This is a genomic window from Streptomyces sp. NPDC058459 (genome assembly GCF_042721685.1).
Classification (GTDB): Bacteria; Actinomycetota; Actinomycetes; order Streptomycetales; family Streptomycetaceae; genus Streptomyces.
On record NZ_JBHXLV010000009.1, the window covers coordinates 1 to 57,216 of the forward strand.

At 70.2% G+C, this 57,216-nt stretch carries 49 protein-coding genes and 1 tRNA gene (1 of these 50 only partly in view); 19 read left to right on the top strand and 31 right to left on the bottom strand.

Annotation, left to right across the window (positions count from 1 at the left end; translation table 11 throughout):
• Window positions 1–77: 77 nt before the first annotated feature.
• The 3 genes from ACFWN1_RS03475 to ACFWN1_RS03485 form a co-directional block, all read right to left on the bottom strand.
• The gene (locus ACFWN1_RS03475; RefSeq protein WP_384357722.1) at window positions 78–2,162 is read right to left on the bottom strand and encodes a hypothetical protein; all 2,085 of its coding nucleotides are present in this window, start codon (window positions 2,160–2,162) and stop codon (window positions 78–80) included.
• Between the two features lie 555 nt (window positions 2,163–2,717).
• A complete protein-coding gene (locus ACFWN1_RS03480) occupies window positions 2,718–3,740 on the bottom strand; it encodes a hypothetical protein (RefSeq protein ID WP_384357724.1) in 1,023 nt (340 codons plus the stop codon).
• A 454-nt stretch (window positions 3,741–4,194) separates the two neighbouring features.
• Window positions 4,195–5,928, bottom strand: coding sequence for a hypothetical protein (locus ACFWN1_RS03485; protein WP_384357726.1), 1,734 nt, complete (start codon window positions 5,926–5,928; stop codon window positions 4,195–4,197).
• Window positions 5,929–6,072: 144 nt separating this feature from the next.
• On the opposite strand from ACFWN1_RS03485, the gene ACFWN1_RS03490 reads away from it, so the two are divergent.
• The gene (locus ACFWN1_RS03490; RefSeq protein ID WP_189855739.1) at window positions 6,073–6,222 is read left to right on the top strand and encodes a hypothetical protein; all 150 of its coding nucleotides are present in this window, start codon (window positions 6,073–6,075) and stop codon (window positions 6,220–6,222) included.
• Window positions 6,223–6,348: 126 nt separating this feature from the next.
• Here ACFWN1_RS03490 and ACFWN1_RS03495 read toward each other — a convergent pair whose 3' ends face one another.
• The 8 genes from ACFWN1_RS03495 to ACFWN1_RS03530 form a co-directional block, all read right to left on the bottom strand.
• A complete protein-coding gene (locus ACFWN1_RS03495) occupies window positions 6,349–9,474 on the bottom strand; it encodes a tetratricopeptide repeat protein (protein ID WP_384357729.1) in 3,126 nt (1,041 codons plus the stop codon).
• Between the two features lie 930 nt (window positions 9,475–10,404).
• Complete coding sequence (locus tag ACFWN1_RS03500) at window positions 10,405–11,448, bottom strand: serine hydrolase domain-containing protein (RefSeq protein ID WP_384357731.1); 1,044 nt, start codon at window positions 11,446–11,448, stop codon at window positions 10,405–10,407.
• Window positions 11,449–11,559: 111 nt separating this feature from the next.
• Window positions 11,560–12,681 carry a glycosyltransferase family 4 protein gene (locus tag ACFWN1_RS03505; protein ID WP_384357733.1) on the bottom strand — a complete coding sequence of 374 codons (1,122 nt, stop codon included), beginning with the start codon at window positions 12,679–12,681 and terminating at the stop codon, window positions 11,560–11,562.
• The gene (locus ACFWN1_RS03510; RefSeq protein ID WP_384357735.1) at window positions 12,678–13,214 is read right to left on the bottom strand and encodes a deoxycytidine triphosphate deaminase; all 537 of its coding nucleotides are present in this window, start codon (window positions 13,212–13,214) and stop codon (window positions 12,678–12,680) included. The genes ACFWN1_RS03505 and ACFWN1_RS03510 overlap by 4 nt, the downstream gene beginning before the upstream one ends.
• Window positions 13,211–13,750 (bottom strand): dCTP deaminase, encoded by a 540-nt coding sequence (dcd, locus tag ACFWN1_RS03515; protein WP_275780898.1) that lies wholly within the window; start codon window positions 13,748–13,750, stop codon window positions 13,211–13,213. Before dcd ends, ACFWN1_RS03510 begins: the two co-directional genes overlap by 4 nt.
• Complete coding sequence (locus ACFWN1_RS03520; protein WP_384357738.1) at window positions 13,747–14,982, bottom strand: bifunctional metallophosphatase/5'-nucleotidase; 1,236 nt, start codon at window positions 14,980–14,982, stop codon at window positions 13,747–13,749. The genes dcd and ACFWN1_RS03520 overlap by 4 nt, the downstream gene beginning before the upstream one ends.
• The gene (locus ACFWN1_RS03525; protein ID WP_384357830.1) at window positions 14,979–16,262 is read right to left on the bottom strand and encodes a UDP-N-acetylglucosamine 1-carboxyvinyltransferase; all 1,284 of its coding nucleotides are present in this window, start codon (window positions 16,260–16,262) and stop codon (window positions 14,979–14,981) included. Before ACFWN1_RS03525 ends, ACFWN1_RS03520 begins: the two co-directional genes overlap by 4 nt.
• Window positions 16,263–16,301: 39 nt before the next feature.
• A complete protein-coding gene (locus ACFWN1_RS03530) occupies window positions 16,302–16,733 on the bottom strand; it encodes an ATP-binding protein (protein ID WP_384357740.1) in 432 nt (143 codons plus the stop codon).
• A 175-nt stretch (window positions 16,734–16,908) separates the two neighbouring features.
• Here ACFWN1_RS03530 and ACFWN1_RS03535 point away from each other — a divergent pair, with 175 nt between their 5' ends.
• On the top strand, window positions 16,909–18,180 hold the full coding sequence (locus ACFWN1_RS03535; protein WP_384357742.1) for a helix-turn-helix domain-containing protein: 1,272 nt from the start codon (window positions 16,909–16,911) through the stop codon (window positions 18,178–18,180).
• Window positions 18,177–18,722, top strand: coding sequence for a flavoprotein (locus ACFWN1_RS03540; protein WP_384357744.1), 546 nt, complete (start codon window positions 18,177–18,179; stop codon window positions 18,720–18,722). The genes ACFWN1_RS03535 and ACFWN1_RS03540 overlap by 4 nt, the downstream gene beginning before the upstream one ends.
• Here ACFWN1_RS03540 and ACFWN1_RS03545 read toward each other — a convergent pair whose 3' ends face one another.
• From ACFWN1_RS03545 to ACFWN1_RS03565, 5 genes are all read right to left on the bottom strand, one after another.
• Window positions 18,723–20,420 carry a mobilization protein gene (locus tag ACFWN1_RS03545; RefSeq protein ID WP_384357746.1) on the bottom strand — a complete coding sequence of 566 codons (1,698 nt, stop codon included), beginning with the start codon at window positions 20,418–20,420 and terminating at the stop codon, window positions 18,723–18,725.
• On the bottom strand, window positions 20,417–20,917 hold the full coding sequence (locus ACFWN1_RS03550; protein WP_384357748.1) for a plasmid mobilization protein: 501 nt from the start codon (window positions 20,915–20,917) through the stop codon (window positions 20,417–20,419). Before ACFWN1_RS03550 ends, ACFWN1_RS03545 begins: the two co-directional genes overlap by 4 nt.
• 306 nt (window positions 20,918–21,223) lie before the next feature.
• The gene (locus ACFWN1_RS03555) at window positions 21,224–22,447 is read right to left on the bottom strand and encodes a hypothetical protein (RefSeq protein WP_384357750.1); all 1,224 of its coding nucleotides are present in this window, start codon (window positions 22,445–22,447) and stop codon (window positions 21,224–21,226) included.
• A gap of 188 nt (window positions 22,448–22,635) precedes the next feature.
• Window positions 22,636–23,865, bottom strand: a complete 1,230-nt coding sequence (locus ACFWN1_RS03560; protein ID WP_384357752.1) for a DUF3631 domain-containing protein — start codon at window positions 23,863–23,865, stop codon at window positions 22,636–22,638.
• A 136-nt stretch (window positions 23,866–24,001) separates the two neighbouring features.
• The gene (locus ACFWN1_RS03565) at window positions 24,002–24,253 is read right to left on the bottom strand and encodes a helix-turn-helix transcriptional regulator (RefSeq protein WP_384357754.1); all 252 of its coding nucleotides are present in this window, start codon (window positions 24,251–24,253) and stop codon (window positions 24,002–24,004) included.
• A gap of 463 nt (window positions 24,254–24,716) precedes the next feature.
• Between ACFWN1_RS03565 and ACFWN1_RS03570 the strand changes: the two genes are divergently transcribed.
• Both ACFWN1_RS03570 and ACFWN1_RS03575 read left to right on the top strand, forming a co-directional pair.
• Entirely contained in the window at window positions 24,717–24,998 is a 282-nt protein-coding gene (locus tag ACFWN1_RS03570) for a helix-turn-helix domain-containing protein (protein ID WP_384357756.1), read from the top strand.
• Entirely contained in the window at window positions 24,999–26,237 is a 1,239-nt protein-coding gene (locus ACFWN1_RS03575) for a tyrosine-type recombinase/integrase (RefSeq protein ID WP_384357758.1), read from the top strand.
• Window positions 26,238–26,327: 90 nt separating this feature from the next.
• Here ACFWN1_RS03575 and ACFWN1_RS03580 read toward each other — a convergent pair whose 3' ends face one another.
• From ACFWN1_RS03580 to ACFWN1_RS03590, 3 genes are all read right to left on the bottom strand, one after another.
• A complete protein-coding gene (locus ACFWN1_RS03580; RefSeq protein WP_384357760.1) occupies window positions 26,328–26,675 on the bottom strand; it encodes a hypothetical protein in 348 nt (115 codons plus the stop codon).
• A 113-nt stretch (window positions 26,676–26,788) separates the two neighbouring features.
• Window positions 26,789–26,861: transfer RNA gene (locus tag ACFWN1_RS03585), tRNA-Arg, on the bottom strand.
• 63 nt (window positions 26,862–26,924) lie between these two features.
• Window positions 26,925–28,274 (bottom strand): M6 family metalloprotease domain-containing protein, encoded by a 1,350-nt coding sequence (locus ACFWN1_RS03590; protein WP_384357762.1) that lies wholly within the window; start codon window positions 28,272–28,274, stop codon window positions 26,925–26,927.
• 398 nt (window positions 28,275–28,672) lie between these two features.
• Between ACFWN1_RS03590 and ACFWN1_RS03595 the strand changes: the two genes are divergently transcribed.
• Entirely contained in the window at window positions 28,673–29,326 is a 654-nt protein-coding gene (locus ACFWN1_RS03595; protein WP_384357764.1) for a TetR/AcrR family transcriptional regulator, read from the top strand.
• 211 nt (window positions 29,327–29,537) lie between these two features.
• The gene (locus tag ACFWN1_RS03600) at window positions 29,538–31,076 is read left to right on the top strand and encodes an MFS transporter (RefSeq protein WP_384357766.1); all 1,539 of its coding nucleotides are present in this window, start codon (window positions 29,538–29,540) and stop codon (window positions 31,074–31,076) included.
• A 12-nt stretch (window positions 31,077–31,088) separates the two neighbouring features.
• On the opposite strand, the gene ACFWN1_RS03605 is transcribed toward ACFWN1_RS03600, so the two are convergent.
• A complete protein-coding gene (locus ACFWN1_RS03605) occupies window positions 31,089–31,610 on the bottom strand; it encodes a MarR family winged helix-turn-helix transcriptional regulator (protein WP_384357768.1) in 522 nt (173 codons plus the stop codon).
• Between the two features lie 113 nt (window positions 31,611–31,723).
• Here ACFWN1_RS03605 and ACFWN1_RS03610 point away from each other — a divergent pair, with 113 nt between their 5' ends.
• The gene (locus ACFWN1_RS03610) at window positions 31,724–32,515 is read left to right on the top strand and encodes a dioxygenase (protein WP_384357770.1); all 792 of its coding nucleotides are present in this window, start codon (window positions 31,724–31,726) and stop codon (window positions 32,513–32,515) included.
• A gap of 15 nt (window positions 32,516–32,530) precedes the next feature.
• Here the strand turns inward: ACFWN1_RS03610 and ACFWN1_RS03615 are convergent, their stop codons facing one another.
• Entirely contained in the window at window positions 32,531–33,058 is a 528-nt protein-coding gene (locus tag ACFWN1_RS03615; RefSeq protein ID WP_384357772.1) for a GNAT family N-acetyltransferase, read from the bottom strand.
• A gap of 191 nt (window positions 33,059–33,249) precedes the next feature.
• Here ACFWN1_RS03615 and ACFWN1_RS03620 point away from each other — a divergent pair, with 191 nt between their 5' ends.
• Together ACFWN1_RS03620 and ACFWN1_RS03625 are read left to right on the top strand one after the other, a co-directional pair.
• On the top strand, window positions 33,250–34,278 hold the full coding sequence (locus tag ACFWN1_RS03620) for an RNA polymerase sigma factor RpoD/SigA (protein ID WP_384357774.1): 1,029 nt from the start codon (window positions 33,250–33,252) through the stop codon (window positions 34,276–34,278).
• Window positions 34,279–34,949: 671 nt separating this feature from the next.
• Entirely contained in the window at window positions 34,950–35,633 is a 684-nt protein-coding gene (locus tag ACFWN1_RS03625) for a TetR/AcrR family transcriptional regulator (RefSeq protein WP_384357832.1), read from the top strand.
• Here ACFWN1_RS03625 and ACFWN1_RS03630 read toward each other — a convergent pair.
• Window positions 35,624–36,592 (bottom strand): helix-turn-helix transcriptional regulator, encoded by a 969-nt coding sequence (locus ACFWN1_RS03630; protein ID WP_384357776.1) that lies wholly within the window; start codon window positions 36,590–36,592, stop codon window positions 35,624–35,626. The two genes, ACFWN1_RS03625 and ACFWN1_RS03630, sit on opposite strands and share 10 nt — an antisense overlap.
• Window positions 36,593–36,655: 63 nt before the next feature.
• Here ACFWN1_RS03630 and ACFWN1_RS03635 point away from each other — a divergent pair, with 63 nt between their 5' ends.
• The 4 genes from ACFWN1_RS03635 to ACFWN1_RS03650 all read left to right on the top strand — a co-directional run bounded on the left by ACFWN1_RS03635 (window position 36,656) and on the right by ACFWN1_RS03650 (window position 42,215).
• Entirely contained in the window at window positions 36,656–38,170 is a 1,515-nt protein-coding gene (locus tag ACFWN1_RS03635; protein WP_384357778.1) for an MFS transporter, read from the top strand.
• A 139-nt stretch (window positions 38,171–38,309) separates the two neighbouring features.
• On the top strand, window positions 38,310–39,071 hold the full coding sequence (locus ACFWN1_RS03640) for a DeoR/GlpR family DNA-binding transcription regulator (RefSeq protein WP_384357780.1): 762 nt from the start codon (window positions 38,310–38,312) through the stop codon (window positions 39,069–39,071).
• On the top strand, window positions 39,068–40,015 hold the full coding sequence (gene pfkB / locus ACFWN1_RS03645) for a 1-phosphofructokinase (protein WP_384357782.1): 948 nt from the start codon (window positions 39,068–39,070) through the stop codon (window positions 40,013–40,015). Before ACFWN1_RS03640 ends, pfkB begins: the two co-directional genes overlap by 4 nt.
• A gap of 124 nt (window positions 40,016–40,139) precedes the next feature.
• Window positions 40,140–42,215 (top strand): fructose-specific PTS transporter subunit EIIC, encoded by a 2,076-nt coding sequence (locus ACFWN1_RS03650; protein ID WP_384357784.1) that lies wholly within the window; start codon window positions 40,140–40,142, stop codon window positions 42,213–42,215.
• 91 nt (window positions 42,216–42,306) lie between these two features.
• Here the strand turns inward: ACFWN1_RS03650 and ACFWN1_RS03655 are convergent, their stop codons facing one another.
• On the bottom strand, window positions 42,307–43,059 hold the full coding sequence (locus ACFWN1_RS03655; protein WP_384357786.1) for a DUF6227 family protein: 753 nt from the start codon (window positions 43,057–43,059) through the stop codon (window positions 42,307–42,309).
• Between the two features lie 185 nt (window positions 43,060–43,244).
• Window positions 43,245–44,285 (bottom strand): P1 family peptidase, encoded by a 1,041-nt coding sequence (locus ACFWN1_RS03660; RefSeq protein WP_384357788.1) that lies wholly within the window; start codon window positions 44,283–44,285, stop codon window positions 43,245–43,247.
• A gap of 276 nt (window positions 44,286–44,561) precedes the next feature.
• On the opposite strand from ACFWN1_RS03660, the gene ACFWN1_RS03665 reads away from it, so the two are divergent.
• A complete protein-coding gene (locus ACFWN1_RS03665; protein WP_384357790.1) occupies window positions 44,562–44,738 on the top strand; it encodes a hypothetical protein in 177 nt (58 codons plus the stop codon).
• Between the two features lie 19 nt (window positions 44,739–44,757).
• Here the strand turns inward: ACFWN1_RS03665 and mscL are convergent, their stop codons facing one another.
• The 6 genes from mscL to ACFWN1_RS03695 form a co-directional block, all read right to left on the bottom strand.
• On the bottom strand, window positions 44,758–45,300 hold the full coding sequence (gene mscL, locus ACFWN1_RS03670; protein ID WP_384357792.1) for a large conductance mechanosensitive channel protein MscL: 543 nt from the start codon (window positions 45,298–45,300) through the stop codon (window positions 44,758–44,760).
• Between the two features lie 120 nt (window positions 45,301–45,420).
• Window positions 45,421–46,026 carry an RcpC/CpaB family pilus assembly protein gene (locus tag ACFWN1_RS03675; protein ID WP_384357794.1) on the bottom strand — a complete coding sequence of 202 codons (606 nt, stop codon included), beginning with the start codon at window positions 46,024–46,026 and terminating at the stop codon, window positions 45,421–45,423.
• 152 nt (window positions 46,027–46,178) lie between these two features.
• Window positions 46,179–47,012, bottom strand: a complete 834-nt coding sequence (locus tag ACFWN1_RS03680) for an S-methyl-5'-thioadenosine phosphorylase (RefSeq protein WP_384357796.1) — start codon at window positions 47,010–47,012, stop codon at window positions 46,179–46,181.
• A 108-nt stretch (window positions 47,013–47,120) separates the two neighbouring features.
• Window positions 47,121–47,450: an FmdB family zinc ribbon protein gene (locus ACFWN1_RS03685; RefSeq protein WP_384357798.1), complete on the bottom strand. Its 330-nt coding sequence runs from the start codon at window positions 47,448–47,450 to the stop codon at window positions 47,121–47,123.
• 67 nt (window positions 47,451–47,517) lie between these two features.
• Complete coding sequence (locus ACFWN1_RS03690; RefSeq protein WP_384357800.1) at window positions 47,518–48,801, bottom strand: MFS transporter; 1,284 nt, start codon at window positions 48,799–48,801, stop codon at window positions 47,518–47,520.
• A gap of 222 nt (window positions 48,802–49,023) precedes the next feature.
• A complete protein-coding gene (locus tag ACFWN1_RS03695; protein WP_384357802.1) occupies window positions 49,024–50,565 on the bottom strand; it encodes a potassium/proton antiporter in 1,542 nt (513 codons plus the stop codon).
• A gap of 233 nt (window positions 50,566–50,798) precedes the next feature.
• Here ACFWN1_RS03695 and ACFWN1_RS03700 point away from each other — a divergent pair, with 233 nt between their 5' ends.
• Window positions 50,799–53,696 carry a penicillin acylase family protein gene (locus ACFWN1_RS03700; RefSeq protein WP_384357804.1) on the top strand — a complete coding sequence of 966 codons (2,898 nt, stop codon included), beginning with the start codon at window positions 50,799–50,801 and terminating at the stop codon, window positions 53,694–53,696.
• A 68-nt stretch (window positions 53,697–53,764) separates the two neighbouring features.
• Here ACFWN1_RS03700 and ACFWN1_RS03705 read toward each other — a convergent pair whose 3' ends face one another.
• Window positions 53,765–54,385 carry a 5-formyltetrahydrofolate cyclo-ligase gene (locus ACFWN1_RS03705; protein ID WP_384357806.1) on the bottom strand — a complete coding sequence of 207 codons (621 nt, stop codon included), beginning with the start codon at window positions 54,383–54,385 and terminating at the stop codon, window positions 53,765–53,767.
• A gap of 92 nt (window positions 54,386–54,477) precedes the next feature.
• On the opposite strand from ACFWN1_RS03705, the gene galU reads away from it, so the two are divergent.
• The 3 genes from galU to moaC all read left to right on the top strand — a co-directional run.
• A complete protein-coding gene (galU, locus tag ACFWN1_RS03710) occupies window positions 54,478–55,380 on the top strand; it encodes a UTP--glucose-1-phosphate uridylyltransferase GalU (protein ID WP_384357808.1) in 903 nt (300 codons plus the stop codon).
• Window positions 55,381–55,385: 5 nt separating this feature from the next.
• Window positions 55,386–56,702, top strand: coding sequence for a gephyrin-like molybdotransferase Glp (gene glp / locus ACFWN1_RS03715; RefSeq protein ID WP_384357810.1), 1,317 nt, complete (start codon window positions 55,386–55,388; stop codon window positions 56,700–56,702).
• Between the two features lie 135 nt (window positions 56,703–56,837).
• A protein-coding gene (gene moaC / locus ACFWN1_RS03720; RefSeq protein WP_384357812.1) for a cyclic pyranopterin monophosphate synthase MoaC crosses the window boundary here: on the top strand, window positions 56,838–57,216 show its 5' portion. It continues 101 nt past the right edge of the window; the window shows 379 of its 480 coding nt (coding positions 1–379); the start codon lies at window positions 56,838–56,840; its stop codon lies beyond the right edge, outside the window.

Consider the following 57,216-nt stretch of genomic DNA (forward strand, 5'->3'; position numbering starts at 1 on the left):
GCATCTGACGAACAATCTGAATCACGGGGCTGTGTCGTGGCCACAGCCAGAGCCTCCCATCACCCCATGATCCAGATCTAGCCCTGTAGTACTAGCCCTTGCCCACGCAGTGATCGGAGTCCCAGCCGACTGATACGGGCCCCGAGAACGTCAACTCCTGCCGCTGCCGCTGTCAGTACGGCTCGCCCCGACTCGATGACTTCCAGAGCGGCGTGGCGCTCACCGGCTTCCAAACACCAGCGAGCCAGTACGTCCGTCTCGGCGGCGACGAGTCGGGCCTGCTCAACGGGTCCGGAGCCGGGATGTCCCATCACCACCTCAACGACGCGGTGGTGCATCTCGTCGCGGATCGCCTCAACGTTGTTCCGAAGTTCGGCTGTCGTCCGCGGTCGACGAGGACGCCCGTGTGACGCGGCCCGCTCGTCGAGTACAGCGCGGGCACGGCGCCACACCTCGGTCTCGGTGCTTTGGCCGTAGTCCCTTTGGCCACGTCGCTCGGCACGAGCCATGCGTTCCGTGGCCAGCGCCTTGGCTCGCTCCAAGTAGCTGGCGGCCCGCGTCTTGACTCTCTCGTGGAAGCGAGGGTCGACCAGTACGTCGATGAGAGCCATCGCGGCCGTATCGAGGGCATGGACGCCATGAGGGTCGTCCTCGTCGTGGGCAGTTGCCGGAAACGTCCGTAGGTCGTGCGCCGTCAGTAGGGCACGTCCGTACTCGACGGTCTGCAGCGCCAGCGTTTCGGAGGGCTGATCGGACCACAGTAAGCAGTGCTTGAGCAGATCGGCGGCGACCGTTGCGTCGGCCGGTGCGCGCAGCACGTCGGCACGGGCGAGCAGGCACTGGGCGAGTTCGAAGGCCGCCGGAAGGTGCGCCCCGTCCGGTCCCAAGGCGGCGCGCACCGCTGCGACGGCGGTCAGGACCGCGTCGTCCAGAGCGCGCAGGTCGCTCGCGCGCAGGTACTCGGCGTAGTGTGCGGCGGCTAGCGCCGCGAAAGACCGAGCACGGCCGAGGAAAGCGCGAGCTGTGCGCAAGTCGTATGCGGCGTTGCTTATTTCAAATCGCCACAGCAACGCCTCACCGAGCGTGCCGAGCCAGGCCATACGGGTCGGGCTCAACTCCGGTAGGGCGGGGGATTCCAGGGCGTGGGTGAGGACAGTGATCAGCCGTTCCAGACGGGTGAGGCTGCCCTGACGCTCGAAGCTGAGCCGAAGGGTCGTGACGAACGCCCCCGTCCACTCCGCCCATTCGGCCGGGTCGAGTTCACCGGAACCGGCCAGGGAGAGGGCATCATCGAGGGCGGCCGCCGCTCTGTCTAGGAAGTCCGGCTCGACCGAGCGTTCGTACATGGCGAGGCAGCTGTAACCGAGACTCGCGTACACCCCCGGTGGGATGGAATCGCCTTGGATGTCGTGCACATCGCGCGATGCCCGTGCGTGCGCGAGGCTGAGATGGGTCTCGTAAGCCCTGTCCAGGTAGGAACTCTCATCTGAGAGCGCGTAGTGATATCGCTGCAGAGCCCCGATCGCACACAACCAGCTTGTCCACACGCCTTGTTCGACGCGTAGTGACGTTGGGTTAGTGGTCTCCCATAGAGAATCGGCTGCGGCTTTGAGATCGCCGACGTCACCTTCAGCTTGGTACCGCATCCGCAGCGCGGCCCCGAGCACGCCCGTCCACACCAGGGACGCGTCGCGCTCACCGGCTCCTTGAGCGAGCCGGATGGCCGCCTGCGCGTTGTCGACCGCCCGGTCGAGGTCCGAAGATCGCCCAATAGCCTCGTAGCGCAGCAGCAGGGACTGAGCCAGATCGCCGAGGGTGAAGGTCCATGCCCAAGGAAGCGGCTCATCGGTGCTGGAATCGATGGCCGTCTGTAGCCTGTCGACTGCCTGGTCCAGTGCTCCGGTGTCGCGGGTGCTGACTGACCGGAGGAGTCGGGTACGGTCGAGGGCGGAGAGCTGGATGTGCTCGGCGGTAGGGGCGTCGTCGACCTCATCTGAGGACGCGTTCAGCGCGTCGCGGATCTGGCAAGTGAGGACTAGCAGAGAGAAACTAGGAATCTCGCTCTCGTAGCCACGGGCGGCTGCCAGGGCAGGCCGAGGAGCTCGATAGGCCGTTCGGTCCCCGCCAGTGTGCACGCGAAGCAGGTCACGCAGCTCGTCCAACCGGTCCCCATCGTGTTCGACTCGTCCCTGAAGTTCGGTGCTTCGGGGCACGGCATATGGGGCGGGCACGTCGGGGAGACGATCGAGCCGCCTCCGTAGGGCCGGAAGGTCCGAGCCGAGGGCACTAGCCGCACCGAGCGCCGCGACGGCGTCGAGGAGCGTGCCCTCACGCCCCGCGCTCTCGTATGCGTCTAAGGCCCGCTCCCCGATGAGCCCTGCACGTCTCTCGAGCGGCAGCTCCCGCTCGTTCCCCCGGAGCCAACGGGCAGTCAACTGCTCAACGACAGCGACGAAATGCTGATGCTCTACCCGTGCCACTGCTGCCCCTCCCCGTACTGCTCCGGCAACAAGGGCACATTACTCGCGCCGGGGCGTCAGCGATGAGAATCGTCGGGAGACCGGGGCCACCGGCGCGGGCAGACTTGAACTGCCGACACCCGCTTTTCCCTGTGGAGGGTTATGACCTGCGGGGACGCCGGGGCCGTGGTCGTTGGCCTGGGCCGGGGAACCACTCGTGGCGTCAACTGTCTGTGATGCCTTGCTGGCTCTTCCTCTCTACTGCCGAAGAATGCTCATGATCTCGCTTGCCTTAGCGATCGCGGCCCTTGGGCCGTAAACCGCCATCGCCGTCAGCACTGCGGCACTGCCAGCGAGAACGAGATCGACACCTGCCGGAAGCCCCATCAGTACGCTGAGACAGAACGCTCCGGCTGCGGCAACGACGACTGCCGCCAGCCGAAGCCCTTCTCTGCTTGATACGGGAACCGCGCCGCGCAGGCTCTGCTCGGGCAGGAGCGTGCTCACCCTTCCAGCCGCGAACGCGTTTCCGATCTTTGCCAGGAGTGCGGCCAGGGTTCGAATCCCGGCGTCGCCTTTCGCATCCACTTGTGTCTCGGCCTGTTGGAGCTTGGCGACCACAAGTGCCGCGTGATGCTTGGCGTTGAGTTGCCGTGGAGACCCGCGACCGACACTGCTGGCGATTCTGTGAACGCGTAGCAGAGAGCGTCGGACGGTGGAGCATGTGTCGTCTAGGTGGCGGAGCGCTTGGTGCCTGTCACTCGTTCCGGCACTGGCCACAGCATCGCATGCCTCGATTGCGGCCATGATCGCCAGCAGCAGCCGGTAACCCGCGATGGCCTTGCTACGTTGGGCTGCCCACGTCAGGAGGGGCAGTGTCACAGCGGCCAACATGAGAGCTGATGGAGTTAGGCTCGGCTGCAACTGCTGCGTCTCGATCGTTTTGATCACGGCAATCAATAAGTCACCGGTACCGAGTCCGACCACGAAGGTGAGCAGCGAGTATCGGAGCTTCACGGACCCAGCTGTCTTCTGGCCGGCCTCACGGAACGACTGAATCGGCAGACCTGCCAGACCAAGCCGTTGCAGTGCCTCAGTTGTCGGTGTGATGTCTTTCTCGGAAGTTCTTGCATTCCAAGCCAACCACCACACCTGAAGTGGTGGAATTCGGCGCGCGATCCAGGCGAGGGAGCGGTAGGTCACGACCACGAGGGCGGTAAGTATCACGCCACCGATCACCGACCGTTGAACCGCGGCTACACGCTCCAAGTCAATGTTCATGGAGCGATCCTGGCGTAACGCACTGACACTCACGGGCGATCCGTCCTACGTGGTGACCTTCGCTGAAGGCCAGCCATAGCCGTGGGCATCGACACCATGCGCGAACGTTCGACTTCGGAGGTTTCTCGGGGAACCTCACCGGAACGCGTTCGCATGTCCGGCGCCTGCTAGTCAGTCGCCGTCGGTACCTGCTCAACCGGCCTCGGTATCGCACCTGGCACATCCATCGCCGAACTCAGCCCTGCTCCCGGCGACGTCTACGCCGGCTACGAAGAACTCGACGCCGAGTCAAGGACGAAGGACCCGCGCCTGGATGCTTACCGCTGTCGAGGGCCGTGTTCTCCGCCGCGCCCTGCGTCCTCGGCATCCACCTCCTCCGCACCGCCTACGACACCGAAGGACGAGCCGACGCGGGCTACGAGGAGATGGCGCCGCCCAATCCAGGGGACAGCCGTTACCGAGGCACGGTCACCGCCGTAAGTTTGCCGTCCCCAAGGTGGAGCCAGCCCCGGCCAGGAGCGAGAGGGCGACCGACAACGGAGTCTCCCGTCTTGATGCCGATCAAATCACCAGCGTGCCGCTCCTGAGGAGACAGCAGGAGTCCGCGGTGGGCTCTCTTCGCTTTGCCTAACCAGGGGTAGCTCGGCCCGAGCTTGTCTTCATCGCCGGCCAAGACCAGCGCTAAACCATCTTCGAAGCCATGCTCTAGCAAGTTCCGCAGTACACGCCGGGCATCGCACTCGCCCAAGACCTCCGCGTCGTCCATCACGACAACGACCGGCTCCTCAGCGGACGCCACTGACAGGGCCTCCTCAAGTTCGTCGTGCCCGATGTCGCCTTGATCGAAGCAAGCAACCACGCCGTCCCGATCGGCCAACTTCCGTAGAGGCGACGGCCTGGGCGTGGCCAAGGCGAGCTGGGCGCCAGATGCGAGGAGGGAGCGTGCGATGTTCACCAGCGCCGTGGAGCGACCTGACTTTGCGGGCCCGGCCACAACGAACGCGGGAGCAGTACCGGAGGCCAGATCAGGGCCATATGCGGCCAGGTTGTCGCCCCCGACACCCGCAAGTGCCCACAACCTCGGTGCCGCCGGATCGCGCATGGTCCACGCTTCATCGAAGCTGATGCTGGACGGCAATGAGGCAGTGCGTTGCTGCACCTCCAACGCGTCATGAGCTGCGTCCCACAGACCGAGCAACAGGACGTGATCCTCTTGCGTCAGGCTCGCCATGTGGGAGAACGCGACAAGTGCCTCCCGCTCGGGCAGCTCATCGTGGGTGTACCAGCGGATCCACGCATCCGACGAGATCCCCGTCTGCTCCTCCATATCGGTGAAGGACCACTTGCGCTTCAGCCTGTGTTCGTCAATGCGGCGATGCAGCGTGACCAACTCCATCCGCGCCGGGGAGCGGTCCACCTCGAACTCTCTGCTCTTCACTCCGTAGAACGTCGCGTTCGCCGGCCGTTGCTCCTCTGCGGCGTCAGCCATCCTGACGAAGCCTTCACTACGGCGAACTACACCAAGGAACACTCTCAACGCGTCCTTGTCGTGCCACAGAGCCTGCGCCGCATTGAGGATCAGTCCCTTCAATGACTCATGTGCGTAGTTGAACTGCGCAGAGTCTTGGTTGGCGTTGGCCGGTGTCTCCTTGCCGGCTGGTGGCTCTTCTGCTGCCTGCCCACTTGGGGCTCCGGCGTCCTGCTTCGGCAAGCCCTCGGAAGGCGCAGTCGCGTCGTTCACGTCACCGTCTCCGGCGGATGCTGTGGTATCTGCCGGAGGGTGTACTGATGCTTGGGCGACCGTTTCCCTGACGACCTGCTTCCACAGAGCCTTGAAACGATCAACTGGGGCGTCTACGTCGCTGTGTCGAGCGAATTCGGCCAGGACACGGGCGATCAACTCAAGGCGGCCCCACGGCGGTAAGTCTGGCTTCTGGAAAGTGTCCAACACTGCTTGGTGATTCACGATCCAGTAGTCCTGCACGTCCTTCCCGACACGGTCGCGAATAGCGCGTGCTGACGGGAGTCCCGCGTCCAGCCTCAGATCGTGGAGCTCGTCGTTCAGCTTCTTCAGGTCAGGCTGGTCAGCTAGATCGGGCCTCTTCCACGGCTGAGCGACCACTATCTCTGCCCCCTCCTGGTGCTTCTGCATCGTTTCCAAATCAGGCGCGTTGGCGCCTGTACTCACGGGCGTCAGGATCTGTCATGCGTGTCATGCAACTGCTGTTCTTGGCCGATGCTGTCAGCGATCGTCTTGAGTCGTCAGGGCCGCCCGGGAAGCACCCACGCTGGATGCACAACCCAGTCGGTACCATACGGAAGGTAGATCCTCATGGAACAGATCAGCGTGCGCCTCGTAGTCCTTCTGCTGGTCGGAGCCCTCGTCGTCGCCCTGACGCTGCATGCACCCGAAGTCGGCGCGGCCTTGGTGGGAGCCACTGCAGTGGTGGCACTACTTGCCCAACTCATGGGCCGCGAATGACCCTGCCGGAGCGGAGAAGCTTGCAGCGATGGGCCACCTGATCTCCCATGTGGGTCGATACCTTGCGGACGGCTCCACCGAACCCAGAGCACATCTGCGGCTTCATGGAACCTGTGGTGGTGGGTCTCAGCGTCGGTGGCGGTGTTCCGCAATGTCGGCCTGATTCAGCCAGTAGGCGATGTTGTTGCTGATGGTGGTGATGATGGGATGAGGAGGGTCTACGAGGCGTCGTGTGTCTGTGAGCATCCGAGTGAGAATGCCGACGGCTTCCCCGGGGTGGCCAGCGCGTCCGCGCCACATGGCGAGCTTGTCCAGTACCGACAATGTGGCGACGTGATCAGTGCCAAGGTGGCGTTCGATGTGGGTCAGCAGGGCCTGGTAGGTGTCGCTTGCCGTCTGTGCGTCGCCCGTTTCGCCCTGCCAGCGGCCAAGGCTATCGAGGGTCGTCAAAGTTTGGAGGTGGCCAGGGCCCAAGACGCGTTCCTGGTCGGGGAGGAGCTCTTGCAGTGCGGCGATGGCTGCCTGGGGTGCTCCTGCAAAGCCAAGCATGACGGCGAGGCTGTGGCGGGTGCTGAGAATCTCTGCGCCTTGAGGCACGAGGCGGCGCTGCTGATCACGGAGGACGTCCTCCAGTGCTTGTACAGCTTTCTGGGGCTCTCCTGCCCGGCCCAAGCACAGGGCGTGGCTGTGTCGGGAGCTGAGTGTGTCGGGGTGGAGAGGGCCGAGGACTCGGGTTCTGTCGGCGACGACGGCGGCGAGGTTCTCGGATGCGGTGGCCGGATCGGTTCTTTCCTGCAAACGGGCGAGGTTGTGGCGCGCTGTGAGCAGCTCGGGATGATCTGGGCCCAGGACCTCACCCATGTCGGGGATCAGCGCCTGATATCCGTCGATGGCCTTATCCGTCTCGCCCGCTGCTCCCTGCCAGCGGGCAAGGCTTTGCCTGGTCGTCAGGACGCGCAGGTGCCGGGGCCCGAGCGCTCGTGTTTGGTCGGGTAGCAGCGCTTCGAGCAAGCTGACGGCCTCGGCAGCGTTGCCTGCTTCGCCCAGCCAGCGGGCCAGATTGTGGCGGGCGGTCAGGGTGCCATCGGCATCAGGGCCGAACTCCTCTTCCATGAGGGGGATCAGCCTGCGGTAAGCGGCAGCGGCCTCTACTGCGTCACCCGCGACGCCCTTCCAATAACAAAGGTTGTGGAGAGTAGCGAGTATCGCCCCACGGCTCGCTCCGTTGCGCTGGCGGACAGCGAGAATTTCATTGAGGGCCGTGATGGCGCCGCTAGTGTCGCCGGCCGCACCTCGCTCGATTGCAAGGTTGTGACGAGTCACGAGCGTCTCGGGGGCCTCGTAGCCGAGCAACTGGATCTGGTCCGTCTCAAGACTTTCCAGGGTCTGGATTGCTCCGGCATGATCTCCGGCTTGGCTTTGCCAGCGGGACAGCTCGCTTCGGGCGACAAGGGCGTGCTGGTGGTCGGCTCCGAGGTGCCGGTGGGCGAGGGAGCGGAGCGCGTCGAAATGGTCGCGTGCCCAGGAAATGTCGCCGGATTCACCCGCGCTGGTGCCCAGCCGGAAGAGGACGGTGTACGCGGTGTCGTCCTGCCACAGGGGGTGGCTCTCGCCGTTCTGGTCGTGAGTGGCCAGCGAGCGGGCGCTGGCCCGCAGCCGTAGTGCGTGGTCCTGGTCGCGCTCGGTGTCGGGCCAGATGTCAAGCAGGGCGTGGGCAGCCGCTGGCAGGACGGTGTCCCTACGCTGTGTCCGGACGTCGTGCGATGAGCCAGAAGGTTGCTGCTCGCGCACAGCACGCTGGATGAGCTGGTGCACGCGGACCAACCATGCGTCGTCACAGCCCTCGCCCGGGGTGTGATCGATGAGATGGAGTCGGTCCAGCGTTGCCAAGGTGTGCTCGGCCTCGATCTCGTCGACGGGTCGGTCTGTTCTGCTGCGCTCGGTCAGCCAAGCGCGGGCGGCGCCGCTGGTGAACAGCGGGGCGGGAATGCCGGTTGTTCCGTCGAGGACGGCGGCCAGTTCCAGCATGGGGCGAGCCAGCATGCCGGTGTGCTGGTCGGCCTGGTCGACGGAGATGTCCCATAGCGCTGCGAGTGAGCTTGTCGTAGCACTGCCGCGCACAGCAGGGATCAGTCGTTCAAGGGTGAGCCGGCGGTCCGCGAGCAGGCTTCGGTAACGGGCGATGCTGCATGAGGCGTTGTAGTCGAGGTATGCGCCGGCCCGCGACAGCGCCAGGGGAAGATGACCGAGGTCATCGGCGAGCCCCGCCAGATCCGCGTCGGCCTTGGCGGGCACGGCCCGTTGCAGCGTGTTGCGCAGGTGGGTGAGGGATTCCTCGGCAGTGAAGACGCCAACCGATAGGAACGGATGTCCACTTGCCGTGACGAGGCCTCTTTCGCGGCTGCGCGTGGTGATGATGACCCTCCCACGACCGGCGGTGCGTCGAGGCATCCACAGTCCCTCAAGTGCGCCGGGGGACTGCACGTCGTCGAGGACGATGAGCCAGCTGAGTTCGGTGACACGGAGCCAGTTGAGGAATTGCTCAGCGGCATACGCGGTGTTCTCACCGCTGGGTACCAGCTCAAGATCGCGGGCTGCCTGAGCATAGGCATCGGTCACGGCAGGCGTGTTGTTCGCCGTCACCCACATCAGCATGTCCACTCCACGGCCTGCCTCGTCAGCGGCACGGTGGCAGTAGTCGGCGGCCAGGCTGGTTTTGCCGACGCCTCCGGCTCCTGTGATCACGCGGCCCGTAACAGCTGTGCTGGCTGCGTCCCCGATGTCACTGTCCTCGGGGCCATCCAGGTCGCGTGCCAGGGCATCGCGATGTCCCCGCTCGACGAGCACTTCGGCTGGTTCGGGGACCAGACCTATGCGCAGCTGCTTTGCGCTGCGGGGCTTATCGCCAAGCCGCTTCTGCGTGCGAGTCCCGGACGCCGCAGTGTCGCGGCGGGTTGTGGTTCTGCTTTGCTCGGCCGCTCGGCGTAGATTCTCCCACCGAGCACGGGACTGTGGCCCGGGCCTGGAACCGGCGCGGCTATCGAGGAGTTCGGTCAGGAAGGCGAAAGACGCCCCGGCCCGCGGAACACTCTGAGCGCTGAACCACGCGCTGAGAGTGCTCTTGGTCAGGGCGACGGGAGGAGACTGCCGCTTGCCCAGCTGGATGATCTGACCGAACGTGAGCCCAGATGCTTGCCGATTTGCCCTCAGCTCCTCGGCCAGGCGTGAGGCTGCTGCCGGGACGTCCACCATGCCATTCCCCGTTCGTTCCGAACCTTCTACGAACCCTATTCCTTGCCTGTCTGACCACCACATACCTGTAGTTCGGCGGGAGTTACTGCTCGCCGAACCCCGATCCGAACAGGTCAGGTGACGTGTGATCGATCGCTTGGTTGGTCAAGTCCACGGATGGGATAGACAATGCGCATTCTCTGTCGTAAAGCCCGGTATGTGTGGCGAACGCCAAGGCTGCGGCGGCGGATCGCCACTCTCGTTGTGCGGTGGATTGTCGGTGCCGCGCTGCGGACACTGGCGGGCTTCTTGTGGGGGTGGTGGACCAGCTAGTGACGGACTTCGGGGCCGGGTTGGTCGCCGCCAGAGACGGCGCGGGGTGGGTCTGATCCAGCCGCGGCCCCGGTATCCGCCGAATCGCTGAAAAGAGAACTGGCGATCGACGTGGACAGATCGAGGCTGAACCTCGAATCGGTACGGGCGACGGCAACGTCAGCGCCCGAGACCCACGTCCTTGATCCCGCGTTGGAGTACGGACTGTCGAGGTATCCACGGTCTGGCCGGGAGGGGGCAAAGAAAACACCGTCGGTGCCCCTGCGATCAGAGCACGCTTGCCCAGCCCGGCACGATGGTCACGACGGATCGCCGCGTACAGCTCAGACCTCGAATTCGACGCCATCGGCGGCCCCATCGGCATGGAGCACCCTCCTGCTCCCACCGCAAGCCCCAGGTATTGCTGGAACTCATCAAGACCGTTCCCCGCGAACTCCCGGTGTTGTCCGCGCTCAACGACAACCGTTGCTGGAAATCCTCTACATACTCAGCCGTCCCGACCGGCAGGGCCGACTGAGCGCCTCCGCGGCGCTGGGCTGCCCGCCGTGTATCTCGGACCGTGCACCGCACAATGCGTGGCCGGCCGTACCCCTCTCAACGGATTCGCCGCAGGTTGCTTTAGACAAACGCAAGCGCACGGAAGGTGTTGCGGACGTCGGTCAGGGGCTGGCGGTCGCGGGTGTAGTAGAGCTTGTTGGTCAGGAGTACGGCCCAGCGCCCCTGGTGGGGTGAGATCCACATGCCGGTGCCGGTGAAGCCGTAGTGGACCCAGATGCCCTCATCGGAGTGCGTGCCAGGGGCGGGGTGCCAGAACAGGCCGCGCGCTGGTTCCAGGGTGCCGGTCTGGATGATCAGTGACTGCCTGGTCCAGTCGGGGCCGAATCCGGCTTGCCCGTGGCTGGTTGAGGTGTCCAGCATGTAGCGCAGGAAGACGGCGAGGTCGTCGAGGACGGTGAAGGCGCCGGCGATCCCGCACACTCCGCCCAGGAGGCGGGCGGAGAAGTCGTGGGCGACGCCCTTGAGGTGGGTGTCGGTGTCCTGGTCGAGTTCGGTTGGTGCGCACCCCGTGGTGATCTCGGCGGGCAGGGGTCCGAAGCGGGTGGAGCGCATGCCCAGCGGCTGCCAGGTCCGTTCCGTGGCGAGCTGGTCGAGGCGTCGCCCGGAGAGGTATTCGGCGAGGTATCCGAGGATGAGGGCAGCTCGGTCGGTGTACTCGACGGCCTCGCCGGGCGGGCGGTGCAGGGCCTCGTGAAGGACGCCGTCGCGGATGTCCTGGGGGTCGGTGCCGTAGAGGTTCTTGAGCTGGGCGCGGAGCGGTACGCCAGCGGTGTGGGTGAGTAGTTGACGGGTGGTCACCGCACGGAGCGGGTGGCCGTCGACCTCGGACCAGAAGACACCGAGCGGGGTGTCGAGGTCGAGCTTGCCTTCCTCCCACAGGGCTCCGATGGACGACCACACGGCGAGGATCTTGGTGAGGCTGGCGGCGTCGAAGACGGTGTCGGGCTGCATCGGCACGTTCGGGTCGTTGGGGTCTAGGACCCCGGTGGCGCCGTGGGCGCGGGTGCCGGTGGCGTCACCGACTGCCCATACGGCGCCGGGGTAGACCTTGTCGCGGACGCCTTCGTTCAGGAGGGCTTCGATGCGGTCGGTGCTGTACGTCATGGTCTCCCTGTTCGCCGTGGCCAACCCGCAGGATCAGCGTAGTGACGCGGGCGGGACCAGTGGGGCAATGGCGCGTCGGACGTCGGCTGCGGGGGCTGGTCGGCGTGTGTCTCAGGCGAGCTGGCGGCCAAGGTCGGCCAGGGCCTGGGCGGTAGTGGTGAGGGGGTAGCGGGCGGCATTCGCGTAGCCCGCTTGTCGCAGGGCGGGCAGCAGGCCAGGGGCGGTCCGTAGGCGGTCGAGGCCGCGGGCGAGTGCGGCGGAGTGAATGAAGTCGGTGGCCACGCCGGACGCGGCGACGACTTCGTTGAGGCCGGGCACGGGTTGGTACAGGACAGGCAGACCGCATGCTTGGGCCTCCAGCGCGACCAGGCCCATGGCTTCCAGGGTGGTGGACGGCATGACCAGGACGTCGTGCTCGGCGAAGGCTTTCCACAGCTGTGGACGGCGGAGCCAGCCGAGGTACCGGGCCCGCACTCCGGTCCGTTGGAGCAGCGGGGCCAAGGCGTGGAACTGGGCTCTGGGGGCGGCGATGCTCAGCTCGACTCCTGGAATGGGCGCCAGGCCCGTGATCAGGCGCTCTGCGCCCTTCTCGGCGGTCAGCCTGCCTGCGTAGAGCAGTCGTAGGTGGCTGGTGGAGGTGCGGGCGGGCCGCGCCGGCGGATCGGTGAGCAGATGGTCGGGAATGCCCCACGGAACGCGGACAAGCTTACGGCGGTCGATCTGCGGGGCGAGCTTGAGAAGGTGGTCGGCCATCGCGCCGGTGGGGACCACGATCACGTCGGCGGCCCTCGCCGTCTCGCGCAGGACTTGGAGCTGGTCGTGGTGGGTCTCGGCGAAGATCAGGTCGGTGCCGTGGACCAAGGCGATCCTGGGGTGAGTCGGCAGAGCCCGGAGCAGGGCGGGCGTGGCGCCGAAGGTGAGGTGCTGCAGGTGCAGTACCCCGATCTGGGCTGGATCGATCGCGGTCACCAACTCCCGGCGCAGGGCTGCGACGTAGCAGCTGAAGGCGGCGCCCTCCAGGCACTTTCCGGCGACCGTCAGCAGGTCGAGCCCGGCGGGAAGGTGGGCTTTGGGGCGGGTCGGGGCTAGCATGAAAGCCCGTGCGGGGATGAGGGGCTTGTCGCCGGTGTACAAGTCGAGGAAGAGTTCGACGCTGCCACCGGGGCTTCCGGCCGGGAGGTCGAGGAAGGTGGCGGCCAGCGGCCCCGCGGCCGGGCGGACGAGGGGGCTCACAGCGCTCCTTGGGGGATTTCTTCGTACAGGCGGGAGATGTCGATGCCGTGCGTGGCGGCGTACTTGGCGCGCTGTTGCTGGTAGCTGGCCGGGGTGCCGAGGGCGGTGAGGAAGACGAGCTTGCCGAAGGTCATTCCCGGATAGACGCGGGCGGGCTTGGCAGCGCGGATTTCCAAGGTCCAGCGGATCGCGTGGCCCTGGTGGCCGAGTGGGGCGGAGACGTGGACCCAGATGCCGAGGGCGCCAATGGTGCGGTTGCCGTTGAGGAGCTGTGCGTACGTTTCCGAGCCGGTCCTCTCCAACGTGACGCCGAGGTAGAGCATCCCGGGCTGCAGGACCAATCCGGAGGCGGGGATGACCAGTTCGGTGAACGTGGTGGGGGCGGCGGCGTCCAGGTCGCCGTCGCAGATGCGGATCGTGTCGCCCAGCCGCCAGTCGTAGGCATTGGGGGACAGGCGTGCCGGGTCGTAGGGTGCGATGGTGATCTCGCCTGCGCTGACAGCGGCGCCAATGGCGGAGCCGGTGAGGATCACGAGGCGCCCGCCTGCACGTGCGCCGCATCCCGCCAGTAGCAGGAAGGCTGAGGGCCAGCGGCGCCCTGATACTTGCCTCGGTACAGCTCGACGTCCCCGGTGGAGACGAAGAACATGATCTGCCCGATCTTCATGCCCGCGTACACCCGCAGAGGGCGGATGGGGGACAGCATCAAAGTCCACTGGCCGTGGAAGCCGATGTCACCGATAGGGGCGGTGATCTCGACGAATAACCCCAGCCGTCCGACCGAGGAGCGGCCGAAGAGCAGTGGGATGAAGAGGTCCGAGCCGACCTCCTCGACGGTGTGGCCGAGGTACAGCTCGCCGGGCTGGAGGACGTATCCGTCCGTGTCGATTCGGATCGTGTGCGTGGGGTTGGCGTGGTGGGCGTCGATGACCTTGGTGGCGTACGTCAGCAGGGTGGCGCCCAGGCGGACGTTGTAGCTGTTGGGGTTCGTCTGCTTCGGGTCGAACGGGGTGATGCGAAGGCGTCCGTCGGCAACGGCCGTGTTGATCTCAGGCCCGGTGAGGATCACTGAGAGCCCCCTTGAAGAGCGTCGGCAGAGTCAGCGAACGGGGCCGCCAGGACGCTGCGCACCGCCTGGCCCAGACGCAGTCCGGCTTGATGAGTGCGGCCGCCGAGATAGGTGTCGGCGATGTAGTCGGTGGTCAGCACTATGCGCGCTGTGGGTGGAAGGGGCGTGGGCGCGACTGCCAAGGGGCCGATATGTTCGACGAGATGAGCGAGCAGCTTGGCGTGGTCCTCGGACTGGTCGTCGGGGAAGAAGGCGTGGACGAGCTGGTTGCCGAAGGGCTCGATGGCGAGCAAGTCGCCGAGAGTGAGGACATCGCCGAGCGGTACGGGGCGTAGAGCGGTCTCGTTGAGGATGACCGCGTCCGCTCCGAGGCCGGTGTGCAGGCGGGTGGCGATCTCGTCCAAGAGGAGGCGTCGGTCCAACAGGGTATCGAGATATGGCTCGTTCACGATGCCGAGTCGGCTTCCCAGGGTGCTGCTGAGGAGCGCGATCTTCTCCTGCAGGGTGGCGAGGTCCTCGGGGATTACGGAGGTGTCGGGGAAGGCGCCTACGCGGGCGGCCCAGCCGGCCCCGACCGGCTCGGCGGTGGCGTACCCGACCCCGAGTTCGCGGCCCTTGACGACGAGGGTGTCGCCGACGGGCACGGGGCCGTAGGTGTCGCTGTGGCAGTGCCCGGCGAAGATGACGTCCGCGAGCGGGCAGGCGGCGGCCAGCTTCAGGTCCTCGTCGAAGCCCGAGTGGGACAGCACCATCCAGGCGTCGGCACGGTGATGGTGTTCCAGCATCACCTCGCACAGGGCCTGGGCCGGGTCGGTGACGTGGTGGCCGGTGCGCTGCTCGGCGGGGATCGCGTTGAAGGCTTGCGGGCCGATCACTGCGGTGATGCCGATTTTCCGGCCGCCGATGTGCTCGATGCGCACGCGGTCGAAGAGCGGCTTGCCACTGCTATCGGCTACGTTCGCGCACACGGTCATCTCGTGCAGCTGCGGTTCGAAGTAGTGCGGCCAGCCGTGGTTTCCGGGGGCGAGCAGGTCGTACAGGCTGGTGAGGACCTCGCGCTCGATCTGCCCCTGGCCGAAGCGGTAGAAGCCGGTGCCTTCGAAGAAGTCGCCGCAGTCCACGACCAGGCTCTCGGCCCTGGCCGCGTGGAGGTAGGCGAGCATCGGAGTGGCCTGGGCGAAGGAGGAGTGGACGTCGGTCGTGGCGGTGATTCGCTGGAGCTGCCGGGTCATGGAGTGACCTCGCAGATGTCGGCGCCCAAGGCGTGCAGTTTGGTGGGCAAGTCGGCGTGGCCGCGCCGGAGCTGTTCGAGGCCGCCGAGGGTGGTGACTCCGCTCGCTGTGAGGCCGGCGATGAGCAGGGCCGAGCCCGTGCGGATGTCGGTGGCCTCCACGCCGGCGCCGGTCAGCTGCTGCGGTCCGGTGAGGCGGCATTCGGTGGGCGAATGCTCGTGGATCTCGGCGCCGAGGCGGGCGAGCTGGGGGAGCAGGTTGCCGTGACGGCCGGGGTTGATGGTGTCGGCGAACAGGTGAGTGCCGGGCAGACCGAGGGCGAGGGCCATCAGCGGTGGTTCGAAGTCAGCGTCCAAGCCGTCGGGGGAGAGGGAGGCGATGGCGCGTAGCGATCGCCCGGTCGGTTCGGCGTCGTGGGCCCGGACGGTGAGGGCGTCGCCCTCGGCGTCGGCAGGCACTCCGAGCCAGTTCAAGGCAGAGACCATGGGAGCGACGTCGTCGCCGCGTACCCCACGGATGTTTGCATTCCCGCCGGTCGCCGCGACCGCACAGGCCAGGGTCCCGGCTTCGACCTTGTCGCCGGGCACCGACCAGACGGTGGTCTCCGTCGGGACGGAAGTGGGTGGTGACAGCGTCAGGACGGACTCACTGACCCGGCACTCCCATCCCGCCACCTGCAACGCCTCTACGACGCTGATCACTTCAGGCGAGAGATTGGGGTGGCCAAGGCGCAGGGGCCGGCCGGCTACGACCGCGCGCAGGAGGGCGGCGATGCTCGCCCCGCGAGAACGGAAAGGCAGCACCACGGACACGGTTCCGGTCCCACCAGTGGCTGCTTCCACGAGGTAGCCGCGTCCATCGACCGTTGTGCGGTCACCGAAGCGCTCGTAGACGTTGAAGTGCTGCTCCATCCCGCGTTCCCCGATCCGGCAGCCTCCTGGCCAGGGCAGCCGGGCTCGCCCGGACGCGCTGAGCAGGGCCGGTACGAGGTAGTACGAGGCCCGGATGCGGGCGGCGACCTCGGGATCGGGGCCTAGCTGAGGCTTGTCGCTCGGCAGGATCACGGTGGTGTGCGGATCGCTGACCGGACGGGCCGTGTGCCAGCCGGCCTGTTGGAGCAGAGTGAGCATCGTCTCGACGTCCGTGTTCGACGGGACGTTACTCAGACGCACCGGGCGGTGCAGGGCCGCGGCGGCGGCCAGCAGGGGCAGGGCCGCGTTCTTGGAGCCGTCGACGGTGATGGAGCCGACGAGTGGGCTGCCGGGTCGCACGGCGACCACTTCTGCGGCGACGGGGGGAATGCGTACGGCTGTCAACGGTCAACTCCTCTGCAGGGGCAGGTGTGATGCGGTGGGTAGTGGGGTGCTGACCTTGAATTCGGCCCAGCAGCGTTTGCCGGGCGGCAGCGGATCGAAGCCGTGGCGGTCCGCGAGGGCTGCGACGAGGAACAGCCCGCGTCCGCCTTCCTCGTCCACATCCGACAGGCCGACCTGTGGGACGGCGGGGTTGGCGTCGTTCACCTCGATCCGCAGTCCCTTGTCGCTCAGGCAGGCACCGGCCGTGATCGGGCCGCCGTTTGCGTGCCGGACCGCGTTCGCGATGAGCTCTGCGGCCACCAGCTCTGCCGCGTCCAGGAGTTCGGGGCCGAGGAAGGCGCCGAAAGTCCGTATCCCGTCCGCGAGCTGCTGGCGCGCGGACGCTGCGGCAGCTGGCGTGCCGGAGACGGGAATCCGGATGTGGTGCGCTTCCATGAGCGGCCTCCTGGTCAGTTCAGCCACTCCACGCAACCGCTCCGGAGGTAAGCGGAACCAGTCGGTGTGCCGGGGCTGCATCACTTATGCAGGAGCTGCATCACTGCCAAATGCCGCTCGGTTACTCTCGGTTGAGCAGGCAGGATCGGCGACGGCAGAAGGGGCCGTGGCACAGATGGCCGAGGCACAGAGTGAAGCGAGACGGATCGGCGAAGTGATCCGTCAGGCACGCGTGTTACAGCGGCGCTCGCAGAGGGACGTTGCCGCCGCGCTTGGGTATCACCAGTCGAAGGTGAGCCGCCTGGAGAGCGGCAGGGGTACCGAGGACGTGCGAGTGCTGCGCGAGATCGCGCAGGTGTTGGAGATTCCGCCGCAACGTCTCGGCCTCGCTGTTGCTTTTGATGCCAGCCCCGCCGAGCCCGGAACAGAGGACATGCACCGCCGTACCTTCCTTGCCGCGAGCGTCGCCGCGCTCGCGGCTCCGCCGTCGTCGAGCGCGGCACATCACGACCTGGTCCAAGTCCTGTTGCCAGGCACGAGCCCCGCGTCCACCGGGCAAGCCCTGGGCCTCGACGAGCTGCGGGACCGGGCACGGGCCGTACGCCGGATGTTCTGCACGTGCGACTACGCGGAACTGGAGCAGACCTTGCCGGGGCTGATCGCCGACCTTCGGCAGGCCGCCGGAGGCTCATCCGGCTCGGCGGAGGTGTCCGGGCTGCTTGCGACCGCCTACCAGACGTCGGTGAGCCTGTTGCTGAAGCGGGCCGATCAGGGCAACGCCTGGCTCGCGGCTGGTCGGGCTATGGCCGAGGCGGAACGGTCTGGGGATCCTGTCGTCCTCGCCGCCAGTGTCCGCGTCCACGCTCACGTTCTCGTGCGGGAGAAGCACACGGCCCAGGCCGTGAACATGGTCCGCCACACTGCCGACCAGCTCACCGGCTCCTACGACCAGCGCTCGCCTCGGTACCTGGCGGCGGTTGGTCTGCTGTTGCTCCGCGGGGCGACCGCCGCCAGCAGAAACGGCGACCGCGACACCACCCAGGACTTCCTCACCGAAGCCAAGGAAGTCGCTCGCTACGTCTCCTTCGACCGGCCGGACGCCTGGGCGAACTTCAGCCCCACCAACGTCGCACTCCACGAGATCAGCGCAGCCGTCTCCTTCGGTGACGCCGGCATCGCCCTGGAAACCGCACGGCCGCTCATGCGGCGGCACATTTCTGTCCCCGAGCGCCGGGCCGCGCTGTGGGTGGAGACCGCCCGCGCCTACAGTCAGCAGGGCAGGCTCGCTGACGGCTATCAGGCCCTACGTATCGCCGAGAGCTGCGCGGCACAGGACGTCCGCCGCCCGGCCGTACGCGAACTGGTCGCCGACATGGCAGCCCGCGACCGCCGCCGGGCACTGCCCGAGCTGCACCACTTCAGCCGCCAACTGGGAGTGCCCGCGTGAGTGATCAGCCCGACAAGCCGTTCCTCCAGATCGTGGTCTGCGCGGCCGGTGTCGCCGCCGACGTCGGCCGGCTGATCACCGCAGCACAGGAGCGGCACTGGGATGTTGGCGTCATCGCCACCCCACAGGGCCTCGGCTTCGTTGACGTGGAGGCGGTCGAGGCCCAGACCGGCCACCCCATCCGCTCTGCCTGGCGGTCACCGGGTGAACCGCGCCCGACTCGGCCCGCGGACGCGATCGCGGTCGCCCCGGCCAGCTTCAACACCATCAACAAGTGGGCCGCCGGGATCTCCGACAATCTCGCTCTGGGCGTCCTGTGCGAAGCACCCGCCACGGACATCCCGATCGCTGTGCTGCCATACCTGAACTCGGCCCAGGCGGCCCACCCCGCGTACCGCCAGAGCCTGGAACGGCTACGCGAGATGGGCGTCCTGATCGGCTCGTACGAGCCGCACCGGCCAAAGGCAGGCGGCGGGGCCGATCGCTACCGCTGGGAGGAAGCCCTGCAGCTCCTCGCGCCCAAGCTGTCCGCTCCCGCCTGATCAGTGCCGCCGTGTCGGTGACCCCTGTGGTGGCCGAGCAATGGCTGCCGCGGGGTGGACCGGCACGCTGGGCCGTTGCATGGCACTGTGGGCCCTGGCTGCCTGGGCCCATGGACCGGGAACGTGGCGGTCGCCGAGGCGGCGGATACGCCAGGTCAGCGCGCGGGCGGGACTGCGGGCGTCGTCCAGGGCACGTTGGTGCAGCGCTTGGCCGAGGACGGTGGCTGCGTTGTGTCCTGCTGCCTCTGCCTCGGCGAGCACGGTGGCGAGTGCGTCCCAAGCGGGGTCGCTGAGGATGCGCTCGGCGTGCTCCGGAACCACATCCTGAAGGTGGCGGGCGAAGCGGCGCTTGGTCTGCGGGCCGGGTGTCCGGCCGGCGAGGCCGACCAGGACGGCCTCGGCGGTCTGCGCGTACGCGGTCTGCATGTAGAGGAGGGCCTGTTCGGCTGCCGCCTCCTGCTGGGCGTGCTGGCGGGTGCGGTGCCAGTGCAGCGCGAAGGCGACCGCGGTGAGTGCGGCGTCCAGCAGCATGGTGAGCCCGGTGCCGTCACTGTCCTGTGGCCTCTCGCGCCAGATGGTCTGGATGCTGCGGCGCAGGGCGCGGGTGCTGTCGAGGTTGGTGGTGATGCGGGAGCGGGTGGCGCGCTCGAAGGCGGCGGCGGCTTGTTCGAGTTCGGCCCGCGCCGCGGTCGGTGCCATGACGGGCAGCAGGTCCAGTGTCGCGCCGAGCGCGACGAGTTGGCCCTGGGCCGTCTGCTCGTCGCCTTTCGTGAGGTGGTGGGGGATGCGTTCGGTGGCGGCGGTGGCCTGGTGCCACAGGTTGCCAGGCTGGATGGTGGCCGGCTCGGGGCTGGTGGTGGCGAGGCGTTCGCGGATCTTGGGCAGGGAGAGGTCAGGGGCGAGGGTGGAGCCCGCGAACCACACCGAGTCGCCTTCCTCGTTCACGTTGCCGGGCAGGGCGAAGTTGCAGCCGAGCGCGTCGCCGGAGGGAGCGAGCTTGAGGCGTACGTCCACGCCAGTCGCCTCCAGCAGCGAGAAGAACTCGGCCTCGTCGGCAGCGGCGGCGACCGCGCGGCGCACCCGCATACGCAGGACCTCGCGGGCGGTGGCGTCCTGGTCCAGACGCTTGGCCTTGAAGTGTTCCTTGCTAGTGGGGCGTTTGGCGGCGGTGCCGTCGCCCGGCTTCAACCGCCTTAGTCCGTAGTCGACTTCGACCTGGCGGGCTTCGCGTTGGACGGCTCGGATGTCGTAGTCCCGGCGGGGGCGGCGGCCGTCCTGGCGGACGAGGGTGGCGGCGATGTGGATGTGGTCGTCGGCGTGCCGGACGGCCACCCAGCGGCAGGCTTCGGTGTCTCCGGCGGGGGCGATGCCGGCGGCGGCCACGATTCGGCGGGCGATCTCCGCCCACTGGGCGTCGGACAGGATCGGGTCCTCGGGGGCGGCGCGGACCGGGCAGTGCCAGACCGTGGTCTGGGGAGCCCGGCGGCCGAGCATGGCCACCGGCTGGTCGAGCTGCGTGTAGAGCTGCTTCTCCACCTCCTTCGGGGCGCGGTGCGGGCTGCGGCCGGGGTCGGGGGCGAAGTCGTTCCAGGACGCGACCAGGTGGGGGTCGACGTGCTCGTTGGCGTCGCCCTTGCCGAAGAGGTAGGCGATCAGACGGCGGGTGCTGCCCTTGCCGGTGATGATCTTCGGTATCACCGGCCCTGCCTTCCCTCGGTGACCTGGGCGATGGCGGTGTCCACGCCGCCGATCGACGCTTCGACGCGGGCCAGGAGCCGGTGGACGACGTCCGGCTCGGGCCAGGCGCCGTCCTTGTGGAGGTGCCAGGTGAGTTGGTTGAGGTTGTTGCCGAGGCCGCCGAGCTGACGGTTGGCGGCCATCAGCGCCTTCACCATGGCGCGGTAGTCAGCGATCGCGGCCGTGGGGTCCTCGGCGCGGGCCGCGGCAAGCGACGCCTCGGCGACGTAGCCGCCGATCTGCATACGGCTGAGCGCGGCGGCGTGGGCGAGGTCGGTGAACTCGCTGTCGCTGTAGCGGGGGTGGACTCGGCGCTCGCGCAGGCGCGGCTGACGCAGGCGGCGCTGCGGCTTCGGCGTCTGCGCGTCGTGGGGCGACGGGCAGGTGTCTCCCGTCTCGGTCGGCTCCCCCGGGCCGGCCGATCCCGCCGCCCCCTTGGCGCCGCGTGCCTCCGCCACCCCAGGGGCGGAGGCCGGGTAAGGACTCCTTACCCGACAACTTGCTGCGCCGTTGTCTGGGGTGGTGGACGTCTCCTGCTGGGGACAAGGGAGTTCATGGCTGGGGTGGTGCATTAGGGGTTGCTGTCTCCGTTGCTGGGGGGGCGGGTGTTCAAGAGGGGACACGCACGCCAGGACGGACCCGTGTGCGTGCGTGCTGAGGGGACCGGCCCAGGAAGGTTCCGACCGAGCGCGAGGGCCTGTTAGGGGCGTACCGGTGGTACCGGAAGTACTTCCGGTACCACCGGATGGGCGTGGTTTCGGTGCTCAGCCGCGGCTGCCGACGAGGCTGTCGTCGTCCTCGAACTCGGCTTCCAGGGCGTCGACCACCTTCTTGAGGCGGTCGTTGCCGATCTTGATCCCTCGGTTCTTCCGGATCTCATCCACGATGGCTTTGCGGGACACCGTCCCTGACTGGGCCACCACGGTGCGCCCGATGGCCAGCAGTTCCTCGTGCGTGGCATCTGGACGGCGGCCGGTACGCCGAGGCGTGGGACCGGCCTGTTCCGGAACCGTGCCGGTGGCCTCCTCGGTCTCGCCAGGGCGTGCGGTCGGCTGGTCCTGGTCGGGGTGTGCCCGGGTCCCTTCTCCAGGCTCTTCGTCGTCACAGGCGGCTCGGCTGGTCCCCTCGGCTGGACCCACGGCGGGGTCGGGGTCGGTCCAGGGGGAGGGGAGGTCGATGTCGGCCAGGGCCTCGGCGTGGCGGCGGGCGGCGAGCTGGTGCAGGAGCTGTCGGCGCTGGCGCGGGTCGGTGCCCACCTGGGCGCGGGCGATGGCTCGCGACAGCCGTCGGGTGGTGCGCCGGCCTCGCCGGCCGCCGCGCTGTTTCGGGGTGCGTTCCGCATGGCGGGCGGCCAGGGCGACGGCCTGGCGGGTGGCACGATCACGGGTGATCTGGGCGGCGTCCCGGTCGCGTTCGGCGATCCCGAGGCGGGAGAGCGCGCGTTCGCGGATCTCCCGACCGATCCGGGCGGCGAGGCTGCGGGAGGCGGCCTCCGGTGTGTGCAGCCGCAGTTCGATGCCCATGGCCTGGTGCCAGAGCATCGCGGCCATGACGGGGCCGATGAAGGCTCGCACGGTGCCGCCGACCGGTCCGGATTCGGCGTACGCCGGGAGGATCTGCACCGCTGTGATCGCCCAGGTCAGGATGCCGGGCAAGCCAGGGGCCCGCTTCGGGCCGTTGAGATTCTGGCGGGCCAGCAGGGCGGTGGCGAACAGGGCGAACTCAGCGGCGGCGAACATCGCTGCGCGTTCTGCGGTGCTGCCCATGTCCAGGTAGTCGGCGGCGAACCGCCAGCTGGTGTCCGCGCTGTAGGCGGTGCAGCCGACCGCGGCCAGGGACGCGACCCACACGGCAGGCGTGCCCGCCCGGCGCTCGACTTGGCTGCGCTGGGTGCGCTGACGGACCAGCCGCCAGAGCAGCGGGGTGAGGCCGCCAAGGAGGGCGGCACCGAGGGCGGAGAGTACGACGGGGGTGGCGGGGAGAGGCAATGGCACTCCGGGGGTGATGTCAGGTTGCCAGAGTGAGGCGGGGAAGCGGGATGGACTCGTCGCACCCGTCGCACGCCTGGTCAGAGCAGGTACGGGAACCGCGCGTGATACGGGAGAACCCGTCACAGCTGACCGACCCGTCACGGGGATGACCTGCGATGCGACGCGTGTGACGAGTGTTTACGGGTCTACGTCGGACCCGTGACGGTGCTCTCGTCACCGCTGCTGGATGCCGGCTCCTCCGGGCAGTAGCGAGCCCAGGCATCGGTGAACTGCACGTGGGCGAAGCCCCTGGCCTGTCGTCCGCCCTCGAAGCGGAGAACGGCCGCCTGGATGCCGAAATCCTTGAGGAGAATCCCCAAGTAGCGTGACGTCAGGCCCGTGTTGCGGTACCCCGCCCACGGGGCCTCCGAGTCCTTGAGGAGTTCGTCCAGCAGGTCCCGCGTGCGCATGATGTCGGGATCGCCGTCGCGCGCGAAAACGCGGCGAATGTCCCGCAGCAGGCGGGTGTTCAGGTTCGACTCGTCGTCTTGGCCCACCTCGGCCGCGCACATGGTCACGCATGCCTCGCGGGCCTGCTCCGGCCAGGCGCCGCCTGCCAGTTCGGCGACGACCACCAGCGGCTCCCAGGTGTCCGCCGCCCGGTCCTGTACCGGCATGGGCGGCACCAGGTCGGCGGCGACGTCGAGCAGCGGCCGAAGCCACGCGGCGAGCCGGTCGCGCACTTCGTGCAGCGCGGGGATGTCTCGGCGGGAACGGAACTGCTCCACCCGCTCCCCGCTCTTGCGGCGCTGCATGCGGATCACCACCGCCCGGTCCATGATCGTGTCCGGCAGGTCCCCGATGCCTGCCAGCGCCGCCATGGCGAAGGTGGGGAACGCCTGCGGCTTGTGCTCCGGGCCCGAGATACGCAGTGCGGGCCGATTGCGCTGGTGACCTGCGTTCAGCAGGCCGCGCAGCTCCTCGTTCTTCTCGGCGGCCTTGATGCTGCCGAAGATGGTGTCGGCCTCGTCCACCAGCAGCGTGGGCGGGTCGTCGCCGATGGCGCGGAAGACCACAGCCGGGCTGGTGTTGACCGTGATCAGCGGCTCGCGCACGGTCTCCGTGATCACATCCAGCAGGCGGGACTTCCCGCACCGCTTCGCCGGCCCGACCACCGCCAGGCGCGGAGCGTGCTGCAGCGCGGGCTGGATGTGCGTGGCCGCGACCCACAGCGTGACGGCGGTCAGCGCTTCACTGCTGGGCAGGATCACGTACCGTGCGATGGCTTCCCGCAGCTCGTCCAGCAAAGCCGCGCCCTCCACGGCCTGCTGCGGTTCCTCGTTCTCGGCGGACGAGGGGCCAGGGTCGTGGTGCGGGCCCTGGCTCGGGACGGCGGTGGGGGTCGAGGGGGCGGTGGGGGACGTAAGTTCGTCCACAGGCGTTCCTCCCTGGTGGGCCGGACGGGCAAGGCCCGGCCCACCGGATCGGTCATTCAAGGGCGATGGGGCAGGGACTCTGCGGCTCTCGGCGGTGGCTCGCCGAGGGCCGTTTCGCTGTCCCGGAAGGGGAGCGTCAGACGGCGAGTTCGTACGCGGACCGGGCGTTCACCCAGGCGTCCACCTCGGACCAGCGGTAGCGCAGGTGGCGGCCGACCTTGTGCACGTTGGGGCCGATGCCCCGGTACTTCCACTGGTAGAGGGTCTTCACCGGCACGCCCAGGTAGGCGGCGGCCTCGGCCGGCGTGGCCAGCGGGCCACGCCTGGCGGCCTCGGCGGTGGCAGCGGTGGCAGCGGTGGTGGTGCTACGGGGAGAGGTATTCGGCACAGGGCTCCTTTTCGGTCTTGGACAGCGGGCCTGGACAACACAGCCACACCCCGGGCGGAAAAGTCCAGAGTTGGTTCTAAAACTCTCCAGCACTTCTCGGTGTGACCGGTGATTCCAAAATAGTAAGGGCGGATCGCCGGTTGCCGAAATCACCCCATCCGCCGACGCAATTCTCTGCGGCGAAACAGTCGGTCGAGCGAGCGCCCACGGACGTCACCACAGCTCACATGTGCCAGCGAGCAGCTATGAGAGCCACCGCCTCCTCGCTGGACAGTCGGGCGGAAATCCGTCTGAACTACCCATTTCGCGCACGCGAAGGGAAGTTAGCATGACGCCTCGCGGAAACAATTCGGGATGGCCGCGAATTACTGAGACGAATACCACTCTGCCCCCGAACGACTTCTATAGAGTTTGAGAACCAACTCTTGCCATAGCGCCCGGATGCAAGTTAAAGATATCTGTCATGGCATCCCGACCTGTCGAAATAGGCCCTGCCGGCCTCCACTCCGCCCGTGCTATCGAGCGCATACGCCTCGCGCGCGGCCTGACCCAGCACGAGCTCGCCGTCCGTTGCACCGCGCTGGGCCGCCCGATGACCAACGTCGCCCTCAGCCGCACGGAACGCGCCCGCCGCCGCTGCGACGTCGATGACCTCGTCACTATCGCCACAGCACTCGGCGTCCCTCCCGAGACGCTGCTCCTACCCCTTGTGTTGGCGACCGCTGCTGACCGGAGGGGGTGCTAATTGGCACGCGTTTGGATCGAGGACCGCATCGGTCACGCGGCGTACGTACGAGCCGTGGCTGAGGCCAAGCAGGCAGGCCGTACGCCCCCCGGGCGCTACCGCGTGCGCTGGTACGGCCCGGACGGCAAGCCCAAGATGAAGACACTTGCCCGCAAGATCGACGCCGACGCCGAGCGGCTGAGGATGGAGTCCCGCCTCAACGACGGCTCCTACCGCGACCCTGCCGCGGCTCGCGTGAAGTTCGCGGAGGTGGCGGACGCCTGGCTGGCCGCCCAGATCCACCTCAAGCGGTCAACTCGCAACCGGTACCGAGGTGTTCTCGACGTCCATGTGATCCCCCGGTGGGGCACCACGCCCCTGGAGCGCATCCACTTCGAGGACGTCGCCGAGTGGCTCGCCAACATGCTGTCCGGCGAGGCGACGGGCGGCCGGAAGCTCAGCCCGCGCTCGGTCCGCAAGGCGTACGTCATCCTCAGCCAGGTTCTCGGCTATGCGGTCAAGTCCCGTCGCCTGGGGGTCAATCCGGCAGTCGGTGTGCCCCTGCCGAAGGCGGCTCCGACCGACCACGTCTACCTCGACGACATGCAAGTCGATGCTCTGGCCAAGGCGGCAGGCGCCTACCGGGTGTTCATCCTGCTGCTGGCGTACACAGGTCTGCGCTGGGGCGAGGCGTCCGCGCTGAAGGTGGGCCGTGTCGACCTCGACGCCTGCCGGGCGCACATCGTCGAGGCGTACGTCGAGGACAACGGCAAGCTCTACCTCGACACCCCCAAGAACCACGAGCGTCGGTCCGTGCCGATCCCCCGGTTCCTGGCAGAGGAACTGAAGCCTCACATCCATGGGCGGGAAGATGAGGCACTGCTCTTCACGGCCCCGCAGGGCGGACCGCTGCGGGCCCGCAACTTCCGTCAGCGGTTCTTCGCACCGGCGGCCGCGAAGGCCGGGCTGGGGCATCTCAAGGTCACCCCGCACAAGCTGCGTCACACGGCGGCCTCGCTCGCCATCGCCAGCGGCGCGGACGTCAACGTCGTACAGGCGATGCTGGGCCACAAGTCCGCGACGCTGACCCTGGACACGTACGGGCATCTCTTCCCGGACCGCCTCGATGAGGTCTCGAAGAAGATGCACAAGCGGCGCGCCAAGCAGTTGGCCAAGGCGAAGGCCAAGCTGGAGAAGGCTGAGCGGATGGCCCGCGAGGCCGCCTACGCGGTGGCCGCCCTGGAGGAAGGTGTCGCGTGATGTGTGCCTAATCCGTGCCGGGAGCCATAACTGAAGGGTTGTCCCCCTGCATTGCTGTGGTGGGACAGCCCCCGTGCGTCTTTCCCCGGATCAGGTCAGCCGCGGTCGGCGGCCTTCCTCCCGAGCCTGGTCAATCGCAGCAGCGGCCGCATCCCCGGCCAGCCGCTCGATCTCCTCGGGTACCTCCCGCTCGTCGAGCACGAAGAGTCGGCCACCGATGAGACGGGTGGTCGTCTTCCAGCCGAGACGGCGGCCCGCCTCCCGAGCGGCACGCCGGACGTCCTTGAGTTCGCCCATGTCCGTAAGGTCATCGCCGCTCAGGATCAGCTGCCCGTAGTAGCCCTGGTACTCGGGCCTGAGGGCGGTCCGCATCAGCGACTCAAGCCGGTCGGCCAGCTTCTCGTACCGGCGCCGGGCCAGCTCATCCTTGACGGGCATCCTGCACAGCTCCCCACCATCCGCGCGCACGGCATGTGTGCCATATGTGTGCTGCAAGCGCAGGGGCCCTCCCGTCCGATGGACGGAAGGGCCCCTGAACTGGTGTTTTGCTGTGCCCCCGGCAGGATTCGAACCTGCGACACCCGCTTTAGGAGAGCGGTGCTCTATCCCCTGAGCTACGAAGGCGGGGTGTGGCGGCCACCCGGTGGCTGCCCATGACAGGGTAGCGGATCAGGGGTGGGGTGGGGGTCAGCCGTGGCCCGGCCGCACCGGTCCCGCCGCCGCCGTCGTGCCCTCTGCCGCGTGCGTCCGTGTCACCCGTACCCGGTACGTGCCGTCCAGGGCCGCGCTCGCCACGTGGATGGTGATGCCGGAGGACGGGTCCTTGAAGGTTTCTCCGGGGGAGAAGGGGGCGTCGGAGAGTTCGGCGTGGACGTTGGGGCTGCGGGTGCAGCCGCCGCTGTCGCGGTGGGCGTCCTGGACGGTGATGGGGCCGCGGCCGGTGTCGACGGAGGCGTCGACCTTGTAGACGAGGATGCCGGGCTTGCAGACGGACTCGTCGTTGCCGCCCTGCGTGCGCAGCTCCAGCGCGTACGCGGTGCGGTCGTCCAGCGGGACCATGACCAGCTTGCCGCCGGACTTCCGCGAGAGCGGGGAGAGGGTGTAGTCCGCGCTGCCCGCGGCCGTCGCGCAGCTCACCTGGGACGCGGGCAGCCAGCCCAGCTTCCACTTGTGCCAGCCCAGCAGGTCGTTGTTGGCCCCCCAGTCCTCGCTCATGATGTCCCAGTGCCCGACCGCGCTGCCCCCCTCCTGCGTGTACAGGTCCGGCAGCCCAAAGGTGTGCCCGTTCTCGTGCGGGAGCACCCGGTACCCCGTGTCCGCGTACGCGCCGGAGCCGTCGTCCTGGCGGGAGTAGACGAAGGAGGCGTTGGAGACCGGGGTGCCGTCGGCCACCGGGGCCTCGCCGTTGCCGGCGAAGGTCACGGAGAGGACCGTGTCCAGGGCGGAGGGGCCGGCGTTCGGGGTGACCAGTACGTTCAGCAGGTCGTACGAGCGGAAGTCCACGTCCGGGTCGGCGGCGGCGACGATGTCCCGCACCAGCTCCCGGTAGCCCGGGTCGAAGGGGGCGCCGCGCTCTATGCCGTAGTCCTTGAACGGCTTCGGCATCCGCAGCCAGGAGGTGATCGGGGTCTCGGGGCGGTAGTCGAGCCGGCCGTAGGACGCCTTGGCGAACCATTCCTGGGTCTTCGGGAAGAACTCGTGGAAGCGGTCCATCGGCTTGCCCTCGCCGGGGGTGTCCGGGAAGTCGACCATCAGGGTCAGGGCGTGAATGGTGCCGGTGGACCGGGAGTAGCTGGTGGAGGTGGGGAAGCCCTCGGTCATCTGGACCTCTGCCGCCCCCTGGATCATGCAGGGGGCCAGGGCGGCCGTGCGTATGAGGCCGATCGGCCCGGAGGTGATGCGCGCCGTGAGCTGCCCTGACCCGGCCGAGGTACTGACCGCGAAGGTCAGCGCGGTCACCGAGGCGAAGGCGGCCACACGGCGCCGGCGTATGCGGCGCGGGCGCGGGGATATGCGGCGGGGCGACTGCGGCTGCATGCACGACCTCCCGCTCCACGGCAGCCCCCGTCACCTGGCTGCGCCCATGGGCTCACCCTGTGTCGCCGGGGCCGTCGTCGCGCGCTGGGAGAGACCGAACGTGGGATTCCGGGAGGAGCAGGGGTGAATCGCCTACGGTTGGGGGTGGATCGACCGGGCGAACGGGGATCAGCGGCGCCCGGACCGGAATGTGGCTCAGGTCACATCCCGACGGGGAAATAACCGGGGAGGGCTTCCCCGTTTAGACCTGTGTCCGCGCGAAGCGGGGAGGTTCTCCCCGGATTGCAGGACGATGATCAGATCGCACTTGTCCCGACCCGTATAAGTCCCGACCCGTAGAGGTCCGGACCAGATCCCGACCCGTAGAGGTCCCGACCCGTAGAGATGGGGAGCCCGCCGTGTCCGCCGTGCGCACCGCACCCTCCGCCCGCAGAGCGTCGCCCCGGCCGCGTGCCGACGCGCTGCGCAACCGGGAGCGGATCATCACCGCCGCGCGGGAGATGTTCGTCGAGCACGGCCCCCAGGTGCCGCTGGACGACATCGCCCGTCGCGCGGGCGTCGGCAACGCCACCCTGTACCGCAACTTCCCCGACCGTGACGCCCTGGTCCGGGAGGTCCTGTGCTCCGTGATGGACCGTACGGCCGAGGCCGCGCAGGACGCCCTGGCCGAGACCGGCGACGCCTTCGCCGCACTGGAACACTTCGTGCACACCGCCGCCGACGAACGGATCGGCGCGCTCTGTCCGATGGTCTCCAGCGGCTTCGACCACCACCATCCCGACCTGGAGGCCGCGCGAGAGCGGGGGGAGGCCCTGATCGCCGAGGTCATGGACCGCGCCAAGGCGGCCGGACAGCTCCGTACCGACGTCGGTGTCGGTGACCTGATGGTCGCCGCAGCGCAGCTCAGCCGGCCCCCGGCCGGCACGGCCTGCTTCGACACCGACCGGTTCGTCCACCGCCATCTGCAGCTCCTCCTCGACGGACTGCGGGCACCGGCCCGCTCCGTCCTGCCCGGTGCGGCCGTGACCATGGAGGATCTGCGCCAGTGCTGAGCTGACGACCTGACCGACCTAACCGATCTGAAACGATCCGAACCGACCTGATCCACCTGACCCACCTGATCCACCTGACCCACCCCCAGCCACCCGGCCGCCGACGAGGGCGAGCCGGTGGGGCCCCGCACGCCCTGTGCGCGTACGACGCCGTACGACCGTGCCCTGCAAGTCCGACACGTCCGCCCGAAGTCCCGAACGGGGTACCCCCATGTCCGAAGCAGTCACCAAGCCGCCGCTGGCCACCGTGCCCGGCGGCGACGCCAACCGCTGGAAGGCGCTCGTCTTCATCGCGCTGGCCCAGCTGATGGTCGTCCTCGACGCCACCATCGTGAACATCGCGCTGCCCTCCGCCCAGCAGGACCTGGGCATATCCGACGGCAACCGGCAGTGGGTCGTCACCGCCTACGCCCTCGCCTTCGGCGGTCTGCTGCTCTTCGGCGGCCGCATCGCCGACCTGTGGGGCCGCAAGCGCGCCTTCCTGCTCGGCCTCGCCGGCTTCGCCGCCGCCTCCGCGCTCGGCGGCGCCGCCACCACCGGCGGGATGATGTTCGGCGCCCGCGCCCTCCAGGGTGTCTTCGGCGCCCTGCTCGCCCCGGCCGCGCTGTCCCTGCTGGCCGTGATGTTCACCGACGCCAAGGAGCGCGCCAAGGCGTTCGGCATCTACGGTGCCATCGCGGGCGGCGGCGGTGCCGTCGGCCTGATCCTCGGCGGCTTCCTCACCGAGTACCTCGACTGGCGCTGGACCTTCTTCGTCAACGTGCCCTTCGCCATCGTCGCCGCGGCCGGTGCCTGGTTCGTGATCCGGGAGCCCGAGGGCGGCCGCAACCGCTCCCCGCTGGACATCCCCGGCGTGTTCCTGTCCACGCTCGGCCTGGTCGCCCTGGTGTACGGCTTCACCCGCGCCGAGTCCGACGGCTGGAGCGACGCGGTCACCATCTCGATGTTCGTCGCCTCCGTGGTGCTGCTGCTGGCGTTCGTGCTGGTCGAGCAGCGGGTCAAGGCGCCGCTGCTGCCGCTGCGCGTGGTCGCCGACCGCAGCCGGGGCGGTATCTACCTCTCCCTCGGCCTCGCCATCATCGGCATGTTCGGCCTGTTCCTCTTCCTGACCTACTACCTCCAGGTCGTGAAGGGCTACTCCCCGGTCAAGACCGGCTTCGCGTTCCTGCCGATGGTCGCGGGCATGATCACCGGCTCCACCCAGATCGGCGCCCGCCTGATGATCCGGGTCCCGGCCCGGCTCCTGATGGGCCCCGGCTTCCTGCTCGCCGCGCTCGGCATGCTGCTGCTCACCCAGCTGGAGATCGGCTCCTCCTACGCGGCCCTGCTGCTGCCGGCGATGGTGCTGCTCGGCCTCGGCATGGGTACGGCCTTCATGCCGGCTATGTCGCTGGCGACCCAGGGCGTCGAGCCCCGGGACGCCGGTGTCGCCTCCGCGATGGTCAACACCTCGCAGCAGGTCGGCGGCGCGATCGGCACCGCTCTGCTGAACACCATCGCCGCGTCCGCGACCACCTCGTACGTCAAGGACCACATCGCGTCCGCGACCGCCCTGCCCCAGCAGCAGCTGGTGAAGCTGCAGGGCATGGTGCACGGCTACAGCAGCGCCATCTGGTTCGCCGTCGGCATCCTGGCGGTCGCCTCGCTGATCGCGTTCACCATGGTCGACGGGGGCAAGCCGGGCGCCGTCAGGATGGCCTCCGGTGACGGCGCCGAGGACGAGATCCCGGTGCCGGTGGTGGCCCACTGACCCCGGAATAGCTCAGCGGAGCCAGGGCAGGTCCGCACCCGCCTCGCTCGGCTGAAGGCCCTCGGCGACGATCTCCATGATCTCGCCGAGGGCCTTCTGCTGTGCGGGGCTCAGCCGGTCGAACAGCGCCTGCCGTACGGCGGTGACATGGCCGGGCGCGGTACGGCGCAGCACCTCGGCGCCCTCCTCGGTGAGCACCGCGAACTGGCCGCGCTTGTCCGAGGGGCAGTCCTCGCGGCGCACCCAGCCACTCTTCTCCAGCCGGGCGACGGCGTGCGAGAGCCGGGAGCGGGTGATCTTCGACCTCCGGGCCAGCTCGGTCATCCGCAGTCTTCGGCGCGGTGCCTCGGCGAGGCCGACGAGCAGGCCGTAGTAGATGTGCGGCATACCCGCGTCGCGCTGGAGCTGCCGGTCCAGGTGGTCCTCCAGAAGGGTGGTCGCGTGCATGTAGGCCCGCCAGACGCGCTGCTCCTCGTCGGCGAGCCAGCGAGGTCCGGAGGCCGGCGCCGTTGCCGGGGTGGATGCCGAGTTCATGTTCTCCACTGTACGAGCCACCTTCTTGAAATTTAAACAAGTCGGGCGTAATCTCAACGGTAGTGCTTGAGAGTTAAAGCAAAGCTGCGTAACCCGCCCCGGGAGGAGCCGTCATGCATGACACCGCCGAACCCACCACCGCTCCCGACCGCATGCCCGCCCTCTATCTCAGTCATGGCGCCCCGCCGCTCGCCGACGACCCCGTCTGGCCGGGCCAGCTCGCCGCCTGGTCGGCCGAACTGCCCCGCCCGAAGGCGATCCTGATGGTCTCCGCCCACTGGGAAGAGGCCCCCCTCGCCCTCGCCGCCACCTACACCGCCCCGCTGGTGTACGACTTCTGGGGCTTCCCCGAGCACTACTACCGCGTACGCTACGCCGCCCCCGGCGCCCCCGAACTGGCCGAATCCGTGCGCAAACTCCTGCGCGCCCCCGGCATCCCCGTCCAGGACGTGCCCGACCGGGGTCTCGACCACGGCGCCTACGTCCCGCTCGTGGAGATGTTCCCCGAGGCCGACATCCCGGTCCTCCAGATCTCCCTGCCCACCCTGGACCCGGCCCGGCTGCTGGACCTCGGCCGCAGACTCGCGCCGCTGCGCGACGAGGGGGTGCTGATCGTCGGGTCGGGCTTCTTCACCCACAACCTGGCGGCGCTGCGGCACGCCGGCGGGGTGCCGGGCTGGTCGGCCGAGTTCGACGACTGGGGCCGGGCCGCGCTGGACGCGGGTGACTGGGACGCGCTGCTGGACTTCGAGAAAAAGGCTCCGGCCGGAAAGCTCGCCCACCCGCGCACCGAACATTTCGCGCCACTGTTCGTCACGCTCGGCGCGGCCGGCGCGGACGCACACAGGTCGGTCATCGACGGCTTCTGGATGGGGCTGGCCAAGCGGTCGCTCCAGTTCGGCTGATATAGCCCGCGCGGCTCAGCCGGCCGTCAGATCCTTCTGGTACCAGGCCACGTCCCAGTAGCGGCCGAACTTGCGGCCGACCTCGCCGAACGTGCCCAGGTGCCGGAAGCCGAAGCGCGCGTGCAGCCGGGTGGACGCCTCGTTGGGCTGGGCGATGCCGGCGAAGGCGCGGTGCACGTCCTCCTCGGCCAGCGCGGCGAAGAGGGCCTCGTAGAGCAGGGTGCCCACGCCACGGCCGGCCGCGTGCGGGGCCAGGTAGACGGAGGTCTCCACCGAGGTGGCGTACGCGGCCTTCGGGCGGTGCGGGCCCGAGGTGGCGTACCCCAGGATCTCCGCCGATCCGGCGTCCGTGGCAACCAACAGGCGGTGCGGGCCGTCTTCCGGGTGGGACAGCAGCCACGGTCGCCGCTCCAGTGGAGCGAGGGGCACCGTGTCGAATGTGATGGCCGTCTCACGTACGTAGTGGTTGTACAGCGCTGTGAGGGCGTCCAGATCGGCCTCGGACCCCGGCCTGACCTGCGTTTCCGTACGGCTGGACGGCATGGCACCTCCCCGTGTGGCCCGACAGGGTACTGCATGATCAGATAAATCGGGGGGTCGGTTGGGAATTCTGTCCGGATTCCAGTCGTTGTTTCCCACGGATGCAGGGCACCCGAGGAGAGTCCCGAGGGAGAGTCCGGAGTGCCGAGCGTTCGCCAGGACCACCTGCCAGCCACCACCGCAAGGGAGCACGCATGGCAACCCGCGCCGTCGCCCGTCGTAAGTCCGCCATTGGGGGCACCTCCCAGGCTCCGGGCTCTGGGGGAAAGACGGCCGACTCGGCAAGCAGCGTCCGCGTGCGCGGCGGCGAGATCGCCGACCGCGACCTGGTCGGCATGTACCTCGACGAGATCGCGCGTACGCCCCTGCTCGACGCCGCCAAGGAGGTCGAGCTGTCCCAGACCATCGAGGCGGGCGTGTTCGCGCGCCAGGTCCTCGACGGCCAGGAGGAGACCGCCGCCGGGGCTTCCAGCGAGGAGCTGGAGGCGCTGTTCGACGAGGGCGAGCGGGCCAAGGACGTCTTCATCCGCTCCAACCTCCGCCTGGTCGTGGCCGTGGCGCGGCGCTATCCGCGCAGCGGCCTGCCCCTGCTCGACCTCATCCAGGAGGGGAACGCGGGCCTGGTGCGCGCGGTCGAGAAGTTCGACTACCGCAAGGGCTTCAAGTTCTCCACGTACGCGACCTGGTGGATACGCCAGGCCATCACCCGCTCGATAGCCGACCAGTCCCGCACCATCCGGCTCCCCGTCCACCTGGTGGAGGAGCTGGGCCGTATCCGGCGCGTCCAGCGCGAGTTCAACCGGGAGCACGGCCGGGACCCGGAGCCCGCGGAGATCGCCGCCGAGCTGGCCTCCACCCCGGAGCGGGTCACGGACGTGCTCGACTGGTCCCGTGACCCGGTCTCGCTGAACATGCCGGTGGACGACGACGGCGAGACCCAGTTCGGCGACCTGCTGGAGGACACCTCCGCGGTCTCCCCCGAGCAGTCGGTGCTGAGCCTGCTGCGCCGCGAGGAGCTGGACGACCTGATCGGCCGCCTGGACGACCGCACCGCCTCGATCATCAAGATGCGGTACGGCATCGAGGACGGCCGCGAGCGGACCCTCACCGAGGTCGGCAAGGAGCACGGACTGACCCGCGAGCGCATCCGCCAGATAGAGAAGCACGCGCTGATGGAACTGAAGAAGCTGGCCCGCGACACGGGGTTCGACGCGGCGGCGTAGCCCCCCCGGGGGGAGCGGGCGCGCGATACGGGCGAGTGTCCGGTGCGTTGGTGCCGGGTGCGCGGCCGTACGCGCGGTACGGTCGGCGCCGGGTGTGTGAGCGGCGCCCGGTGTGCGACCGGCTCGTCCGGAGGCGCGCGGCGGCGGAAGACGGCGCGAACATGGCGCGGTACCGTCGCTTGAACGCCTCGGGGCGAGGGAACAACCCTTGCGGGCCCAGGAGCCGAGGCTCCGGGGGCCGCACCGGCACCTTGCTCGGACACCTTGCTCGAAGTCGTACCGCGCGGCGTCCCCACCGCCGCCCCGCTCGACCGGATTACCGCCCCGGAAACGGGCGGCCACCGACCAGTTCCGACGTCATCCCCCCCCGGCGTCGGGACTCCCGGCCGGGCCCCGGCGCCACCCCCCCCCGGCGCTGGGGCCCGGCTTTTTTCTAGCGCCCGGCAGATCCGGGCGCGGGCATGGCACAGCGGGCCACCCCGCACCTGAACCACGGGGTGACCCGCCGAATGGCAGATTCTGCCACAGGGGCATAGCCTGCCGAGGTGAGCGCCCCTCGTACCACCCGTAATACCGGCGACACCGACAGCACCGGCACCACCGCCCGAAGGCGTTCCTTTCCGGCCTCTCCGGCGGGCTCCCTCACCGAGCGCCGCAAGGCCGAGACCCGCATGGAGATCGCCCGCGCCGCCGCGACCCTCTTCGTCCGGCAGGGCCTGCGAGCCACCCGCGCCGAGGACATCGCCCACGCGGCGGGCATCGCACCGCGCACCTTCTACCGCTACTTCGCCTCCAAGGAGGAGGCGGTGGCCCCGCTGTACGCGACCGGCGCCCAGCTCTGGACCGAGGCCGTCCGCGCGGCCCCGGCCCACCTCGCCCTCCCCGAGGCCCTCCGGCACGCCGTGGACCGCACCCTCGCCCCGGGTGTCGGCGTCTCCGCGTCCGCCTGGGAATGGGCCCGCACCCTCATCCGCATGGCCCACACCAGCCCGGCCCTCGGCAAGGTCTGGGCGGAGGTCTGCCAGGCGTCGGAGACGGAACTCGCGGAGGCGCTGGCCGAGCGGCTCACACCGGCCGGCGACAACGGCGACAACGGCGACAGCGGTGACGACGGCGACAGCGGTGACGACGGCGACAGCGGTGCCGAGGCGACGGAGGCGGCGACGGCCGCGGCGGAGGCGGCCAGCCCCCATCTCCGCTTCGCCGCCGCCGTCGCGGGCGCCGCCGTACGCGTCGCCGTGGAGACCTGGGCCCTCACCGAGGCCGCGCCGACGGGCCCGGCCGGCCCCGCCGCCCTGGCCGTCGGCAACCTGGTGGCCCTGGGCGACTTCGCCTGGGAGGCCCCTCAGGGCTGAGGGGCCGCACGCAGCAGCCGCGCCCCCAACTCCCGTACCTCAGCGGCCAGTACGTCCGGACTGCGGACCGTGAACTCGTGCCCGGTCATCGCCAGCCGGACCGCCAGCCACTCCACCGGGTCGCCGGTGGTGCCGTGCAGCACGCTGTGGCCGGGGCCGTCCGGTGCGGGGGTGCCGAACCAGTGCGGAAGGCGGGCGGCGACCTGGTCGGCGGGGGCCGCGAAGCGGACGGTGAACTCCCAGGTCTCGTTGCGCCGCCGGATCGAACGGCGCAGGTACTCCGCCGCGTCGCCGGAGGGGAGTTCGCGCGGGGTGAAGCGGGCGCCGGTGGCGAAGGGCTCGCTGATCCGGTCCACGCGGAAGGTGCGCCAGTCCGCGCGGTCGAGGTCGTAGGCGACGAGGTACCAGCGCCGCCCGGTGGACACCAGCCGGTACGGCTCGGTCAGCCGGCGCGAGTCGCTGCCGTCACCGGCGCGGTAGGCGAACCGGAGCCGCTCGTCACCGGCGATCGTGGACGCGATCACGGTCAGCGTCTCCGGCGCGATGGTCGGGCCGTCGCCGCTGGTCAGCGGGGTGGTCGCGGCCTGGAGGGTGGCCACCTGGCGGCGCAGCCGGGCCGGGAGCACCTGCTCCAGCTTGGCCAGCGCCCGCACCGACGCCTCGTCCACCCCCTCCACCGCGTGTCCGGCACCGGCGCGCAGGCCGACCGCGATGGCGACCGCCTCCTCGTCGTCCAGCACCAGCGGCGGCATCGCCTTGCCCGCGACCAGCCGGTACCCGCCCTCCGCGCCCTTGCTGGCCTGCACCGGATAGCCCAGCTCGCGCAGCCGGTCGATGTCGCGCCGGACCGTACGGCGGGACACCCCGAGCCGGCCGGCCAGCTCGCCGCCGGGCCATTCGCGCGGGGTCTGGAGGAGGGACAGGAGCGTCAGCAGCCGAGCCGGGGTGTCCGTCGTCATGCGTCCGAGCATGCCGCATATCTAGGACACGTTCTGTCCTACTGGTTCACTAGTCTGGAGTACATGACCTCAACGGAACAGACCTCCGGCGCTGACCGGCGCCGCTGGATCGCGCTCGCCATCGTGATGACCGCGGCCTTCATGGACCTCGTGGACGTGACGATCGTGAACATAGCCATCCCCTCCATCCAGCGGGACGAGGGCGCTTCGTTCGGCCAGATCCAGTGGATCACCGCGGGGTACGCGCTGGCGTTCGCGGCCGGTCTGATCACCGGCGGGCGGCTCGGCGACATCCACGGCCGCAGGCGGCTGTTCCTGCTCGGCGTCGGCGGCTTCACCCTCGCCTCGGCGCTGTGCGGCTTCGCCGTCGACCCGGCGATGCTGGTCGCGGCCCGCATCCTCCAGGGCGGCATGGCCGCGATGATGGTCCCGCAGGTGCTCTCCATCGTGCACGCCACCTTCCCCGCTCATGAACGCGGCAAGGTCTTCGGGCTGTTCGGCGCGGTCGTCGGCCTCGGCGCGGTCTCCGGCCCGCTGCTCGGCGCCCTGCTGACGGAGTGGAACCTGTTCGGGCTCGAGTGGCGGCCCATCTTCCTGATCAACCTGCCCGTCGGCATCGCCGCCGTGCTGCTCGGCCGCCGCTACATCACCGAGTCCCGCGCACCCCGGGCCCTCAAGCTGGACCTCGTCGGCGTCGCCCTGGTCACCCTCGGCCTGCTGATGCTGCTCTACCCGCTCACCCGGGGCCGTGAGCTGGGCTGGCCGCTGTGGGGCCACCTGATGATGGCGGGCTCCCTCCCGGTCTTCGCCGTGCTGGTCGCGTACGAGCGGCGCAAGGCGTCCCGCGACGGCTCCCCGCTGGTCGAGCTGTCGCTGTTCCGGGTCCGGAGCTTCGCCGCCGGTATCGCCGTACAGACCGTGTTCGGGATCGCGCTCGGTGTGTTCTTCCTGGTCTGGACGCTGTACATGCAGATCGGCCTCGGCTGGAGCGTGCTGCGCGCCGGGCTGACGGGGGTGCCGTTCTCGCTCGCGGTCTCGACGGCCGCCGCGCTGTCGGTGCAGTTCCTGGTGCCGCGCTTCGGCCGCAAGGTGCTCCAGGCCGGCGCCCTGACGATGGGGCTCGGCGTGCTCATCTACATCTGGGAGTCCGACCGGTACGGCCTTGCCATCGCCTCCTGGCAGATGGCGCTCCCGCTGGTCGTGATGGGTGTCGGCATGGGCCTGATCGTGGCCCCGCTGACCGACGCGATCCTCTCCGAGGTGCCGCGCGAGCACGCCGGATCGGCCTCCGGCCTGATCAACACCGTGCAGCAGATGGGCAACGCGCTCGGGCTCGGCCTGGTGTCCGTCGTCTTCTTCGGGCAGATCGCCGACCGGCTGACCCCGGCGCAGGTGGGCCCGGCCTTCACCGGCGCCTTCCAGCACGCGCTGTGGTGGGTGGCCGGGGTGATGGGCGTGATCTTCCTGCTGATGTCCGCGCTGCCCAAGCGGCCTGCCCAGCATGTGGAGGGCGGGCCGGCCAGGGACCAGGGGGGCCAGGGGGACCAGGAGGACCAGGAACCGGAGCTGGTGTCCTGACAGCCCCTGCGCTTCCGTTCATGTCCGAATGAAGCCCGAACTTGTTTACTTTCCGAAAACGCGGGCGTACTCTCCCAGTGAAACCACACGTTCGGGCATGAGTCGGGGCGGTGGGCGAAGGCTGCGGAGGCGGGCGGACATGTACGGACCGGAGCGTCAGCAGGAGATCCTCCGGCTCGCCCGTGACGGCGGCCGGGTGGACGTGCTGTCGCTGGCCGAGGTGTTCCAGGTCACGGCGGAGACCATCCGCCGGGACCTGAAGGCGCTCGACCGTGCGGGCCTGGTCCGCCGGGTGCACGGCGGCGCCATCCCGGCCGGCCGCCTCGACTTCGAGCCCGACCTCACCGAACGCGAGTCCACCGCCGCCGACGAGAAGGACCGCATCGCCAAGGCGGCCCTCGCCGAACTCCCCGCCGACGGCACGGTCGTCCTCGACGCGGGCACCACCGTGGCCCGCCTCGCCGGCGCGATCCCGCTGGAGGCGACGCTCACCGTCGTCACCCACAGCCTGCCGATCGCCGCCCGCCTCGCCGACCACCCCGGCCTCCAGCTCCACCTGGTCGGCGGCCGCGTCCGCAACCGCACCCGCGCCGCCGTCGACGCCTGGGCCCTGCGTGCCTACGGCGAGATCCGCGCCGACGTGGCCTTCGTCGCCGCCAACGGCTTCTCCGCCGAGCACGGCCTGTCCACCCCCGACCTCGCCGAGGCCGCCGTCAAGCGCGCGGCCGTCGCAGCCGCCCGCCGGGTGGTCCTGCTCGCGGACTCCGCCAAGCACGGCCAGGAGCACTTCGCCCGCTTCGGCGGCCTGGGCGACGTGGACCTGCTGATCACCGACAGCGGGCTCAGCCCCGACGACGCGGCCGTCATCGAGCGCGGCGGCACGGAAGTAGTACGCGCGTGATCCTCACCGTCACCCCCAACCCCTCCCTGGACCGCACCTACGAGGTCCCCGTCCTGGAGCGCGGCGAGGTCATCCGGGCCTCGGGGGAGCGCACGGACCCCGGCGGCAAGGGCGTCAACGTCTCCCGCGCGGTCGCCGCGGCCGGCCGGCGCACCCTCGCCGTGCTGCCGCTCGGCGGCGCGCCCGGCGCCCTGATCGCCGAGCTGCTCGACGCCCAGGGCATCGAGGTCGCGCCCGTACCCGTCGCCGGGGCCACCCGGTCCAACATCGCGCTGGCGGAGGCGGACGGTGTCCTGACGAAGATCAACGCGCCGGGCCCGGAGCTGACCCCGGCCGAGCAGGAGTCGCTCCTCGGCGCCGTGCGCACGCACTCGGCCGACGCCGACTGGATCGCCTGCTGCGGCAGCCTCCCCCTCGGCCTCGCCCCGTCCTGGTACGCCGATGTCGTCGCCCGCGCCCACTCGGCGGGCGCCCGCATCGCGCTGGACACCTCGGGACCGGCCCTGCTCCAGGCGCTGCGCGCCCGGCCCGACGTGGTCAAGCCCAACGCCGAGGAACTGTCCGCCGCCGTCGGCCGCCCGCTGCTCACCGTGGGCGACGCGGTCAAGGCGGCCGAGGAGCTGCGGGCGATGGGCGCCCGCGCGGTCCTGGCCAGCCTGGGCGCCGACGGGCAGTTGCTGGTGGACGACGACGGCGCCTGGTTCGGCACCGCCCGCGTGGCCGCCGTCCGCAGCAACGTCGGCGCGGGGGACTCCTCCCTCGCCGGGTTCCTGATCGCCGGGGGCAGCGGGCCCGAGGCCCTCGCCTCCGCCGTGGCGCACGGCGCGGCCGCCGTCCAGCTGCCGGGCAGCGTGATGCCGACACCGGCCGACCTGGACCCCGCCTCGGTCACGGTCACGACGGACGTCCCCGTCGACCTGGTGCTGACGGAGCCGGTGTCATGACCGGCCCGCACCGGCGGCCCGCCGCCCCCCGTACCCACCTCCACGTCCCCCACGTCCCCCACACCTCCATTCATGGTGCGCCCACCCCAGACAGCAGGGCGATACGCGAGCAAAGGAGCCCGCGATGAGCGAGATGATCAGCGCGGACCTGGTCGACCTCGACCTGTCCGCCGAGAGCAAGGAAGCGGCGGCGCGTGCCCTCGCCGAGCGCATGGTGGCCGAGGGGCGGGTGACCGACCTGGACGGCTTCCTCGCCGACGTGGCCGCCCGTGAGGCCCAGATGCCGACCGGTCTCGACGGCGGCATCGGCATCCCGCACTGCCGCAGCGAGCACGTCACCGAGCCGACGCTCGCCTTCGGGCGCAGCGCCGCCGGAGTCGACTTCGGCGCGCCGGACGGCCCGGCCGACCTGATCTTCCTGATCGCGGCCCCGGCCGGAGCGGATGACGCCCACCTCACGATCCTCTCCGCGCTGGCCCGGCAGCTGATGAACACCGAGTTCACGGACGCGCTGCGCGGGGTGTCCGACGCGGAGACCGCGGCGGCGCTGGTAAGGGGGGACGTGACTCCTGCCGAGGCCGCGCAGGGTGCGGCTGCCGGACAGGCCACCGACACCGCCACGGCGCCGGCGGCGGCCTCCGCCGGCGCCGCGGCGGGCAGTACCACCCCGGAGCCCGCCGCGGCCGCGGAGGAGCGCCCGTTCCGTATCGTCGCCGTCACCTCCTGCCCCACCGGCATCGCCCACACCTACATGGCCGCCGAGTCGCTGGAGAACGCCGGCCGTGAGGCGGGCGTCGAGGTGATCGTCGAGACGCAGGGCTCGGCCGGCTTCACCCGGCTCGACCCGGCGGTGATCGAGGCGGCCGACGGTGTGGTCTTCGCCCACGACGTGCCGGTGCGCGAGAAGGACCGTTTCGCCGGCAAGCCCACCGTGGACGTCGGCGTGAAGGCGGGCATCAACCGCCCCGCCCAACTCATCTCCGAGGTCCGCGCCAAGGCGGAACGCGGCGAGGCGACCGCCCCGGCGGGCGCGGGAGCCACCCCCGTGGACCGCGCGGGTGACTCCACCGAGGGCTACGGCACCAAGCTCCGCAAGTGGCTGATGTCCGGCGTCAGTTACATGGTCCCGTTCGTCGCGGCGGGCGGTCTGCTCATCGCCCTGGGCTTCGCCGTCGGCGGCTGGACGGTGAAGAAGGCGCCCTCCGTCATGGACCACTTCGTGTGGACCCAGTCCGACAGCTGGGGCGCGCTGCTTTTCCAGATCGGCGGCATGGCGTTCAACTTCCTGGTCCCGGTGCTCGCCGGGTACATCGCCTACGGCATGGCCGACCGGCCGGGCCTCGTCCCCGGCTTCGTCGGCGGCGCGATCTCGCTCAGCATCAACGCGGGCTTCCTCGGCGGCCTCGCGGCCGGTTTGATCGCCGGTGGCGTGGTGCTGGCGATCCAGCGGGTGCGGATACCGGCGGCCCTGCGCGGCATCATGCCGGTGGTGGTGATCCCGCTGATCTCCTCGGCGGTCGTCGGCTTCCTGATGTTCGTGGTGATCGGCAAGCCCATCGCCGCCGCCCAGAAGGGCATGACCGACTGGCTGAACGGCCTCACCGGCACCAACGCCGTCCTGCTCGGCGCGCTCCTCGGCCTGATGATGTGCTTCGACCTGGGCGGTCCGGTCAACAAGGTCGCCTACACCTTCGCCACCGCCGGTATCGCGGTCGCCGGTCCCAGTGACTCCGCGATGACGATCATGGCCGCGGTGATGGCCGCCGGCATGGTCCCGCCGCTGGCCATGGCCCTGGCCACGACCGTGCGCGGCAAGCTCTTCACCCCGGCCGAGCGGGAGAACGGCAAGGCCGCCTGGGTGCTCGGCGCCTCCTTCATCTCCGAGGGCGCGATCCCGTTCGCCGCCGCCGACCCGCTGCGGGTCATCCCGTCCGCGATGGTGGGCGGCGCGGTCACCGGTTCGCTGTCGATGATGTTCGACGCGACGCTGCGCGCCCCGCACGGCGGCATCTTCGTGGTCCCGCTGATCGGCAACCCGTTCCTCTACCTCGTCGCCATCGCGGCCGGCGTCTGTGTCAGCACCGCCCTGGTCGTCGTCCTCAAGGGCATGCGCAAGCCGGCCCAGGGCACCCCGGCCGCCGACTCGGCCGAGAGCGCGGCGGCGGGGGAGAAGGGGAGCAAGCAGCCCGTGGCCGCCTGAGCCCCGTCGCACCCGTAAGCGTCCCCCCGGCTACCCCGTCGGCGACCCCGCCGGGGGGACGCGGGGTGTCGCGGGGTCGGCCCAGGAGCCTTCAGCCGGGCCGGGCCGCGCGGTGCTCCATGGCGTCGCGGGCCGCGTCCGGGGTGGCGTACACCTCGCACATGTGGCGGCCGTCGGGGGTGGCGGTGTGCTCGACCTCCCACAGGGAGATCTCCCGGCCGTCCCGCAGCAGGAACGCGTGCTCGTACAGCGCGAAGCTCATCCCGGCCCGCGCGGTGCGGCCGGTGCGGCCGAATGCCTGGGTGATCTCGTGCGCCGCCGCCGTGGCCAGCAGCGCCGACAGCTCCTCGTCCTTGCCGGGGTGGTCCGGGTTCTCCGCCCGGCGCAGCAGCCTGCGGGCGTGGTCCGGGGAGTTGTCCGCCACGTAGGCGTGCCGGGGCTCGGGTACGGCCCCCAGCTCGGTCAGCACCGGCAGCTCGAGGTCCGAGGTGTCGTACGGCAGCGCCAGCCGCGCCGTGGCGGTGTGCAGCTCCTCCTCGTCGAGATACACCTCGTGCTGCGCCTCCGCGCCCGGCGCGGTGTTGTGCGCCAGCTCCCAGAGCGTGACCGCCGAGCCGTCCGCGAGCAGCCAGGTGTGCCGGTACGTCTCCCGGTGCAGGCCCGCGCTGTGGTGGGCGGAGTGCAGCGAACTGTCGTGCGCCAGCGCGCAGTCCAGCTCTCTGAGGACCTCGTCGGGCAGCTCGAACGAGTTCAGGGCACGGCCGAGAAGTCGCGCGAGGTGCTCCTCCGGAGACTCGGGCGACTGGGCGGACTCGTACTCCGCCGTCTCGTACGGAACGCTCAAGGTGTCTCCCGGCGTCGCTGCATGTCACCTGGTGGGTGCATACCGTAGCCCCTCGATCGGACATCATGTCCGGGAACTGGGAAACGTATCCGAGTAAACGCGGGGCGTGGCCGGATGGTTCCCGGTCGGCGGCCGAATTGCCCTGCCGGGCAAGGCTTTTCTTCTCTTGTGCACCCCTCCGTCACCTATCGTCTCGCGCGCGACGTCCCGTACAGCTCCTCGTACGACGGCCACGCCCCGCCCGGCTCCGACACCGGGTGCGCGGCGCGTACGGCGCGGGTGACGGCGCGGGTCACCAGGTCCGCGCCGGCGGCCAGGATCTCGTTCAGCGCGGCCGGCGCCGGGTCCAGCGGGCGGGCGCCGGTGGCCAGGGTGAACACCGTGTCGCCGTCGTGCAGCAGGTGCACCGGCCGGACGGCGCGCGCGATGCCGTCGTGCGCCGTGCCCGCCACCTTCTGCGCCTGCGCCTTGGAGAGGTCCGCGTCGGTGGCCACCACGGCGAGCGTGGTGTTCAGCGGGGGCGGTGCGTTCCGCGCGGCGACCTCGTCCAGCCGGCGCCGGGCCGCCTCCCGCACCCCCGGCTCCGGGTACACCACCGGCCCGTCGAACAACTCCCCGTACAGCACGCCCGTTTCAGCGTCCAGTACGGCACCGGCGGAGTTCACCACCACGAGCGCGCCCACGGTGACCCCGGAGCCGAGCACCACGCTCGCGGTACCCACCCCGCCCTTGAGGCACCCCGCGACCGCCCCGGTCCCGGCCCCCACGGACCCTTCGCCCACCGGCGCACCCGGCGCGCTCGCGGCGGCCGCCTCCACCGCGGCCCGCCCCATCCCGGCGTCGGGACGGGCCCGGAAGTCCCCGCCGCGCCCCAGGTCGAAGAGGCAGGCCGCCGGCACGACCGGCACCACATGCCCCGCCTCGGGCCCCACGCGCACCCCCCGCCCCCGCTCCTCCAGCCAGCCCATCACCCCCGACGCGGCATCCAGCCCGTACGCGCTCCCTCCGGCAAGCACGACGGCGTCCACCCGCCCCACCACGTTGCGTGGGTCCAGCGCGTCGGTCTCCTTGGTGCCGGGTCCCCCGCCCCGCACATCCACGGCGGCCACGGCGCCGCCCGCCGGCGCGAGCACCACGCTCACCCCGCTGAGCCACCCGTCCCCCCACCGGCCCGCGTGCCCGACCCGGACCCCACCGACATCCGTCAACGCCCCAGCCGTCGTCATACCGGCAGTCTGGCCCACCGCTCCGTCCGCCGACGACGGCGGTGCGCGGTGTCTCCGTCCGGTTGCAGCTGCCCGACTGCGGGCCCGGCCCGAGCGGTGCCGGAAGGTGTGGATGAGGGGGCTCCGGACGGCGGGGTCCATGTGATGGGCGCCGGGGATCACCGGGTCAGGAGCCGCGGGGATCGTCCATACCGTCGTCCCGGCGGGTCCGTGCGGCGGGCGGGTCCGTGCGGCGGGCGCCGGAACGTGCTCGCCGCCGGACCGTACCCTGGAGGCATGAGCGACACCCCCGCACCCGAGCCGCGCGACCCGAAGGCCGCGCTCGTCTTCGACGACCCGCTGAACCAGCAGTCCTCGGACGACACGGACCGGGGGTGGGGCGATCGTCCGGCCGGCGACAGCGCCGCCGACCTCAGGCGTTTCCTCGACGAGAAGCCGCCCCACCACCTCTGAACGGTGCGGAGGGCTCGCGTCAGCGCCCGTCCGGCCCGGCCGCGCGCTGCCGGGTGACCGTCCCGTCCGCCGCGCCCGTGCGCTGGGCGACCAGCAGGTCGCGGATGTCCTGGAGGACCTCCAGCTCCGTCACCGGGTCCGGCTCCGGCTCGGTCCTGCCGGTGCGGGCCTGCTTGCGGGCCTCCTGGCGGGCCAGGTACCTCGTCATCGGCAGCACCATCAGGAAGTACACCACCGCCGCGGTGATCAGGAAGTTCAGCGCGGCCCCGGCCACCGAGCCCCAGAGGATCTGCACGCCGCCCTCGGCGCTGCCGTCCGCTCCCGGCTTGCAGGGGTCCTTCAGGCAGTACGTGTAGTGGTCCAGGTTCTTGGTGCCGATCGCGCCGACCAGCGGGTTGATGACGCCCTTCACCACCGAGGTGACGATGCTGGTGAAGGCGGCACCGATGACCACGGCGACCGCCAGGTCGATGACGTTGCCGCGCATCAGGAAGGCTTTGAAGCCGTCCAGAATGCTCGTCGCTTCCTTCTTCGCATTCACCTCGGTGAGTCTCCTCGTCATGTACACAGGCTGGGGAACAGAGCGCTCCGCAACCTACGTCAAGGTGCGGCCACCCTGTCCAGTCCCGCAGCTCTATCGAGCGACTTGACCGCACGCTTCCGGAAATGTCGCCGGCAAGGTTCACCACAGCGTCACCGCCAGCCTGGCCAGGGGATTCGCCCCCACCAGCCGAGCCGCCGTGGCACGGGGCACCGCCAGCACGACCAGCGCCCCCTCGGTGACGCTTCCCTCACCGGCACCCGCCGCCCGGTCGGCACCCGGGCCCAGCGGCTCCGGCAGCCGCACCACCCGCGCCCCGCGCGCCAGCACCCGCGCCGGCCCGCCACCCGCCGAGCGCTCCTCGGCCGCGACCACGTCCACCCGGTCACCCGGGCGCAGCAGCCGCACCGCGGCCGCGTCGGCGATGCGCACCGGGGCCCGGACCAGCTCACCAGGGCCGTGCCCGCGCGCCGGACCGGCGGCCGGGTGCCCCCGGGGCCGCTCGGCGGACGCAGTGCCGCCGCCCGGCGAGCGGGGGCCGGCCGCCACCAGCGCCGCCGCCGTCACCGCCAGTCCCGCCGTGACCGCCCGGCCCCGGTACCGCGCCAGCCGCCCCGCCGCCCCGGCCCCGCCCCGCACGCGCAGAGGCGGGAAGAAGGGGAGCTGACAGGTCGCCGGGGCGTCGGTCCCGAGCGGGCGGGGCACACGGAAGGGGGGAGCGGGGACGGTGTTCGGGTTCACGGACATCTGGATCACCACCTGCGACGAGGGAACGCTCTGCGATCCCCACGATGACCCGCCCGGCAGAACCCCGCCGGCGCCCGTGGACAACCCACCGGTTGTGGAAAACTCCGTCACCCGAACGAGAAACGCCGCCCCGCCGCCCCGCCGCCCCGCGCCTACGGCAGCGGTATCCCCGGCTCCATCCCCCCGAGCGCCCCCACGCACAGACAGTCCCGCTCATCCGTGGCCGGCAGCCCCGCCACCGCGTCGAACAGCACTCCCCGCAGCCGGTCCACGTTGGCCGCGAACACCCGCAGCACCTCGTCGTGGGACACGCCCTCGCCGGTCTCCGCGCCCGCGTCCAGGTCGGTGACCAGCGTCAGGGAGGTGTAGCAGAGCTCCAGTTCACGGGCGAGCGCCGCCTCCGGATGCCCGGTCATCCCCACCACCGACCAGCCCTGCGCCTGATGCCACAGGGACTCGGCGCGGGTGGAGAAGCGCGGCCCCTCCACCACGACCAGCGTGCCGCCGTCCACCGGGGTCCAGTCCCGCGACCGGGCCGCCTTCAGCGCGATGCTCCGCCCGGCCGGGCAGTACGGGTCGGCCAGCGACACATGCACCACGTTGGGCACGGTCCCGTCCGGCAGCGGGAGCCCGTCGAAATAGGTCTGCTGCCGCGCCTTGGTGCGGTCGACCAGCTGGTCCGGCACCAGCAGCGTGCCCGGACCGTACTCCGGCCGCAGCCCGCCCACCGCGCACGGCCCGAGAACCTGGCGGACGCCCAGCGAACGCAGTGCCCACAGGTTGGCCCGGTAGTTGATGCGATGCGGCGGGAGGTGGTGCCCGCGCCCGTGCCGGGGCAGGAAGGCCACCCGCCGGCCCGCGATCTCGCCCACGAAGACGGAGTCGGAGGGCGCCCCGTAGGGGGTGTCCACCTGGACCTCGGTCACGTCGTCGAGGAAGGAGTAGAAGCCCGAGCCGCCGATTACGCCGATCTCTGCGTTCGCCATGTCCAGCACCCTAACGGGCCACCGAGAGCGACCACCAGGATCACCCGCGCGCACCCATGCCGACGACCCCGCCGTCGCAGAACGGCAGGGTCCGGGACGGCGTGGGTCTCAGGCGGCGGAGCCGGCCGAGGACGATGTCGAAGAAGACGACGAAGACGACGCCGACGAAGACGACGCCGGCGACTTCGAGTCCGAAGACGACGACTTCGAGTCCGAGGACGACGAGGACGGCTTCGCGGCCGGGCTGCTGCTCGACGACGCACCGCGCGAATCGTTGCGGTAGAAACCGGAGCCCTTGAAGACAATGCCGACCGCGGAGAACACCTTCTTCAAGGGGCCACCGCAGCTGGGGCAGTCGGTCAGGGCGTCGTCGGTGAACTTCTGCACCGCCTCAAGGCCCTCGCCGCAGTCCTTGCACTGGTACTGGTAGGTCGGCACTGTCTTCCTCCTGGCACTCTCACTCAATGAGTGCTAACGATGTTCCATAGTGACGCATTCCCGGGGATCAGTCCACCGTGACCGGCTCGCGGTGACCGACGCCACGCGCCACGGTACGGTTCCGGGCCCCCGCCACCAGCAGCGGACGCAGGGCGAGGATCGCGGCCAGCGCCGGTACGGTCCCGGCCATCGGCACCAGGAACCCGGCGCCCTCCCACAGCCGGTCCTCCCATTGTCCCGCCACCGTGACGGCGGCCGCCTGGCCCAGCGCGACCGCGCCGGTCAGCCAGGTGAACGCCTCCGTCCGGGCGCCCGCCGGCACCAGGTCCTCCACCAGGGTGTATCCCGTGATCAGCGCGGGCGCGACGCACATGCCGACCAGCAGGCCGAGACCGGCCAGCAGCGGCACCGAGTGCACCGTCCACAGCGCGGAGGCGGCCAGCGCGAGCCCCGCGTACCCGGCCATGAGCCGGCGCCGGGGCGACGACTTCCAGGCGACGGCGCCGCAGACCACGCCGGAGAGCATGTTTCCGGCGGCGAAGACGCCATAGAGGACGCCGTTCAGACCGGGCTCCCCGATGGACTCGGTGAACGCGGCCAGCGAGACCTGCATCCCGCCGAAGACCGCGCCGATGCCGAGGAACGCCACGCTCAGCACCCGTACGCCGGGCACCCGGAGGGCGGACACGCGCGCGTGCGTCTCGCCGGAGGCCTCCGCGTGCTTTCCGGCCGGCGGCTGCGTACCCCGCTGGGCGGCGAACAGCAGGCCGCCGACCAGGGTCAGCGCGGCCTCCGTGACCAGACCGGCCGCCGGCGTGACGGCGGTGCACAGGGCGGTGGCCAGCAGCGGGCCGACGACGAAGGTCAGCTCGTCCGTGACCGACTCGAAGGCCGTCGCCGTGCTCATCAGCGGCGAGCCCTTCAGCCGCGCGGCCCAGCGGGCCCGCACCATGGGCCCTACCTGCGGGACCGAGGCGCCGGTCGGCACGGCCGCCGCGAACAGCGCCCATAGGGGGGCGTGCGCCAGCGCGAGCGCGGTCAGGGTGAGCCCCGCCGCCGCGTGCACGACGACACCGGGCAGCAGCACGGCCCGCTGGCCCCAGCGGTCCGCGAGACGGCCGCTGTAAGGCGCGAACAGGGCCATGGAGACCCCGGTGACGGCCGCGGCGGCACCGGCGGCGCCGTACGAGCCGGTGGTGTGCCGCACCAGCAGCACGATGGAGATGGTGAGCATGGCGAACGGCTGGCGTGCGGCGAAGCCGGGGACCAGGAAGGTCCACGCGCCCCTGGTACGCAGCAGTCGCCCGTACCCCGGACGCGTCGGCTGCTCGGTGGTGACCGTGGATGCCACGGCCCGTGCCTCTCTTCCGCCTGGTAGCGCGCCCGTGCGGGGGGCACCGAGAGCCGTCCTCTTGCGCGCGGAACTGCGGTAGATACCGGTGGAGGTGCTCAGGTCCGGCCGCCATACGGTCGCGCCAGCTCTGCGTCAGACGAATCGGACAGAGTTGGTTCGATCAGATGCCCTGATCGTACAGGCGGTCCCCGCCGCCGGGCCCTGTGAGAACCAGCACCCTCAGTGCCGGTGCTCCTTGCCCCCGGTGCCCAGCCAGTCGGCCAGCTTGCCGCCCTGGGTGACCGCGCGCAGGCGCCGTTCGGCCTGGTCGCGGACCGGGTCGGTGGCGACCACCAGCAGCTCGTCCCCGTGCCGCAGCACGGTCGTGGGGGAGGGCACGAAGGACCTGCCGTCGCGTACGACGAGCGTGACGGCGGCACCCGGCGGCAGCCGCAGCTCGCCCACCTCCACACCGTGCATCCGGGAGTCGTCCGGCACCGTCAGCGACAGCAGATGGCCGCGCAGCCGCTCCAGCGGCGCCGACTCGATCCCGAGGTCGGACGCCGCGCCCTCCTCGCCGAGCCGCAGCTCGCGGGCCAGCCAGGGCAGGGTCGGGCCCTGGACCAGGGTGTAGACGACGACCAGCACGAAGACGATGTTGAAGAGCCGGCGGCTGCCTTCGACGCCGCTCACCATCGGGATGGTCGCCAGGATGATGGGGACCGCGCCGCGCAGCCCGGCCCAGGACATCAGCGCCTGCTCCTGCCACGGCACCCGGAACGGGGTCAGGCTCAGCACCACGCTCAGCGGACGGGCCACCATGGTCAGCACCAGTCCGATGATCAGCGCGGGCACCACGTCGTCGCCCAGCTCGTGCGGGGTCACCAGCAGGCCGAGCAGGACGAACATGCCGATCTGTGCGATCCAGCCGAGCCCCTCCGCGAACCCGCGCGTGGCCGGCCAGTGCGGCAGCTTGGCGTTGCCCAGCACCATCGACGCCAGATAGACAGCGAGGAAGCCGCTGCCGTGGGCCAGGGAGCCGGCCGCGTAGGCGGTGACGGCGATGGCAAGCACGGCGATCGGGTAGAGACCGGACGCGGGCAGCGCGACGTGCTTGAGCCCCCAGGAACCGATGAACCCCACCGCGAGGCCCAGGGCGGCGCCTATGGCCAGCTCCAGCACGATCTCGGCCAGCAGGACGTACCAGTGCTCGACCGGGCCCGCCTGGCAGAAGGCGACGACCAGGATGACCACCGGGGCGTCGTTGAAGCCGGACTCCGCCTCCAGCGTGCCCGTCACGCGCGAGGGGAGCGGAATCCTGCGCAGGACGGAGAACACGGCCGCCGCGTCGGTCGAGGAGACCACCGCGCCGACGATGAACGCCTGCCGCCACTCCAGCCCGACCAGATAATGCGCGCCCGCCGCCGTGGTGCCGACGCTGACCGCGACGCCCACCGTCGCCAGCACGGAGGCGGACGGCAACGCCGGCCGCACCTCCTTCCACTTCGTGCCGAGACCGCCCTCGGCGAGGATCACGACCAGGGCCGCGTACCCGATGACCTGGGTCATCTCGGCGTTGTCGAAGTGGATGTTCCCGATGCCGTCGGAGCCCATGAGGACGCCGATCCCCAGGTAGACGAGCAGACTGGGGAGCCCGCTGCGCGAGGAGATCCGCACGGCCGCGACCGCGACCAGGAGGACCAGCGAGCAGGCGAACAGGAGCTGGTCGAGGTGATGGACAGTCAGCGGCGCATCCCTTCGTTGGCCCGCGCGGGGGCGCACGTGGGCTCGCGTACACAAGACACCGAGGGGCGGCGGACCGCACCCGACTACTTCGTTACCTTACCTAACTCTTGACGCTTCCTTGACGCTCGGCTTGGCAAGATCGAACGCCCGTCCGCGCTGGTTCCCGACTCCGCGTCAAGTGGCTCAGGGCCCTGCGCCTATGGTTGCTCCAGCGCTCATTCATAGTCACAGCCCCGCCTGCCGCTCGCGTGAGGACAGCAAGGACAGCGATGCCCCCGAATACCACCGCCACATCGGGCGACAAGCCCGGCAAGTCCGGCAGGAAGAAGGGGCGCAAAGCCCGCCTTGTCGTGATTGTGCTGGTCCTGGCCCTCATCGGAGGCATAGCCTTCGGGGCGTTCTGGTCCATCAGTACGGTGCGTGCCTCCTTCCCGCAGACCAAGGGATCGGTCACGCTGGAGGGCCTCTCCGGCCCCGTCGACGTCAAGCGCGACGGCTACGGCATCCCCCAGATCTACGCCTCCTCCGACGCCGACCTGTTCATGGCGCAGGGCTACGTCCAGGCGCAGGACCGGTTCTACGAGATGGACGTGCGCCGCCACCTCACCTCCGGGCGCCTGTCGGAGATGTTCGGCAAGGGCCAGGTCAAGAACGACTCCTTCCTGCGCACCCTCGGCTGGGACCGGGTGGCGAAGCAGGAGTACGACACCAAGCTGGCGCCCGCGACGAAGAAGTACCTCCAGGCGTACGCCAAGGGTGTCAACGCCTACCTGGAGGGCAAGGACGGCCAGGACGTCTCGCTGGAGTACGCGGCCCTGGGCTTCACCGGTGACTACGAGCCCGCCGACTGGACCCCGGTCGACTCCGTGGCGTGGCTGAAGGCGATGGCCTGGGACCTGCGAGGCAACATGCGCGACGAGACCGACCGCGCGCTGATGACCAGCCGTCTGAGCCCGGAGCAGATCCGCGAGCTGTACCCGGACTACCCCTTCGACCGGAACAAGCCGATCGTGCGCGAGGGCCAGTACAGCGAGCTGGGCAAGACCTTCCAGCAGGACGGCGCCCCGTCAGGGACCGGCACGGGCACCCAGGGCACGACGGGCGGCACGGGTACGGGTACCTCCGGTACGGGTACTGGTACTGGTACCGGCACAGGCACAGGCACAGGCACAGGCACAGGCACAGGCACAGGCACAGGCACAGGCACTGGTACGGGTACGGGTACTGGTACCGGTATCACCGGCACCGGTACCACCGGCACCAGCACCGGTCTCGCCGGCCAGCTCACCGGCCTCACCAAGGTCCTCGACGACCTCCCCACCGCCGTCGGCGTCAACGGCCAGGGCATCGGCTCCAACTCCTGGGTCGTCTCCGGCGAGCACACGATCACCGGCAAGCCGCTCCTCGCCAACGACCCGCATCTCTCCGCCTCGCTGCCCTCGGTCTGGTACCAGATGGGCCTGCACTGCCGGAGCGTCTCCAGCAAGTGCCAGTACGACGTCGCGGGCTACACCTTCGCCGGGATGCCCGGTGTGGTCATCGGCCACAACGGCAGCATCGCCTGGGGCATGACCAACTCCGGTGTCGACGTCAGCGACCTCTACCTGGAGAAGCTCTCCGGCGACGGCTACCTGTACAACGGCAAGGTCCGCCCCTTCCGCACCCGTGAGGAGACCATCGAGGTCGCCGGGGGCGCGGCCAAGAAGATCGTGGTCCGGCAGACCGCCGACGGCATGCCGCTGCTCTCCGACCGTGACGACGAGCTGGTGGAGGCCGGCCGCAAGGCCGGCGTCGACACCGCGGCCCCCGACCGCGGCGACGGCTACGGCATCGCGCTGCGCTGGACCGCGCTGGACCCGGGCACCTCCATGGACGCGGTGTTCGCCATGGACAAGGCGTCCGACTGGACGAGCTTCCGCTCGGCCGCCGCCCTGTTCGACGTGCCCTCGCAGAACCTGGTCTACGCCGACTCCCGGCACATCGGCTACACCCTGCCCGGCAAGATCCCGACCCGCCGGGCGGGCGACGACGGTTCGGTGCCGGCGCCGGGCTGGGACTCCAAGTACCGCTGGACCGGCTTCCTGGACCAGGACGAGCTGCCCTTCGAGTACGACCCGAAGCGCGGCTACATCGTCACCGCCAACCAGGCCGTGGTCGACAAGGACGCGTACCCCTACACCCTGACCACCGACTGGGGGTACGGCGCCCGCAGCCAGCGCATCGCCGACCTGATCGAGTCCAAGATCAGGGACGGCGGCAAGGTCTCCACCGACGACATGCGCCAGATGCAGCTCGACAACAGCAGCGAGATCGCCAAGCTGCTGGTGCCCAGGCTGCTGAAGCTCGACCTGGACGACCCGGAGGTCCGCAAGGCGCAGAAGCTGCTGGAGGGCTGGGACTACACCCAGGACGCCGACTCGGCCGCGGCCGCCTACTTCAACGCCGTGTGGCGCAACATCCTCAAGCTCGGCTTCGGCGAGAAGCTCCCCAAGGAGCTGCGCGTCAAGGGTCAGTGCCTGTGGGTGGAGAAGGCCGGCAGCACCGGCCCGCTGGACGACCGGAGCAAGGTCCGCGAGTGCGGCGAGCGCGCCGCCGACCAGGCGCAGCCGGACGGTGGCGACCGCTGGTTCGAGGTCGTGCGCACCTTGCTGGACAAGCCGGACAGCCTGTGGTGGCAGACGCCGAAGTCGGGCAACCGCCCGGCCGCGCACAACCGCGACGAGCTGTTCACCCGTGCCCTGATCGACGCCCGCTGGGAGCTGACCGCCAAGCTCGGCAAGGACATCGACACCTGGAGCTGGGGCCGGCTGCACCGGCTGTTCCTGAAGAACCAGACGCTCGGCCTCCAGGGCCCGGAGCTGATCCAGTACGCGCTCAACCGCGGACCCTGGAAGCTCAGCGGCGGCGAGGCCACCGTCAACGCCACCGGCTGGAACGCCGCCGGGGGCTACGGAGTGGTGTGGGTGCCGTCCATGCGGATGGTGATCAACATGGCGGACCTCGACAAGTCCCGCTGGATCAACCTCAGCGGTGCTTCCGGACACGCCTTCAACGCCCACTACACCGACCAGACCGACAAGTGGGCCGACGGCGATCTGCTGCCCTGGTCCTTCTCCGCCAAGTCGGTCGACGGGAGCACGAAGGACACGCTGAACCTGCGGCCGTGAGGTCGAGATGACGGTACGAAGGCCCTCACGCGTACGCGGGTGAGGGCCTTCGCCCGTGTCGGGGGCGCTCAGGGGCGCGCGAAGCGGCGTACGCCCGTCGGGGTCACCACGGCGTGCACCGGGCGGTCGTGCGCCTCCGCGGGCACCCGCGTCACCACCTCCGTGTCGTACAGCAGTACGACGAGCGCCGGGCGCGCGCCCGCGTGCTCCAGGCGCGTGAGCACCCGGTCGTACGACCCCCCGCCCCGCCCCAGCCGTGTCCCGCGCGCGTCCACCGCGAGGCCGGGCAGCAGCACCACGTCCGCCAGCGCCACGGCGGCGGGGCCGAGAGGCGCCCCGGTGGGCTCGGCCAGCTCCATCCGCCCGCCGTGCCGGACCGCCGCCAGCGAGCCGGGTCCGGTGTACGCGCCCCAGTCGAGATCGTCGTCGGGCAGCAGCACCGGGAGCAGTACGCGGGTGCCCTGCCGGCGCAGTGCCTCCAGCAGCTCGGCGGTACCGGGCTCGGTGCCCGTCGAGACGTACGCGGCGACCGTGCGCGCGTCGGCGAGTTCGGGCAGCCGGAGCGCGTGCGCGGCCAGCGCGGAGCCCGCCTCCACGCGCTCAACAAGCCCCAACGCCCTTCTGTTCGCGAGGAGTTCGCGGCGCAGTTCGCGCTTTTCGAGGTCGGTCGCGCGTCCGTCGTATTTCAATGACCGTCTCGGTTTCTCTCGTCCGCCTCTATCACGTCCACCTAAGCGGAGCAGCAGATTCTCCGCAAAGGGCACCGGTTAGAGTGGCGCGCATGACTCAGTCGCATCCCAGGATCAGCAAGGCTGTCATCCCGGCAGCCGGGCTCGGCACCCGTTTCCTGCCCGCCACCAAGGCCACTCCCAAGGAGATGCTGCCGGTCGTGGACAAGCCGGCGATCCAGTACGTCGTCGAGGAAGCGGTCTCTGCCGGCCTTGAGGACGTGCTGATGGTCACGGGACGCAACAAGCGGCCGCTGGAGGACCACTTCGACCGCAATTACGAGCTGGAGTCGGCCCTTCAGAAGAAGGGGGACGCCGACCGGCTCGCGAAGGTGCAGGAGTCCAGCGACCTGGCCACGATGCACTACGTCCGCCAGGGCGACCCCCGGGGTCTCGGCCACGCCGTGCTGTGCGCCGCCCCGCACGTCGGCCACGAGCCCTTCGCGGTGCTCCTCGGCGACGACCTGATCGACCCCCGCGACCCCCTGCTCCAGCGCATGGTGGAGGTCCGGGAGCAGCACGGCGGCAGCGTGATCGCCCTCATGGAGGTCGCCCCCGAGCAGATCCACCTCTACGGCTGCGCGGCCGTGGAGAGCACCGAGGACGGCGACGTCGTCAAGGTCACCGGCCTGGTCGAGAAGCCGGACCCGGCGGACGCCCCGTCGAACTACGCGATCATCGGCCGCTACGTCCTCGACCCGCACATCTTCGACATACTCCGCAAGACCGAGCCCGGCCGGGGCGGCGAGATCCAGCTCACCGACGCCCTCCAGCAGCTCGCGGAGGACGAGAAGGTCGGCGGTCCGGTGTACGGCGTCGTCTTCAGGGGCCGCCGCTATGACACCGGCGACCGCGCCGACTACCTGCGTGCCATTGTCCGCCTCGCGTGCGAACGTGAGGATCTGGGCCCGGACTTCCAGGCCTGGCTGCGCAGTTTCGTCGCCGAGGAGATGTAGCAACGTTGAGCACCGCCGCGAACCGTCCCGTCGGACCGGACCACGTGTGGTCGGTGGACGAGCACCTGGAGGACATTCTCAGCACCGTCCGCCCGCTCGAACCCATCGAGCTCCAGCTCCCCGACGCGCAGGGCTGTGCGCTGGTCGACGACATCATGGTGCCGGTGTCCCTGCCGCCCTTCGACAACAGCTCCATGGACGGTTACGCGGTACGGGTCACGGACGTGACCGGTGCGAGCGAGGAGTTCCCGGCGGTCCTGGACGTCGTCGGTGACATCGCGGCGGGCGACGCCGCCCCGGTCCAGGTCGGCCCCGGCCAGGCGGCGCGCATCATGACGGGCGCGCCGCTGCCGCCCGGCGCCGAGGCGGTCGTCCCCGTCGAGTGGACGGACGCCGGGCTCGGCGGCGGTCCCGCGAGCGGTATGCGGGCCCGCGCCCAGGCGCCCGAGGGCGCCGAGGGGCAGGTCCGGGTCTTCCGGCCCGCCGGGACCGGGGCGCACGTCCGGCCCAGCGGCAGCGATGTGCGCGCCGGTGAACGGGCGCTCGCCGCGGGCACGGTCATCGGTCCCTCCCAGATCGCCCTGCTGGCCGCGATCGGCCGGGGTACCGTGCGGGTGCGGCCGCGCCCGCGGGTCGTCGTGATGTCCACCGGCTCCGAACTCGTCCAGCCGGGCGAGCCGTTGGCGCACGGCCAGATCTTCGACTCCAACAGCTTCGCCCTCGCCGCCGCCGCCCGCGCCGCGGGCGCCATCGCCTACCGGGTAGGCGCCGTCCCGGACGACGCGGACGTGCTGCGCTCCACCATCGAGGACCAGTTGGTCCGCGCCGACCTGCTGGTCACCACCGGCGGGGTCAGCGTCGGCGCGTACGACGTGGTCAAGGAGGCGCTCACCGAGGTCGGCGAGGAGGAGGGCGGCGGGGTCGACTTCCGCACGCTCGCCATGCAGCCCGGCAAGCCCCAGGGCTTCGGCGCGGTGGGCCCCGACCACACCCCGCTGCTGGCGCTGCCCGGCAACCCGGTGTCGTCGTACGTCTCCTTCGAACTGTTCGTACGCCCCGCCATCCGTGCCCTGATGGGCCTCCCGGAGGTCCACCGCCCGCGTACGCGGGCCACCCTCACGGTGGACGAGCCGCTGCGCTCCCCCAAGGGCCGCCGTCAGTTCCTGCGCGGCAACCACGAGGACGGCGAGGTCACTCCCGTGGGTGGCAGCGGCTCCCATCTGATCGCCGCGCTGGCCCACGCCAACGCGCTGATCGTGCTCCCCGAGGACACGACCGAGGCCGGGCCCGGCACCGAGGTCGAGGTCGTCCTGCTCGGCTGACCGCACCGCCCCCCGCGCGGGGCCACGAAGGGGTCCCGGCCCGGTGCCCGCGCCGACTTGGCGGTACCGTGGCGCGCACAGGAGGCCCACGCAACGCCCGCGCCGGCGGGCCGCGAAGGGGAAGCACCGCACACCATGAGTACGCACGACCGACTGACGCACATCGACGAGGCGGGCGCGGCCCGCATGGTCGACGTATCCGGGAAGGAAGTGACCGCGCGCACCGCCCGTGCCAGTGGCCGGGTGCTCGTGTCCCCGCGCGTGGTCGAGCTGCTGCGCGGTGAGGGGGTGCCCAAGGGCGACGCTCTGGCCACCGCCCGGATCGCGGGCATCATGGGCGCCAAGCGCACCCCGGACCTGATCCCGCTGTGCCACCCGCTGTCGGTGTCCGGTGTGACGCTGGACCTCGCGGTCACGGACGAGGGCGTGGAGATCCTGGCCACCGTGAAGACCACCGACCGCACCGGCGTGGAGATGGAGGCGCTCACCGCGGTGTCCGTCGCCGCGCTGACCG

What these genes read in the sequence shown, in the direction of transcription:
- ACFWN1_RS03480 (WP_384357724.1), bottom strand. Translation starts at nt 3,740, where the DNA reads ATGAACATTGACTTGGAGCGTGTAGCCGCGGTTCAACGGTCGGTGATC.
- ACFWN1_RS03490 (WP_189855739.1), top strand. Translation starts at nt 6,073, where the DNA reads ATGGAACAGATCAGCGTGCGCCTCGTAGTCCTTCTGCTGGTCGGAGCC.
- ACFWN1_RS03495 (WP_384357729.1), bottom strand. Translation starts at nt 9,474, where the DNA reads ATGGTGGACGTCCCGGCAGCAGCCTCACGCCTGGCCGAGGAGCTGAGG.
- ACFWN1_RS03500 (WP_384357731.1), bottom strand. Translation starts at nt 11,448, where the DNA reads ATGACGTACAGCACCGACCGCATCGAAGCCCTCCTGAACGAAGGCGTC.
- ACFWN1_RS03520 (WP_384357738.1), bottom strand. Translation starts at nt 14,982, where the DNA reads ATGACCCGGCAGCTCCAGCGAATCACCGCCACGACCGACGTCCACTCC.
- ACFWN1_RS03530 (WP_384357740.1), bottom strand. Translation starts at nt 16,733, where the DNA reads ATGGAAGCGCACCACATCCGGATTCCCGTCTCCGGCACGCCAGCTGCC.
- ACFWN1_RS03535 (WP_384357742.1), top strand. Translation starts at nt 16,909, where the DNA reads ATGGCCGAGGCACAGAGTGAAGCGAGACGGATCGGCGAAGTGATCCGT.
- ACFWN1_RS03570 (WP_384357756.1), top strand. Translation starts at nt 24,717, where the DNA reads ATGGCATCCCGACCTGTCGAAATAGGCCCTGCCGGCCTCCACTCCGCC.
- ACFWN1_RS03580 (WP_384357760.1), bottom strand. Translation starts at nt 26,675, where the DNA reads ATGCCCGTCAAGGATGAGCTGGCCCGGCGCCGGTACGAGAAGCTGGCC.
- ACFWN1_RS03590 (WP_384357762.1), bottom strand. Translation starts at nt 28,274, where the DNA reads ATGCAGCCGCAGTCGCCCCGCCGCATATCCCCGCGCCCGCGCCGCATA.
- ACFWN1_RS03600 (WP_384357766.1), top strand. Translation starts at nt 29,538, where the DNA reads ATGTCCGAAGCAGTCACCAAGCCGCCGCTGGCCACCGTGCCCGGCGGC.
- ACFWN1_RS03605 (WP_384357768.1), bottom strand. Translation starts at nt 31,610, where the DNA reads ATGAACTCGGCATCCACCCCGGCAACGGCGCCGGCCTCCGGACCTCGC.
- ACFWN1_RS03610 (WP_384357770.1), top strand. Translation starts at nt 31,724, where the DNA reads ATGCATGACACCGCCGAACCCACCACCGCTCCCGACCGCATGCCCGCC.
- ACFWN1_RS03615 (WP_384357772.1), bottom strand. Translation starts at nt 33,058, where the DNA reads ATGCCGTCCAGCCGTACGGAAACGCAGGTCAGGCCGGGGTCCGAGGCC.
- ACFWN1_RS03620 (WP_384357774.1), top strand. Translation starts at nt 33,250, where the DNA reads ATGGCAACCCGCGCCGTCGCCCGTCGTAAGTCCGCCATTGGGGGCACC.
- ACFWN1_RS03625 (WP_384357832.1), top strand. Translation starts at nt 34,950, where the DNA reads ATGGAGATCGCCCGCGCCGCCGCGACCCTCTTCGTCCGGCAGGGCCTG.
- ACFWN1_RS03630 (WP_384357776.1), bottom strand. Translation starts at nt 36,592, where the DNA reads ATGACGACGGACACCCCGGCTCGGCTGCTGACGCTCCTGTCCCTCCTC.
- ACFWN1_RS03635 (WP_384357778.1), top strand. Translation starts at nt 36,656, where the DNA reads ATGACCTCAACGGAACAGACCTCCGGCGCTGACCGGCGCCGCTGGATC.
- ACFWN1_RS03640 (WP_384357780.1), top strand. Translation starts at nt 38,310, where the DNA reads ATGTACGGACCGGAGCGTCAGCAGGAGATCCTCCGGCTCGCCCGTGAC.
- ACFWN1_RS03650 (WP_384357784.1), top strand. Translation starts at nt 40,140, where the DNA reads ATGAGCGAGATGATCAGCGCGGACCTGGTCGACCTCGACCTGTCCGCC.
- ACFWN1_RS03660 (WP_384357788.1), bottom strand. Translation starts at nt 44,285, where the DNA reads ATGACGACGGCTGGGGCGTTGACGGATGTCGGTGGGGTCCGGGTCGGG.
- ACFWN1_RS03665 (WP_384357790.1), top strand. Translation starts at nt 44,562, where the DNA reads ATGAGCGACACCCCCGCACCCGAGCCGCGCGACCCGAAGGCCGCGCTC.
- mscL (WP_384357792.1), bottom strand. Translation starts at nt 45,300, where the DNA reads ATGACGAGGAGACTCACCGAGGTGAATGCGAAGAAGGAAGCGACGAGC.
- ACFWN1_RS03675 (WP_384357794.1), bottom strand. Translation starts at nt 46,026, where the DNA reads ATGTCCGTGAACCCGAACACCGTCCCCGCTCCCCCCTTCCGTGTGCCC.
- ACFWN1_RS03680 (WP_384357796.1), bottom strand. Translation starts at nt 47,012, where the DNA reads ATGGCGAACGCAGAGATCGGCGTAATCGGCGGCTCGGGCTTCTACTCC.
- ACFWN1_RS03700 (WP_384357804.1), top strand. Translation starts at nt 50,799, where the DNA reads ATGCCCCCGAATACCACCGCCACATCGGGCGACAAGCCCGGCAAGTCC.
- galU (WP_384357808.1), top strand. Translation starts at nt 54,478, where the DNA reads ATGACTCAGTCGCATCCCAGGATCAGCAAGGCTGTCATCCCGGCAGCC.